Origin of the sequence: Bradyrhizobium retamae, assembly GCF_001440415.1 — a bacterium.
Taxonomy (GTDB): Bacteria; Pseudomonadota; Alphaproteobacteria; order Rhizobiales; family Xanthobacteraceae; genus Bradyrhizobium; species Bradyrhizobium retamae.
The window spans coordinates 1-55,039 of record NZ_LLYA01000166.1 but is presented as its reverse complement, the minus strand read 5'-3'; the positions used below and the strand labels follow the sequence as shown (position 1 = coordinate 55,039).

Genomic DNA, 55,039 nt, shown 5'->3' with positions numbered 1-55,039 from the left:
GTTTTTCGAGCTGTCTATCGTGAAGAAAAATGGCCCCAGCGCCACAGCGCCGACGCCATCCAAGTTACCTTCCAGGCAGACAGGAGTAGTGGAGCCTACCTAGCACGCACCCGGAAGCGGGAAAACGTGGCAATATCTATGTGATAGTGAACACACCCCGAGTTTGTAGCCTCCGGCTTATCTCGGTTCCTGAGTCAGAAGCCGAACAGACGATCGCTTTTGAGCAGACGTATGCTCGCCCCTTTCGTTCCTGAACGGAGGGGCCGCAATGGAAAGGAAGGTCCGCGTTTCAAAACGGAAGCCTAAGCAGCTATGGACGCCTCAACGCTTAGCCGAGGTGGCGGCGGAATTAGATAAGCTAAAACAGCAAGTCCGGGTGACTGAAAGTGCCAAATCCAGGACACCGCGATCAATACGATTGCATGGTTAGTCAGTGCTTTGCGAAGTGGATGATTACCATTACATGGTGCCAAAGAGAGACCGCCTTCGGGCGGTCTTTTTGTTGGTGATTGCGCCGGCTGAACAGCGTCATCAGCATAAAATTGTTCGCCATATCGATGCCGAGCTGCTGGCCTTGTGTACTCATTTGCACTCCCCGTAAGCGCGAACCCGCCAAGCGAGAGCACTGATCCTTAGCTGGATTGCGGGTAGTCACTGGTCCGGATTTCCACACCCACGGACAGACTGATTTGGTAAAATCCGCTCCCTATTCGGGGCGCTTTCGTATGCCGGTTCGGATTGGACCGGTCTGATCCGTTTTCGATGAGCACTAGGCCCATGTTTTCTAAGGTCTCGCTTGCTGCGTTCGTGCTGACTTTGGTGCTTGCTGCCAACCTTGGCAGCAAAGCGGACGACCTACTACCGCAACTGAGGAAAAACTACGAAGATTGCGTCTACCGCGCAGTTCGTTCGCAAGCTGAAAAATTAAGGTCTACGGGCGGCACCTCTGAAGCGATTGAGCTGGCATTCGAAGCTTGTCAAAGCGAAGAACGAGAAATCGTAGAGCACCTAAATGCCATCGGCATGGCGCCAGCTACGGTTGATAAGGCCTTACGGGCCTTCAAACTGAGGCTGCAGAAGACGGTTCGATAAGAGAGATCGGGCGAGAGATTGCGAAAGGTCCAGATAATATTGAGCACCATGGGCGGTTCCCTCAACGCCGGCCATCATCTCCAAATGCCGCGCAGAAAACAACCATTGCACTGCTCCACCAAGCGCGCGACGCGCCGGCAGATGCAGAGCTTGAGTCTGAGAAATAAAAATGGCCCCAGCGCGAGGCGGCGTGGTGAGTCCACCAAGCAATGCAATAGTCATGCTATGGGCCAGTGTCCTGTGATGTTGATGGGGACGCGGTACGCAACACACACGCAATCAAAATGCCGAACAATCTGGCGATGCTGGACCTTCGAAGACCAAAGAGCTAGGCTCCAAAGATTGGGTCTCCGAGGGAGGCTAAAATGTTGCAAAGCATTGCATCGTTATTATTGGACGATCCCATCATTGTCTCGGTAGCGGCCGTCCTGATTGTCACCATCTTCCTGCAGCTCCGAGAGACAAGACTTCTGCATAAGAGGGTGAACGATCTCACGTACCAGGTGAGCGAGCTAAAGGTGCTCATCAAGACTATCTAGCTAGTCGGACGTCCTTTCGTTGCCGATGGGCCCGTCGTGACTCAGCGCGGGCCGCCCATGCGTTTTGACGGTTGGCCGGTAACACCTAGCCCGCACGCGCGCTTCCGTATGCCGTCGCCGGGCGGTCGGTTCCCAAGTGAACATTCAAATCAGGCCATTGCGAATTTCAAGACTAGGCCACCGAGGTCGGAAACAGGCCAGAGCCGAACAACAACAGATCGGAAACAAAGAACAAAAGGCCCGCCAGCGTGAACCGGCGGGCCTGTTGATCAGCGGCGCAATAGACGCTCAGGCGCTTTCGTTCCCCCCGATCCGCACAATGGTCGCGCTCGGCTTTTGCTGTAGCGCCGCCGCCAGGAAGCCTTCCACGACTTCGCGGACCGCGTCGAGAACCAGCCGGGCATCCTCGATGTTGTCCGGCAATTGGCTTGCCAGTATGACCGCATGGCGCCGGTGCCACGTCTCCATTGTTGGTTTCATGATCGCCCTCCTAACCGAACGCGCCGGGCTGCCAGTCCTGACGGCCCATCTGCTTTACGTAGTCATCGCTCTGGTCAAGAAGGTTGATCAGACGTTCAATCTCCGCTCGTGCCTCCCGGCGCAGTCGCTTCAACGTGTCGAGAGCCTGCACCCGCTCGGCCTGTTGCCGGGCAAGTCCAGACAGATTCGTGGTATCGTGAGAGTTAGCTTGAGCCATTTGGTACCCCTTGTGGCTTGGGTTAGAGCCGGGGCGGAAGTTGGCGCTTCCACCCGGCTCGCAATTGTGTTAAACAAAAAGTATGAAGAAAGCAAGCACTGTTAAACAGAAAGTCATCGGGCGCCCTCGGACCGGCATTACTCCCCTCATGGGATTCCGAGCTGATTCGGCAACGCGTGCCGCCATCGTGCGGTGGGCTGAAAATCAGCCTGACATGCCCTCGCTCTCCGAAGCAATCCGCCGGCTCGTAGAGCTGGGCCTTGCCAGTGCCACCAAGGCTCCCGCTCGACGCTCCGAAAAGAGCGCAACCAAAGCGAAGGAGCTGGCCGCGAATGCAATCGACCGCCTCCGCGACAGCAGCGCGCGCCCGGAAGAACAGGCCAATCGCAAGCGCCGTTTGCTGAAAGGGCCGGAAGAGTTTCAAGACGTTCGCGTCGATCGGCCAAAGAAAAAGTGATCCGCCGGCTTGTCGAGCTGGGGCTGAAGTCTAAGCGCCCCGCCTCCTAAACCTCACAACTCTCCCCGGGCCCAGCGCCCTTCTTGCGTGCCGGATGGAGGAGCCGTCCACAGCATCAAAAGCGGTACTCGAGATTAGGTCGGACCCGACCACGTACGTGAAACCGGAAAAATATCGCGCGTAATGCAAGGGTGCCGACGTCGCAAAAAAGTCGCAAGGCCTAAGCATCGTGAATGCGGGCTCCCCATGAGGCGATGGTGCACCATCGACGGAATGTAGCCTGGCAGGTGGTCCCCCGCGGGATACGAAAGAGGTCAGCGCCTCGCCTGTCTTGATCTTCCTAGCAGCGTTTTGGGGCCTTCTGCCTTCCAAGCGTCGGAGACGTAACCGCGGCTCCGCCTGCCAAGGCGCTCCTTAGCGCCTAGAAGACCCGCCAAGGCCTTCCGCGCTTTCGGCAGCGATCGACGCCAATCGATCGCCAGTCTATTTCGGTCCGGGTTCCTACACCCGCGGACATGCTGCTCCTGATTTGCTTAAAAATCCATCCCCTTTCGGGGCGCCTCGTCGAAGTATCCCAGATCGTAGTGCATGAAGCTGGCGAGCCAAATGCCGTCATCGACTTCCTTGATGCCGAGCCGCTGACCGGCCAGCACGGTCGAGACGTTGATCTTCTTGCGATGCAGGCAGAGCCGGCCGCAGGCCGTGACGAGGACATCGCGGTCATGGAATGGGTAGGACAGTTCGGGCAGGCCGTCATAGCGCCGCGGTGAAGCCGCATACAATTCCGCCGGGCACTTCATGTCGAGCGCCTCGTGCGGTCTTTCCGTGTTGAACTCGTCAACGAAGGCGTCGAAGCGGCCTTGTTGCTGTAGAATATTCGAGCTCGGCGGCCGGGTCGCCTCCTTCTCAGCGTCAGGTGCATGCGCTCGTGACGGCCATTCTGCTGCGGATGGCCAGGCTTGATGCGCTCGATCGCGATGCCGAGGCGAAGCCACCAGACCGCGAGCTTTGACAGGTTGAACAGCGCATTGGGGCTGGCGAACGGCACGCCATTGTCGGAGCGGATCGACCGCGGCAGCCCGCGTTCGGCAAACAGCCGCTCGAACGCCGTCACCGCCAGTTCCTCCCGCGTCGACTCCAGGGCTTCGCACATCAACAGGAACCGCGAGGCCTGATCGGTCACGGTGAGCGGATAGCAGTAGCGCCCATTGCCGAGCTTGAACTCGCCCTTGAAGTCGGCGCACCAGAGCTCATTGGGCGCGACGGCGGCCGACAACGGCGTGCCCTGCGCCCGGTTCTTCCGTTCACGGGCGCGCTTGACCAGGCCGTGGCGGTCGAGCACGGCATGGATGGTGCTCTTGGCGGGCACCCTGACGTCGCCGTCCAGCCGCCGGACCAGGAGCTCGCGGATCTTGCGGGCTCCCCAATGCGGCTTCTCGGCCTTCAGCCGCACGATCAGCCTTTCGAGCTGTTGCGGCAGCTGGTTGGCGTAGTGCACCGGCCGTCGCGACCGGTCCGTCAGGGCCTCGAGCCCGTGCTCCTTATACCGGTCAAAGATCTTGTAGCCGGTCTTGCGCGATATCCCGAACTCCCGGCAGACCTCCGTCATGGCCTCGCCGTTCAACAGCCGGGCGACAAACCGCAGGCGCTCCTCCATCACCGAACTCGCTTTCCACGGCATCCACACCTCCCGCAGAACAAAAACGGAAAGTGTAACCCATGTGTCCGGTACGAAGAGTCACCTATGTCTCGGGCCGCTCAACAACTGCAGAATTTTCCTTCAACGCGCCGGCTATTTTACGCGGCGAAACCGTTCAGGTAAGCACAGGGTAAGCAGGCCGGCGGGAACACGTCGGTTCGATTTTCGTGCTTAGCAAAAAGATGCGCGGGCGTTGCTGCCGTTTTCGCGCGCGGTTGGCTGCAGAACTCTTGTCGGAGACGACCGCGTCGATATTTTCCCGCTAAGAAGCGACTGGTCTGCGGCGGCTCAGCGGCCCAAGCTGGCGCGCGTCGCGATCCGGGAGTACCCGCCCCTAAAACTTTTATTCAGGAGCAACCCACCCGTTTTGGGACCCAGTCTTTAGACTTGCGAGCAATGAAAGACTGGATTTCGCAGGCTTGAGATTTCCCCCTATAAAGACGGATTGCTCTGGGCTGAAGAATGCCGTTGCCCTTGATTTCAAGAGACAAAAAATTCATCCGGAAATTCGTGGAAAATGACTCTTTGGGAATTTCACACCCCTGAAATTCCGGGATAGTCCGGCCCGCTCGTCAGTATTTATTATCGGGATAACATTCCGGCGCGCCGCTTCGTTTCACTGTCACGAATCCATAGCCTTGGGTCCTTACACTAGGTAGGCGGCACAGTTTATGCTTGCTCTCGGAGCGTGAGTACAGGAAACCCCAGATTTCCAATCATTGATTTTCGACCGATTATTAGGAGTACAATATGATTTGATGAGAATTGCGATCGGCTTAGAACGCATCGCGGCAACATTCAGCGCTATCGCCAATTGCTAGAAACCAGCCTGACGGACTTCGAACGCGAATTTGTTGCCAAACGGCTCACCGAAGAGCTGTCGGCTATGAAAACGCTCTCTGCGATGACGCCAGCAATCCCTTCCCGGGATTCACGAGCACAGCCTGACCGCAAGCTGTAACCGAGGCCCCGGCGTATGTCGTTCGAACCTCGTACGCCGGGCCTTTAGCGCCCTACGATGCATTTTCTAACCATATGCGACTTCAATACAGACGGTCGCGACCGGGAGAGCAGCATAGTAGGGCTGGCAAGGGGCGTAGAGGTGCAACATGGAACAGTCGCTTGAAGCCCGGACGCATCGCCTTCTGCAAATCTCGATCGACCTTCACGATCAAATGGCTGAAATTCAGAAACTTAGAGAGATGGTGCGATCAGCGGAGGCCGCAGAGCGCGGCCAAGAGCCGGTCCATGCTGCGACCGTCGCGCAGCCCGTCGGCGATGAGCTGAGCGTCTAAGTAAGCGGACCAGCGACTGCAAGACTTCGTCGGCCCGACATCGCTCAGCGGCTGATCGAGCATCTCCAGTCTACGCTCGACCTTCTTGGCCTTCCGACGCACGGATGGGCAGTTTGCCCGACTACTCCATCTTTTCAAGCTCGCGAACATCCATACCGAAACTGCCAGGATGATAAGCGACGGCGTCCACGCGAGCATGGCTCCAAATGCTATGGCTTGCAAAGTGGTCATGGATCGTTCCCCAAACTCCAACCCGCGACCATTAGAGTTGACTACTCGAATTTTAATTTGTCGATGACGATATAAAGGCATTTTGTGTGATGCGAACAGTTGCCCGCTTGGTCTGACTTTGCTGGTACAATTGTGCGTGCGATGCAGCGCGAACAGAAAATCCCCTTCGGCGACATGCGCGAAAGCGGCGCCACAAAAGTACTGTTGCATCTGTGGTCGCGCGATCCAGATGGAAAGCCGCTGGCCTTCCCATGAGTTTTGCCGGCGCGTGTGAAGCGCTCTACACTACACGCGGTAAAGGTCTCGCGGATCAACTCAGCGGTTACGAGTTGCGAGAGTGGACGTATGAACCGCTCTCGTGATGAAGGTCGATAGGACGACGAGTTGTTCTGCGCTGGACTTGAATGGTAGCCCGGCGGCCGGACGATTGGTGGCGCGTATCCGCAAGCTGTCAGATCATTCGGCGGCTAGCCGACGAGGCCATCGGTCACGCCCTGCGATCAGGGCATTTCCCGGCAAAGCGACTTTCTTCTCTAGTGTTTTGACCTGCGCATCGGCTAAGCGCTTGATCATCAAGGCAAGGAAGGGTGGCCGAGTGGTTTAAGGCACCGGTCTTGAAAACCGGCGTACCTGCAAGGGTACCGTGGGTTCGAATCCCACCCCTGACGAGGGCCCCTTATGATTCGCTTTGCGCTCACAGCTTCTTGGCCCGGCTCACGGCGCGTTTGAGAGCAAGTCTGCCCAGGCTTTGGCGACCTTCTGTTCTCCCGATGAGCCGAAATGGCAATCGTCGTATCGATCCAAATCGTCAAGCAGGGCGTCTGAATTAGCTCCGCTTCTCAGATTGGCACCGGACTCAGGGAGCGCCAGTTGAGCGCGCGCGACGGCGTTGTCGGGAGAGTGGGAGCGCGTTCCTCCATTTGTTACTCCCAAGCACTTGGTCGCGATGCCAATGTATACCGGCGCCGCCACGTTATAAGATCTCAACGAGTCAACCAGCGACAAGAAGCGGTCGCGGTAGTCCTTCTCGCTCGTTCCCTTCACGTAGTCGATCTCACCTTGCACCCAGAGTACGTGCGTCACAAGATGCCCTTGCCGCTGCAGATGACTCGCGGTGTCGGTCATGATTGCGTTCAAATCGCCGCCCGGCCCCCAACGAGAGACCTCAGAGCCGCTTATGGACACGGGAGCCAGTACGACTTGGTCGAACGATCCGCGTTCCAGCAGAAGATTGCCGAGCTGGGTCCAATACTCACCGCCGATGCCGTCAGATCCCAGCAGGGGCGACGCGGCGACATAGCATCGTCCATCGAAAAAATTTACAACCTTCTCTCCGTGTTCCGAGCGGAACCGTTGCCCCCCGTGATTTCCAGCGTTGGACTGCCCGATCAGCAGCAGAACGGCTGTACGGTTCGTCTCCTTCGGGCAGGTGACAGCTTTCTTCTGATCGCCCGAAACGAGCCGTCCCGTTTGATCAAACGTGTAGAGGTCTTCAGGAGCCGTCCTGCCCGCGACGCCAGCCTTCAGCGCCTGCAAAAACGGAAATGGAAATAATTGCTGGCGAGCGCTATACGCTCCAAACAAATACGTCGCGGACAGGACAAGAATTGCTAACAAAAATCTCACGGGCGACATCTGCATTCAGAACACCTGAAACTTCGGCTCAGCGTTTTGGGCAATTAGCACAACGATTGATGGCGCGAAAAGGGCGTTGGCTAGCGGTGCGTTAATCTGACGCCCCGAGTGGGACACCACAGTTGCGGCCGTCATTTTGCTCTTCGCGTGACTTTGAGCAGCTCCAGCTGGTGCCCTCACGGGCGCGCATATCAATCTCCGGTCAAGCGCTTTGCCAGCGGCCTCTGCTACTCGCGCTGCGCCGGTCTCGATATCGTTCGCGAGCGGCAGAGCGCCCCGACTGGCATAGTCGATGCAGATGAGGCTCCCCATGATCACGGGGAGCAAAGGCCGCGCCTGATCACCATCCTGTTGACCGGGAAGGAGGCCTTTCGCTGGCGCCAGAACTGCGTTTGAAGGGTCAGGGTTCCTTCCGTAGTTCTCCGGCCGTGAACATAGTTCCGCCTTCCCCGTTGCGTTAATTAGCGCCGGTACAGTTCCGGAGTGAATTAGAAAAAGGCGACGTGACGTGCAGTTGAATGCTCATCCCTTGGAAGCTTCGTAGGCTCGAAACCGTCCCGTCGAAATGTTAGTTCGTCGTAGCGCAAATGCGCGGTGGCCGGTGCCATTGCATTGACACGGAGCACCAAAATGGTTTCCACGCCGGACAATTTCGTGGAAGGGCAGATCGAGACCTGTTTTTCGAACCTGCTAAACGAAGCCGGAGTGCATCCTTCGGCCCCGCCGACCACTTTGAAGGCGTCTCGCGCCCCGCGGGTAACAATTCATCGATCGGCGAGTTGGCGCTATGTGGTTTTCATCGGCTCTCTCGTGACAGCATCCGTTGGTGGCGCTACTTGGTGGTTGTCCTCCTCCGCTCATACAGCGATGATAGCCCCCTCGGACCCAGCACCTCTGTTAGAAGCCGCACCGGGAGCCGTCAAAGACGCAGCGCCGAATGCCGTCGCCATGTCTTCCGACTTGGCGCAGCAACTCCAACCCATGACGCGCGATCTCGCTGCCTTGAGGCAAGCGGTAGAACAGCTCAATGTGAGGCAAGAACAATTGGTCCGCGACAATGAAAATGTCGCGAGCCAACTCAAGGCGAGCCATCAAGAAATGGCACGCAACAACAGTATCATCGAGCAGGTCAAAGCGAGCCAGATCCAGATGGCGCGCGAAAGCCAAACGCTCACCGAGCGGCTCGACGCAAGCCAGGAACAACTCGCCCGCGTCATCGCCAACGCTTCTGAGCCAAAAGTGATGCCTGCAGAGCCAAAGGTGAGCCCCGAAGAGCCAAAGGTAATGCCCGAGATACCACTGCCGCGTCCGCGGCAGTCGGCCAATGTCGCCCAGGCGCAAAAGCCGTCGCCAACCGCGGCCCGACCTCAAGCCCAAAAACCGCAATCGCCATTAGCATGGCCGTGGTCAGTGCGCTAACGCCGTCTACCTTCCTTTCTGCGACGACGTAGTGGCCAATTCTTCCAGCGCCAGCCAGCGCGCATTCAATGCGGATTTGCGCGCGCATCGTGTCGTAGAGCCGGCCATCCTGAAAGTTGGGATGGCGTCGTCGGCGATCAGCTCGCGGCAACGCTGCAGGGGGATGACAAGGAAATTCGCGATCGCCCGGGTGCCATCCACGATCTCGACGAACAGGTTGACGTATTTCTCGCGCAGCGGGTCACCGGAGCGCAGCTCGCGCAGGATGTTGACAAGCCCACCCCGAGCGCCCAGCCGTTACCACGGCCCCACATATCTTCTCGTCATGCGCACCAGTTTTCCCGATGAAGCGCCTATCGCGGTAGAACAGGTGCTCTTCGCTATCAAACAGGAAGTCGTTCGTGGCCCATAATTCCTTGTCGGCATAGTCTCGGCAGCGCTGTCCTTTTGGATTCGCGCAATGCCGAACCATGTTGCCGGCCCCATGAAGATGGCGTCGAACCAACACCATCGCTGCAGGCACCTTGCGTTGTCGAATTCGAGCGGAACCTGCGGGTGCTGCACGATATACTTTAGCCGCTGCATTGTCGGCTCGATCATGCGTTCATCGTCGAAAAATCGTAGCCGGCTATGTAGACCTGCCCAATGGCATGGTCGTCCGCAAAGTGGATCGGAGGTGCCCAGTCGCTGTTGCCTAGCTGCCAACCGGTGCGTTCTCCAAGTTCTCGGATCGCGTCGAAGTATTTCGTCTGACCTGGTGTCGCGGTCCATCTAGTGAGACCGATATAGAAGGCGGCGCGCGTCCAATCCGTTTCAGGCGCCTGGGGGCGCTTCATGGAAGTGCGACATTTGCCAACTCGCGCCTTGCTGGGCCGTATTGCGTACGATTTCCGGGGCAAGTGGAGCGATGAACAGGATGGCGGTCAGTGCAATTGCCTTCATGCAGCTGTTCCCGACTGCTGATTTCTATCCGTCCATAGGCGGATAGAACCGCGGCGGGACGGAACAACCCTATCGTAACAGGAACGCCCGGCGACGAGGCGGAGCCTTCCGGACGGAATGCTCGATCTGCAAGTATCCCGACGTAGGCGGGCCGGCCCCGCGACGCTGCCGGACGACACACGCCGGGCCCTCGCCAAGGAGATCGCTGGCAGAACACTTCAGCGCAGTCGTTCGAAATGCTCAAGTTTTCGCTCGCGGTCCGGCGACCCTCGAAATCGAAACAGCTTTGGTCGATACGATATCGCCGCGAAGAGTATCGTCGAGAACCTATCTGGTGGCGGCTTCAGATATCTCATCCTGCGTAGGCCGCGGCGTTACCAGGCTTTTGCGCTCTCGCCGCATCAGATCTATTTCTTTGTTGCGCTCGCGCCTTAACATCTTCCCGCCTCGGCTCTATTTGCTTTTCGCGCTCGCGCTTCCGCTCTTGCCGCATCAGGTCCAGCCGTTCTCGGGATGCGTTGACACGAGCTTGCCATTCTCCCGGCTCATCTTGGTTGTATCAGCCGTGGCACGATCCTGCGCGAAGCAACCCATTGAAAGGCCTGCCGTCAGGCTCACTGTCGCGACAAAAAAAGATCTGCTTCATGCTCGTCATGAGAGTGCCTGAATGGTGCAGAGTTTCTTGATCAGCTCCCCTCGTACCACAATCGCAGTGCGTCGCGACCACTGCCACCCCAACAGGGCGCACAGCAGCTCAGTGAATATCAGACTGAAAGGCCGCCTTGCCGAGCAAGCTGCGCAAGCTGGCTCAACGCAACCCAGAGCCCGAGCGTCCTGTCCGTGGGGCTTGCCAAGCCGAAACAGCCTTTCACATGACGGAATGGCTGACAGACGCGCAGATCTCGGCTCAGGCGATCAAGGAAGTGCGGAACTACCTCAAAGCGGACGCATTCCCAAGTTTGCCGAGGTCTTTTGATTGGGCCGCACACCCACGTCTTTTCGCAAAATAGTGGGTCGGCGCGTTTGTTGTGGCCGTCGTGAGGGCATCCCTATGGTTGGTCCGAACAGCCAACAAGTGAGCCAGTCGTTTGTCGGCAAGCGCGATAACGCCAACGTCCGAAAGTGCTGGCAGCCGTAGCCCCCGCGCGATTCGTGCTCAACGCGAACTGGTCCACTCGGTTTAATTGCCGGCTTGCTGGTCTCCGTGGCCACGTCCGGTTGCACTGCGGTCTGGCCGGGTTTCACGACGGCGTCGCTGTTTGCCCTGGAAAGCAAGGAGACACCGGACTTCTCTTCCGCGGCGGCAGGTTTCTGTTCCGTGGCGCGCCGCGCCTTCGCCAATTCGGTTGCCAGCGCCTCGGCCCGGTCGTGCTCCTGCTGCAGCGACTGACGCAGGTCCGCCGTCGCGCTGTCCACCGCCTGCTTAAGCCGCTCCACCTCGTTGATCTTGTGCTCCGACAGCAGCGTCTCGACTTCCCCTAATAGCATGTCGACGTCCCGCCGCCGGTTCACCAGTTCGGTTTCCAGCGCCTTGGCCCAGTCGTGCTCCTGCTGCAGAGACTGACGCAGGTCCGCCGTCGCGCTGTCCACCGCCCGCTTGAACTGCGCCGCCTCGTCATCCTTCGGCAATGGGATCTGTTGCGCCATGACCGGTGGGCCCAATATCGTCTGCTGACTAGCGTATCGTGCCACATAGGCGATTACTTCAGCGTGGAAATACAGGCCGATCAGCGGCGGCGCGACCAGGATTGCGGCAATTGAGAAAAAAGAAAAGAAGCCATGACAGCGCGCTCGGCCTGACGACGTCGACGCGTCGGAGAGGCCGCTGGGCGGACCGTTCCCTTGCCGAAGATAATTTTTCGCCGGCATTGGATACCGATGCGACGGCGTTATCTTGCTCGGCTCGCCGGCTTCTCCGATCCATTGACCGGCCTCAGGCGACCAGTGAGCGTTCCCATCCCTCGGTGCGGTCTCAATCTTTTGGCGCATGAAACCACGCCTATTCTGACGGGTTATCGGGCCATTTCTTCCTTCACTTCGCCACTAGCTTATTCCTGCCCGTGGCGGGCATCAAGTTACGCTTTTTGTTCAGGTGCCGAAGCTCGCTAACGCCGCGCCGCCCTGTTGGATAACAATTGGGGATCTACGGGCTTTTCTAATGGACCAACGCCGGCCCTGCCATATGTGACCTAGTGTACAGACTATCACGACCGAGAGGGAATAGGCTTGTGAGTTCGGTGTTGTGTTGGCGTAATCGGTGTTGTGTGGGCGTAAGAGGTGCAACATGGAACAGCCACTTGAAGTACGTATGCACAGCCTTCTTCAAATCTCGACCGATCTTCACAACCGCATTGCCGAAGTTCAGAAACTCAGGGAGATGGTACGATCAGCGGAGGCCGCAGGGCCCGGCCAAGAGCCGAACCATCCAGCAATCGTCGCGCCGATGAGCTGTTCGCATTTCCCGAACTGATGCAGGATGCGCCGGCTATTCCATTCCCTCAAGCTCGCGAACATCCCATAGCGAAAGTGCCAGGATGATGAGCGATGGCGTCCACGCCAGCATGGCTCCAAATGCTATGGCTTGCAAAGTGGTCATGGATCGTTCCCCAAAATTCCAACCCGCGACCATTGGAGTTGACAGCTTAAATCTTGACTTGTCGATGCCGATATCAAGGCATTTATGCGATGCGAACAGTTTTCCACCAGGCACGATTCCCCTGCTGATGGGTGCGATGCAGCGGGAACAGAATATTACGCTCGGAGAGATGCGTGAGATCCGGCTTGTTCGGCGTCGTGGCGTTCTGTGGTGACTTACCATTGCAGCCACTCCACTCGCCTGCCCGCCGCCCGTTGGCAGGATCGGCTCTCGGACCTTGAGCCGCAGTTCGTGTGCAAGGCATGCGGCAAGCGCGGCGCCGACATGCGGCCGGATTTTCAAGGTAGCAAGTAGGCCAGGATAATGGGCCTGCGGTAACCTTTAGTGTTAACGCTTTTCCGGTCTTTCCCGTACCTTCATCCTCCTGTGGCACAGCTATTGCACCATACCGAAGGACTGGGATTTCAGGCCTCAGTCTGAAACAGGCGCCGCCGGGACACCGTATTTCAAGCCCGGCGGCGTATCTTTTTGACACGGCACTGAAGAAAAATGGCCTCAGCGCGAGGTCGCGCCGAGACCATCCAGGTATTCCCATTTCAAATAGCCGGACAGGGTAGTGGGTACCCGTCCGGCTCCCCGATAAAAGCGGGAAAGATTGGCAACGTCTGTATGAAAGTGAACAGAGGGGCAAAAATGGAAGATATGGGAAAACAGGTTTAGCCGGCAGGCTCCCGCGAATCGTCCAGCCCTGTTGTCCTGGGAAAGATGGCAATGATTTAGGAACTTCTCATCGCGAATGAGGGTATCATTCGACCAATGGGAGCAAGGTGCGTGGGAGGGACTGATGAGGGCGAAAGTCCAAATTCCAAGCTACTACCTACATCAATTGGACGTAGATAACGCTGATCTAGTCCGAAAATTTGCGGAGCTCGCAACTCTGCGGGAGCTAGTTCGACAGAAAGAGGCAGCCCTGCACGCGACGCGAGCATCGCGAAAAAAGTCGATACCAACTAAGGCCGGGGATCATCCTTCCCAACCTCGCTATCGGACGGCTGGTTGAGGTGGCAATCGATGTTCCAGCAGCTTCTCTGAGCGACTAGTTTCTTACGAAGAACTGACTGCATCAATTGGTGCAGTTCGAACAGTTCATCGATTGAAGCTGCAGGATCTCCCTCTGCCTTCCGACCTGGACACGCATGTGCTCGATTTCGGAACGAACGTGATCTAGGCCCATAGCGCTCTGTCAATTCTCTCTGAATAGTTCGGCAAAGGCCGTCGGCCGGCGCTGGCGCTCTGCTCTGTGGGCGCAGGGGCCGTTTACGCGTTCGTTGCGGGAGCTGCGTCGTCTTGGTCCTTGCGCTTTGAGGAGCACGCCGCGACCTGTTTGGCCGGCGCCGCCGAAGAACGCGATTTCGTCATGCATGCCCGGATTGCCTTGATCCAAGCGCTGAAGCGAAACGACCCGCCGCCGCCACTGCTAGTTGGCGGCGTGTTGCACCTTCAGCCCCCGAGCACCTGCCAGCCGATCGCCAGCGCCCGGATCACGAGCATGGCGTAGGCGTCCTGCGGCCGATGCGGTTCACTCCGAAATCTCATACTCGAACGCTACGCCTTCTGGGTCGTTCTCCTCAAACCATTTTTCCGCGGCATCCACATTGGCGAACACCTTGATGTGCTCAGCGTCGCCGACCTGCTTGCTTGTGTTGACGTAGACAAAATCGGTCTTTGGTCTCTCTTCGGCTTGCGCTTGCCCCGTTGGAATTGTTTGCCCAGATCTAGCATACGACCCCAGCGGGGCTTGGGGGCTGCTGGGGCCGTAAGGGATATGCGTCTCTGTGCAGAGAAACAAACTGGCCTCAGCACATCCCCTTGATAGCAGATGGCAGATTACCTCGAGCTTACTCTCTAGGGGTCTACTAGGATCTTCCGAGGTATCCAAAAGGCGTACTCGCCTGAATAGCGCGGCCATCACGTTTGCCAGCGTGAACCGGCGCGCCGAAAAATAACTTTCGGAGGAATGCGCTCGATGGGCGTTCACGGTGTCTCGGCGATCTGCACGGGATCAAGCATTGGACCGGTAGGCAATTTCCTGTCTATCTCAGCGTTCCAATTAGATGCGGGATTAAATGGAAATTAAATGTTATTTGACTCTGCCGAATTTTCAATGATGGTGGTGATGCAGGTCTCACTTTCTCACGACAAAGGAACTTTCTATGGGCAATTCAGAGAACGAGGCCGAAGCCGATCGGCGGAAATTCACTGGCAGCCTGCGGAAAATTCGCAGCAGTCACCCCGCCGGCGATTACGTTATCGTTGTCGACAACCTTGACCTCAGAGGCGATCTTGACGTCTGGTGCCAGGGGAAACAACGGGTTCGGCAACGGCACTGATCCGCAGCCCCGGGGGAATCCGCCAATCAACGATGGTCCGGGAACAGGCCCAGGAAAAAGGCCTTATTTGATACTTAGAACCTCAGCCGAGGGCGAAGAGCAAACTAATGCCCCGACGGCTGCCGCGACTAACTCGCCAAAGTTCGCGAGGGCTGCCTGACGGTCCTGGGGCATGGGCGTCAAAAACGACCGAGGATCAAAAATGGGCCAATTTATTTCATCGGAACAGCGTCTCTCGCAGATAGACCTCGATCTGTCCCTCCGCATGGCCGAACTTCGAAAGCTCAGAGAAGCGGTGCATATTGCAGAGGCGCTGCAAGCGTCAACTGCGCAAAGGCGTGCCCAACCTTCGCCGAGCGACACCGCTTCGTACACCGAATCTCGATTGGCGGTTTAGTTAGGTCGGCGGCTTCACACGTCGAGTGGGCTTCGCGCTTGCTGCGTCACTCGGCGGCTGGTTGAGCTGACGCAATCGATCCTCCAGCGCAGCCTTTTTGGCGAGCAGTTTTTCGCGGAGAACTGACTGCATCTGTTGGTGCAGTTCGAACAGTTCTTCAATCGACATTGACTTCCACTCACTCCGCATGACGCGTCCCGGCGATCATGAAAGCTTTTCCACAATAAGAAACTTCTGAGATAAGGGAGAGAGACTCAGTCTCAATGCACTGAAGATAATTTAATGACGAGATACGGCGGACGATCCTGTCCGCGAAGCCCCTCATAAGAGCCGTCTATCGTGAATAAAGATGGCCCAGCGCTGGGTCCGCGCTCCATAAACGGGAAAAACTGGCAATTTCTGTCCAATAGTCAACACAGCGGCGAAGAGAGGGCGGACGATCGGAACCAGTTCCGCCGCTTGTACAGTGAGGTTGAAGGCAGCAAGATAATCGCCCAGGAACCACCCGCCGCCCCTCCAAGTTTCTACTCTGTGTCAACTTATTTGACTTGCACAGGGGCGTTTGATGAAGGAGCTCTCTGCGCTCGAGTTGGCCATAGCGTCAAGCCTGATGGCCGGCGCTATGCAAGCGGCGATCATTCAGTCGATGATCCGCAATCATCTCATTACCGACGAGGAAGGCCATGAGATCTACGAGCAGGCGCTTTTGATGCTTGAGACAAACCAGGTCATGACTTCCTCGCCAGACGTGTTCGAGGCCGCTCGCGAACTGATCGAGCAACATCTTCGAAGTCCGTAGGCCAAAAACCTGCTGAGACGCAACGCAATTGGGCGCAGCGCTCCGCATTCGCCTGTGCGCATCCTCAGCGTCGCGGGCATCCGCATTATACGATGCCACGCTCCGTTTGTTGGTAACTATCTAAATTTCCTGTTGGCCGACATTCGCCGATCGCATCCAGACGTACGAAGTGCGAAGGATGACTGAGTTGCAGAAGCAGTTCGACAATCGCGGTCGCCGGTCGGAAAATAGTGACGTAGCTCATACTAATTTGTCCCAGAGGCTCATCGCTGAGGGGCCGGCATCTCCGAGCACCAGCAGGTGCAAGCTGTTCGCGTAGCGAACATTCGGGAAAATTCGAAGTCCGGCTGTTCTACGGAAAGCTTAGCGAAACAATACGTCTTCTTGCTGCGGTGCTTCCAAGCAGCTTACCTCGGCACACATGAAATCATCGGTAACTTATCACCGTTCACGTTTACGGCGCTGGAGGTTCTACGCTCTCCCGGAACACAGCCTCATTAGTTTGCATTATCTTTCTGTTTTCATTGTTTGTGAGGTTGGTCATGCGTCTCCTCTTTAGAATAGTCGCGATTGCGACAGTCCCCGCGTGGTTAGGCGTACATGTAGATTCTGCTGCAGCTCAGAGCTTCAACGAAAGATGGTCTATTATTCCAAAGGCGCACGCAGAACCGGCACCTCCTGAAGCACCAGACCAGACCAAGCGAAATTCGCCGAAGCAATCTCAAGTCGGAGGACAGCCGACGCGGCCCTCGGACGATCGCCTAACTCGTCAATCTTCCGATCGCACTTTTTCCGGCAAGACCTCTTACTATGCATACACGAAAGGAAAAACAGCCAGCGGCTCCACGTTCAATCCCGATGCACTGACCGCAGCTCACCGCAGCCTACCGTTCGGCACAAGTGTTCGCGTAACTGATCCTGTGAGCAGCAGGTCAGTGGTAGTCCGTATCATCGACCGCGGACCGTGGGTACGCGGCCGTGTCCTTGACCTTTCGCTCGGTGCCGCACGGACTTTGGGGATCACGGATCGCGGCGTGGCCCAAGTTCGCGTTGAGGTGCTTTAGCTTGCGTCTGCTGCAATATCGGTAACGATTGGAAATGCACTGCGAACGAGCTTGGACTTGTGGATAGCTTCCTGGATTGACTGTCGAGCGCGGCGCGTAACCGGCAGTCTATCCTTCAGCCGCTGTCCGGCTCTGTCTGGCGCTGCAACTTGACTTTTAGTCATGGGGTCGAGGGTTCGAGGCCCTTCGCGGTCACCAAAAAACTCTCATAAAATCAAGCGCTTCTGGACTAGGCTTTTGGCTGCTGCCTAAAGGCTCTCCCAGGTAGCAAATAGGTAGCAAGTTATCAGCGCTGATCAGCCCCTGGTCAGGCCTGCGATCTACAGGGAGCCGCACACTAGTCGGTCTGACTTCCGAGTGTGCCGAGTGCGCGCGAGCGTTTACTGATCAAGTTGTCCAAATACGCGTCGATCTCGATCTCGCGCCTTTCGCGTAGGCTGACGCGCCTCGGAAATTTGCCTGCAGCCTCGAGCCGGTCGAAATAAGACTCTGACCGGGATCGCCAACCTGCGACCCCGTAGCCGTTCGCCAAGCGGAACAGTTTGTCATCGCAGGCGTTTTTTCGCACTGACCCCCTTCGGGGACGCATGTGCTGATGCGAAACGACCGAAATGCGCTTACGCTTAAGTGTCCCGCGTGCAGTCGGGCGACGCCACATCGGTTTCTTTACATCAAGAACGGCTGCGACATCTTTCAATGTCGGGACTGCGGACTGGGACGCACCGAGGCATCGAGCTTCGATCCCCTCGCTTATTATGACGATGGCTACTTTTCCGGCCGTCAGTCCGACGGCTACGCCGACTATCGCGGCGCCGAACCCGTGCTACGGCGCGAGTTCGCCCGCACGGTCGAGTTCATCCAACACCGCAAGCCACAGGGCTGTCTGCTCGAGATCGGTTGCGCCTACGGATTCTTTCTCGATGAAGCCCGCCGCGCGGGATTTGGGGTGAGCGGCATCGAGCCGGCGGAGTCGGCTGCTGCCCATGCTGGCGATCTCGGCTTAAACGTCATCTGCGGCCTGCTGAACGAAGCGACTCTCGAGTCGCTTGGCACCCTGGATGTTATCGTCCTCCTCGACGTCATCGAGCATCTGCCCGATCCGCAGGAAGCCCTCGCGCTACTCGCGAACCATCTCCGGCCGGACGGAATCATCGTGCTGACGACCGGAGACTTCGGTTCCTTGGCGGCGCGGTCGACCGGCGCGCACTGGCGCCTGATGACGCCTCCCCAGCACCTATGGTTCTTCAATCGCGCCAGCATTGCGTCTCTGGCCCGTTCGGTCGGCTTTCGCGTCGAGAGCTCCGATTACCCTTGGAAATTCGTGCCGTTCTCGCTGATCGCCTTTCAGGTCGGTCGCATGCTCGGCCGCAAGTTCGCGGCCAGCCCGACCGGCAACCGGTTCGCCATTCCGGTGAACCTGTTCGACGCGATGCGCGTGGTCTTGAGCAAGGCGCCACCATGACCGGCCGGATTCGCAATCCCTGGGTAGTTGTTGCGGCGTACAATGAAGCGCCGGTGGTCGGCAGCGTCGTGTCCGGTATTCGCCGCGCCGGATACGCGGTCGTCGTGGTCGATGATGGCTCCAGTGACCGGACCGGCGACGTCGCGTTGCTCGCAGGCGCGGTCGTCGTCCGGCATCCGGTCAACCTCGGACAGGGCGCCGCGCTGCAGACCGGCATCGACTACGCCCTCGAGCAGCGTGCGGATGCGCTCGTCACGTTCGACGCCGACGGCCAGCATTCCCCCGTGGCCATCGCGGCACTGCTCGCGGCGATCGAGCAGCCCGGCATCGATTTCGCGCTCGGCAGCCGCTTTCTCACCGGCGCGACGGCAAATCTGCCCACGTCGCGCCGCATCCTGCTCAGCACCGCGATTTGGTTCACGCGCGCGAGCACCGGACTGCCGGTCACCGATACCCACAACGGCCTACGGGCGATGACCGCGCGCGGCGCCCGCGCGATCTCCTTGCGACAAAACCGAATGGCGCACGCGTCCGAGATCCTGCACCAGATCGCGCAGAGCCGCCTGCGCTTTGTCGAGGTGCCGGTGAACATCGAGTACAGCGCATATTCGCTGGGCAAGGGTCAACGCATCACCGATGCGCTGGCTATCCTGATCGATCTGTTTGCGCGGAGGCTCTACCGATGATCGCGCAGCTATTGCTGACGGCCTTTCTGGCGTTGGTTCTGGTCTACGCCTGGTCGGCGCACCGGACGGTGCCGATCATCGGCCTGCTCGCGAGCGGCGCTGCGCTCGCCGGCCTCTACTTCGTCTGGGTGCCGGAGCATGCCACCGCCCTTGCGGCGTTCGCGGGAATCGGCCGCGGCTCCGACCTCATCGTCTACACCTGGGTCGTGATCAGCCTGCTCATCATGCTCAACCTGAGGCCCGCCGCGAAAACGTCGCTCGGTCATGTTGGGCCGAAAGGCCGAGGCGCCCCAGATCGAATTGCAGGCGAAGAAATAGATGCCAATGTCAAGTCGCGCCGGAGTTGGCGTCACTCGCCGAGCCCGCGACGATTGGCGTAGATCTGGGCGAACGGGCGGCCAAATCGTGTGACCTCATCAACCAGTATGGCCGACGTGCCGTTGGCACAGGGCCAGCGCTCGGTGGCAATCAGGTAGTCGGCCTTGCGCAGATCGGTTTCGGCAATCCAGTTGCGACGGAACATCACGCCGGCCAGTTGCTCGCGCCAGCCCAGGCAGACCAGCACGCGCGGTGGATCGCCCGCGAACCGCCCTTCGGCGTCAATTCGACCCTCGAGGCGGCGCAGCGCCTCGGGAGCCGCCATGCCCCAATAGTCGAGGTCGAATCGGCCGTAAGCGCCGGCGACGCCGCCTGCCAGACTGTTCATTGCGATATATTCGAGCGGATGCAGGATGACGAGCGTCACCACGATGACGGCCGTGTGCGCGACCCCGAGGGCCGCGGGCACAATCGGGCGGCGTAGCAAGAAGGGCAAAAGGCTCGTCAGCCCGCGCGCGGCCACGATGGCGAGCATTGGGATCACGAACAATATGTGGCGGACACCGTCATAGAGCGTCGAGCCTTGCAGGATGAGCACTCCGATCGGCCCGAATGCCGCCACGCTGACGACCAGCACCGCGCGCGATCCTGCGAACTCGGCCGCGACTGGTCGCAGTCCAACGACGCCGGACCGACGCAGGGCGCCGAGGGCGGTGCGCGTCCACGACCCTGCAGCACCGATCCAGACCGCCATGCCGAGCAACAGCAGCGCCAAAAAGCCTTCGGGCAAACGCGCCGCGAGCTGCCCGGGAATGTACCAGGCGGGCAGTTTATCGGTGAACGTGCGCTGGCCCCAGTTCTGGAATTCGAACGAGGTGTCGAGCGGTGCAAAGTGCCGATAGGCCTCGAGGAATTGTGTGAGCGGATGTCCAATCTGCAACCACGGCCAGAGCGCGATCGCCGTCAGCCAGGCGACGAAGATGGCGAGCAGCGTATGCAAGGCGATCTGGCGCAATTGGCCATAGCCCGCGCGGCCATGGCGCAGCAGCGCCTCGAGCGCGCACAGGCTCATGCCGCCGACGAGGTAGGCGTGCGTGATCACCCCGCCGGTGCGCGTCGCGATGGCGAGGCCAGTGGCAAGGCCGGTCGCAAGGGTCAGGCGCCAGCTCGGCACCTCCTGCCGCACCATCAGGACGATCGCGAGCGTCGACCAGCTCATGGCGAACAGGAACGGCACGTCGATGGGGGCAAAGAACAGGTTGCCGTACAGATAGCCGGTCAGCAGGCACAGGGTTAGCGCCGTCAACCCAGCCCAGTGCCCGACGGTGAGCCGTGCCATCGGCACGACGGCGGCGAGCCCAGCGAGGCCGAACAGGAAGGTCATGACGTGCCGGATCGTGATCGGGCTCGCGAGCTCAAGCGACTGCACGGCCGCGACGAGCATCTGAAACCACGGTCCATACATCCACAGATACTCTTCGACCGTCTCGAACTGAGACCGGTCCGCAAAAGCGCTCGTGTACCAGGCAAGCGCCTTGGGGCCGTAATCGTCGGTGTTGAATTCGTCGGTCGACAGCCCGTAATCCGCGGCGGTCACAAGCCCGATGACCAGGGCCACGCTCAGCACAAGGAGCACGAGCAACGTCTCGGCATGGCGAGCAGCAAATGCGAGGCCGAGCTTTGGCCTCGCAAACCCAGAGCCGTCGCCATCCACCTGTTCAAGTGCCATGCATTGTCCTTAACGGTAGCATGACAACGCACTGGTGCCGTCTGGAAATGTGGTGGGAATTCGCGCGGCGGGATCGCCACATCACTACCACCATCAACGCGATCGAGCGGGAGCACGGGAGTTTCGCGTGGCGGACCGAGACTCAGACGGATCTGCCATCCATCGGCCGACACCGCCACCTGCATCACATCAGGCGACACCCAGCTAAATCGCTTAATCGGGAACGAACCCCCAGCGCACCTCAAGTGTTGTCCATGGGCTTCCATAACCCGCCCGAGGGGAACTTTGTTCCGCGTTTCAAATCAGGTCTCCTAACTAAGGCGATAGCAATGGCGATCCTTATCACCGGGGGTGCCGGGTACATTGGGAGCCACATGGTGCACGAACTCGCTGATCGTGGCGAACTGCCCGTCGTGATCGACGATTTTTCGTCGGGCTTCAAATGGGCAATACCATCCGGAGTTTCGGTTTTCGTTGAGGACATCGGGGATCAGCGGCGAGTTGCGCAGCTAATCGCGAAGTATGGGATTTCGGAGATTATTCATCTTGCGGCTTCTGTCGTTGTACCGGAGTCGATTGCCGAACCGCTTCGGTACTATCGCAACAACACCGCAAATTCCCGTAGCCTGTTCGAGATCGCAATCAGGAGTGGGGTGCGGCGTTTCATCCTCTCGTCGACGGCTGCGGTGTACGGGAATCCACCGGCAAATCCTGTCACGGAAGAGACACCGGTTGCCCCTGTATCACCTTACGGCTCATCCAAATTCATGGCGGAAACGATGCTGCGTGATGCTGCACGCGCTCATGGCCTACGCTACGTCATCTTGAGGTATTTCAACGTAGCAGGCGCCGATCCTGCTCTGCGCACTGGACAGGCAACGCGAGGGGCAACGCATCTTATCAAGGTTGCAGCGGAAACCGCGGTAGGTCTGCGAGAGAAGATGCAGGTTTTCGGCACCGATTACCCCACGTCTGACGGGACCTGCATTCGCGACTACATCCACGTGAGCGACCTCGTAAACGCCCATTATCACGCGCTTTCATACCTGCGCGGTGGCGGAGAGTCCCTGACGCTAAATTGCGGCTACGGCCGCGGCTTTTCGGTCTTGCAGGTGATCGAGGCCATGCGGCACGAATCCGGAAACAACTTTCCCGTCGAACTTGCCGCCCGCCGGCCTGGCGATCCGGCGGAGATCGTGGCGTCGGCGGAACGGATGCGTAATCTGCTAGGTTGGCGGCCTCAATGGGATGATCTTTCCCTGATCGTCCGCCATGCGCTCGCTTGGGAACGCAAATTATTGGCACGAGGTAACGCGACGCGGCGCTTGGGGCCTACGGCTCTGCCTCACCCCAACAGCGGAAATCCGCGACCTAGTACCGTTTGCGTCAGCAGGCCTCGGTCGAGCCGCGCATTGCGCGCCTCGCAGGACGCCTCGGGGACGAGCAAACAGGCGTGACAGGCGGTGCCCTGCAGCGGATCTCGCCAAGCGATTTCAAAGAGTTAGGGAGACAAATTCGGCTTCTGAGAAGAGCCGGTTTTGCATTGTGCACACGCCCTTGAACACCACTCGCCGTTCTGATGGTGGCCGTGATGTCTGTAATGCTTGCAGGAGCCTTTCAGCGACTGACGGCTCTGCGCACGACGTTGCCGGACGACATGCGCAGAGCCGCGCCACCCCAGGGAACTCCCCAAGGGGCACTCCCCAAAATGGCTTATTCAGGCTGATTTCGATTCTTGGCAGAATTGGGCACGATGCTGCGGCATTGGACAATCACCTTTGGAGAGATGCGCGAACCGGGCGCCTGCGGTGTCGTCGTGTTCTGCGGCGATTATCCACTGTCGCCCATTCGACGGCCCTCGACGCCGATCGCTGACACGATCTGCCTGAAAACGGACTCCGTCTTTGGAAGGTTTTAAGAGTTCAGTGCTATCAAGGCAGTATTTCAAAGCGGATTATTGCGATGGTGGAAACTCGGATTGCCCCACGTGTTCGCGTGATGAAGCCTGCCAAGATCGATTACGGCGGCGACAAGTATCCTTGCACAGTTCGTGACATATCCAGCACTGGCGCGGCGCTGGACTTTTCCGAGCTGATCCGCATTCCCAACGAGTTCACATTGATCTTACCGGATGACAAGCTAAGGCTCCCTTGTCGCGTTGTGTGGCGCAAGGAGTACAGACTTGGCGTGGTCTTCGACCTGTAGCTCGATGCAGCCGTTCGGGCTTCCGATGTCCGGCTGCTCTACCAGGCCCGGCCAATGGGCATCCGCCTGAAGCAGTTATGACGCCCTTCGCTTTCGGGCTAACAATTCGAAGCGGACCAGAATAACTGTGCAAGCGGCCAGCGCGGTCAAAGCCATCAAGAGAACCGTCGTGAGCATGGCAAATCTCCAGCCCGATGATTCGCAATTTCTTAAACTCTGAACTATTCCAGCCGAATCCTTAAGAAAAAGTTAACGCCATGGCTTTTAATGGGCCGTTGCTCAGCTCGGGCATCCGGATTGAGCCTGCCCCGGGAGCGCCTGCTCGATCCATGCGAAGGTCGGATCGACTTCAGCCGCGGTCGAAGTCTTTGGGACGATCGCGCCGCTCAAAGCTGCACTCACAAACAGAAAGACCGCCCTTCGGGCGGTCATTTTGTTTCTGGCAAGCTCCTTGCTCTCCGCACAGCATCGCCACGTATCGCTACCAGCGATGTGCCATTGCGGAGCAAACAAATGAACCAGCCCCAATTCGAGACAGCGGATCTACGACATCTTGTTCGCGTTCAGGCTAAGGGACAGGCCATGGCAGAGCGCAAGCGGCTCGCAACGGATGACGTGCTTAGGCAGAGGCGTCAACAAACTGAAGCAATGCTGGTCGATATCAAAAACGCCGTCCGCTTGCTTGATCAAAGCATTGAGGCTGAACTACAGAAAAGTCCGACGAGAGACCCTCATCACTTCGCATTTCCAATGACGGTAAGAGCTTTGACCGTGCGCCGCGAAAATCTCAAATCGACTATTGCGTTGCTTTTGCTTGAGCTCACCAAGAGCGACCGCGGACGCGCAGTAGTGTAACCAAACAGCATACCGCCGGAAGGTGCCGCCACCTTCGGGATGTCTCTTTGATTTAGCTTTTTGTCGATGGCGGCTGCGCCTGGCGAAAGTGAAACAGTTTGTGCGGTGCACCCCATCGACGCGATCCGAACATCGCCTGGCCCTCCAGGTTGCCGCAGGGATGAAGAAGCGCTGGCCGAACGTCCTCCCCCTTTTCTATTTAGCTCCGCCGTCCCTCGCCAAACGTCAGGTTCGAGATTGCTCGACCGCTGCCTGAAACAAACGGCTGCGTATCCGGTTATTAACAAAACAGGGAACGCTACCGTGCAATTCTTTTTCAATCTCATCTGGAACCGGTCACGCCACAGACTCCTCGCTGCAATGGATAAGCGGGAGGCCGAACAATGATCGAGCTATCAGCGATCCTCGCCCTGATTAGCGTTGGGATCTTCGCCGCCCACGCGCTGGATGCCTACCGCACCGACTAGCGCGCGAGCGGAGAAAACGAAACGTGGCCTCAGTCGCTGCGGCGGCCAGCGTTCGTCGAACGCTGCGCCATTTGTAGATCTCTTGTCCGCCGGAGATCCTTGGCCGCCCGACCGGTGAGCCGTGAGCACGCTCGATCCATCTTCTCTGCAATTGCTTGGGCCGAAAAGTTCCATAGCTCCGGCTGGACTGCCAACGCATCCGCTACGGCCGGCGCAACTGCGCGAGAGCCCCGTCGACCACAGATACCAGCGACGCCATGGTGTACGGCTTCGGCAGCCAGCCGAGCGGAGCGTAGGGTTCCGCGCGCCGTCGCGTGTGCACATCGTCGTGCGCGGTTGCAAAGATGCAGCGAATGGCGAAGTCCTGATAGAGTTGCCGTGCGGCGTCGATACCGTCGCGGGTGCTTGCCAGGCGAATATCCATCACGGCGAGCGTCGGTTGGGCCTCGCGGGCGAGCGCGACGGCTTCCTCGGCGGTCGTGGCCGGACCGACAACTTCAAAGCCGGCAGCCGTCAGCGCGACTTCGGATTGCATGGCGATCAGGAAATCGTCCTCGACGACAAGAATCCGCAGCGGGCCCTGCTTCCCTTCCATGCGCCGGGTCTCTTCAGCAGGTGGCGACGAATTCTGGTCCGGCTCGGATGGCAACGCAACATGCCCTGCATTCTGGTGGAGCGTCGTCATCGATCACCGGCCTAACTCTTGGCAACAGGGAAATCGAGGCACGCCCGCGAAGGGCTTTTCGTGACGTGAAGTGTTCCACGGAGCTGGCGCGCGAGGCCGAGCACGAGTTGGAGCCCAGACGACGTCTTGCGCACGGCCTCCAGATCGAAACCCTCCCCGTCATCCTCGACGCAGAGCGCCAGCCGTCCGTCATATTCGGTCAGGCTGACGCGGACGCCCTGCCTCGCGTGATCCTTGATGCCGTGCTTCACCGCATTGGTCAGCAGCTCGTTCAAGATCAGGGCGAGCGGCATCGCCACGTCGTTGGAAAGCACACCGTGCGCCGCGCCACACTCAATTCGCGCATCCGCCGGCAGCAACTGCCGGATGGTCTGGCAGACCGCCGGCAGAAATTCTTCCGCATCGAACCGGCTTGTATCGCTTCGGCCATACAGCACGCGCTGCGCCGCCGCCATGGCCGCGATACGTGCGCTGGCTTCGTTCAGGACTTTCCGCGCCTCCTCGCTGTGGGCTGTTCTTGCGGCGGAGAACAGCAGCGACTGCAGCATCTGCATGTTGTTCTTGGTGCGATGATTGAGTTCATCGAGCAGCAGGCGCTGCTGGGTTTCGGCCTGCCGTCGCTCGCTGATATCGACCAGCATGTTGATGGCACCTGTGACCTTGCCGGAAGAATCCCGCAGCGGCGTCGGGAATGGGATAAACGGCACCCGCGTCCCGTCCGGCCGCTCTGCGACCGCTTCGGCGCCACGCACCGCGCGTCCTTCCTTCAGCGCAACCGCCATCGGACACTGGTCGTGCGGAAGCGGCGTGCCGTCCGGCATGTACAGCTTCCACGTGACGCACCATTCGTCAGTGCCGAGCACGGGCATCCGACCTGAGAATTCCACCGCCGCTTCATTGAAGTAGGTAATCTTCCCCTGCGCGTCCGTTGTGTAGATGGCGGCTGGAATCGCCGCGAGCAGTTCCTTGAGACGCAGTTCGCTCTCCTGGACCTTGCGTTCGGCCTCCTTGCGATCGGTGATGTCGCGGGCGATCTTTGATGCGCCGATGATGGTCCCTGTATCGTCGCGCACGGGCGAGACGGTCAGCGAGATGTCCAGAAGTCTTCCGTCCTTCCGCCGGCGAACCGTTTCGTAATGGTGGACGCGCTCGCCGCGCCGGATACGGGCCAGGATCCCGGGCTCCTCGTCTTCACGTCCTGGCGGAAACAGAATGGTCACAGGCTTACCGATGGTCTCGCCGGCGGTATAGCCGAACAGCCGCTCAGCGCCAGGATTCCAGGTCCGGATGATCCCGTCGAGATCCTTGCTGATGATCGCATCGTCGGAGGACTCGACAATGGACACAAGCTGCTGTGCGCTTTGTTCGGCGGCCGAGCGCGCCTCCTCCGCCCTCAGCTTGGCAATGCCGAAGCCGAGTTGCCGGGCCAGCGTCAGGGCGACATCGACCCCCGGATCGGTGAAGCGATGCGGGCTGTCGTAATAGGCCATGAATTTTCCGGCGAGCCGGCCGCCGATCAGGATCGGAATGAAAGCGACGGCCGCAATCTTCTCCCGTGCAATCGTTTCCTTGAGGGCATCAGACAGGCCAGAAGCGCCAATGTCCTCGAAATAGACCGGACGCGGATTTCTTTCATCCCTCGCCCATGGCGAATGCCCCTCAACGGCCCGCCGGTACCCGTCCGACAGGCCCCGCCATCCGACGAAACGCATCACCTCGCGCTCGTCGAACAAAAGGATGGAGGCGCGATCGCAGGCGAGCGCCGCGAGGATAGCGTCCAGGGCGGCGTCGTAAACATCCGAAAACGACGTAGCGCGTTGCAGGTTTTCGGAAAATTCGAACAGCGCCCCCTGCTCCTCGCTACGGCGAGCCAGCGCAAATTCGGTTTCCTTGCGGGCGCTGATGTCATGCTGAACGCGCACCGCGTAAAGGAAATTTCCCGATGCATCGCGGACGCTTACGGACGTAACTTCCGCCCAGAAGGATGAGCCGTCCTTGCGGACGATTCGCTTTTCGATGGTGTAGCGATCGATGTCGCCCGTGATCTGTCGCCTGAACTGCGCGAGATCATGCGCGACGTCGTGCGGCGAGGTCTCGTCAAAGATGGAGCGGCCGAGCAGGTCGGCCGCTTCGTGTCCCATCAGTTCGCAGAGCCTCTGATTGACGCGCAGCATCCGCCCAGCCTCGTCGATCTCGACGATGCCGACGCCGACATGCTCGTAGGTGATAGCCAGCCTGTCTTCGTGCGCCTGCCGCCGTTCATCGCGAGGTATATGATGGACGTCGGGGATGGCGGACCGGCCTGGCTGAGAGAGGGTCTTGGCCGTCAATTGCTGGATATTCATTCCCGCCATCCCTGCCAAAAAGCAATTTTCGCACGATACTCGGTCTCCGCGAACGCTCGAACCAGCACGCACGGCCGCTGAGCGCTTGACGTTGAACAAATCGGCACAAGAACATTTGTTCCTAGCTGTGGCCGGGCGCGGAACCGTCAGTCTTCCGGCGCGCTTCATCTCCCGCAGGATTGGATCGCAATTTGATCGCTAGCACCCGCGGCAGATCCCGGTGAACGAACTCACCTCGGGCCGCCCCCGCGGGCGAACCGGCGGCTTGCGCGGGCGGGCCTTGCGTGCACTGATGATCCGCTGCGAGGCGGTTGGATAGGGCGGCGTCACGACACGTGCGCGCGGCGCCTCGACTGAACCGTAGGAGACGGCCGGCGGCGGGGGGTTGGGGCGGAGCGGTGGCACGTTCGCGGCATTGCCGATGCCGCTGGGATCGGAGAGCGCCCTGGGGTTGGCCGGTCCGAACGGCACGCCCGATATCGGCGAATTGCCGGCGCCCGCCGAGCCGGCTGGCGGCGTCAGTTGTGCGAACGCCTTTACGGGAACGATCAGGCTGAGCGCCACGAAGAGAACAAGCGCCGGATTGCGGGACATCGAGGTCTCTCCAGGAGGCTCCCACTCAACGAACATGTAGGGCGCGCGTTCCCCAGCTTCCAGGCGAGCCTGTTTTTCGTGCTGCCCGCCCTGTTACGGAGTAGGCGTGGGTGGGAGAATCAGTCCTAATCAAGGCGCGATCACGTTTTGAGATTCCGGCGGCATGAACCAGCCCGAAGTGCTCGATTCCGATATCCGCGCCCTGCAGCAATGGCTGCGCGATGCATGGCAGCAGCTCGGCGATCCCGCCCTCACCACCTTCGCCCGGCGCGAGCTTCGCAACCAGATGAAGCAGTGCAGCGCCGACTTGCGTGCGTGCCTGCAAAGGGTGGCTGATGAACAACAGCCGGAGCCGGTCCGATCACCGGCCTCGCCCCATTCCAGGCTAGAACTGCGAATCCTGTCATGGTGACGGAACAGGATTGGGCCCCTGCCGCTCCGCCTTTGCTCTTCCGGCCCGCCTGTTGATAACCCGCGCCCCTGTTGGCGAGCATCGAAACAGGCCGGCATCGTGTGCTATCGGCATATCGGCCTGATTAACCACGGACAGAGCACATGCGGATTACCCTGGTCGGTTCCCGCCATTTTGGCGTGACGACATTCAATACCCTACGCCAACATGGGGTCGATATCGTTCGCGTCGTCGTTCACGACGGCGAGGACCGGCTTGCCGCCGCGGCGCGGGCCGCCGGGATTGACGTCGTGGTGCAGGCCGATCCGAAGCGCGTGATCGCCTCCGAAATCGCACCAGCGACCGACCTGATCGTCACTGCACACAGCCATGCCCGCGTTACCAGGGAGGCGCTGGCCACAGCCAAACTCGGCGGCATTGGCTATCACCCCTCGCTGCTGCCGCGGCATCGCGGCATCGCCGCAGTCGAATGGACCATCAAGGAAGGCGATCCGATCGCTGGCGGTACCATCTACCATCTCGCCGACCGGATGGATGCCGGCGCGATCGCCGCGCAGGAATGGGTGTTCGTCAAAAAAGGGGAAACCGCCCGAGAACTCTGGGAGCGCGCGCTGGCGCCGCTTGGCCAGAAGTTGTTGGCCGATGTCATTTACCACGCCAAAGCCCACGGCAGCCTGCCGGCCACGCCCCAGGATGAGGAATTTGCCACCAAGGCACCGAGTCTCGCCGACGCCAAGCATTGATCTCTACCATCATACCACAAGATCCCCGTAATCCGCCGCAATCGCGACGAAACTGCGAATTTTTGTTCCTCCAGCGGAACCAGATTCACCTTGATGTGTTTGAAATCGCGGGAACATTCCTCAGTGCTGCGACGCACCCAAGTTTGGACACATTGTGGCCAGATAAGGCGTGCCATCACACACATCGCAAGGATTTGATTCATGCGCGCCAACCGCATCCGCAACCTGCTTTTTATTTCGTTGCTTGCTTCCGCCGCCACCTTCGCCAGCGCTCCCGCCTCCGCGCAGAACCCCTATGACGGTCTTTGGCAGGTCACGGTTGTCACAAAAACGGGCAGTTGCGATGCGCAGACTACCTCGACCGTGAATGTCACCGGCGGCAAGATTTCGGGCGGTCCGGTTTCCGGCAGCGTCGGTAGCGGGGGACTTGTGCGAGTCTCGATCAATGGTGCATATGCGAACGGTCAACTCAGTGGCAATTCCGGATCGGGGAAATGGAATGGGGCTTCAGCTGGTGTCGCGTGTAGCGGTCGATGGGAAGCGTCCCGTCAGTAAGGCAAGCCAGACATTTGAATCTTCTGCCAAAGCGCGGCGGCTGACATTCGCAGCCGTCGCTTTTTTTATGACGGCCTTTTTAATGACGGCCTTGGCCACCGCCACCACGAGCTACGCTCAGTCGAGTACGTTCGCCGGCATGGCCGGCACATGGTCCGGTCCCGGCACGGTGACGCTGGATGACGGTTCGAGCGAACGGATCCGCTGCCGCTCCACCTACAAGGTGATCGGGGCCAGCATGGAAATGGCCCTCACCTGCGCCAGCGACGCCTACAGGTTCAACCTGCAAGCGGCGGTGGTCTCAGCCGGAGGCGAAGTCAGTGGCACCTGGAGCGAAACCAGCCGGAACATCGGCGGCACCATTCAGGGCCGCGGGGCTGGCGGCAGTTTCCAGGTGATCGCCCAGGCGGCCGGTTTCGCCGCCAACATCTCGCTGAAGACCACCGGCAACAAGCAGCAGATCGCCCTGAGGGCCGACAGCGTGTTCCGCGCTGCCAATATCTCGCTGTCGAAGTAGATTAATCCCGCCCCGCCACCAATCATCGCCCGCCAACGGGTCGCGCGAATGCGCGCCCGACGACGACAGCACGGAGTTGGCGATCGCTCCTAACTCGTCTTCGGCTTCTCGAGCTTCGCCGCGGTCTCCTTGATCGTCTTGGCGATCAGCAGGGCCTGCTCCTTGTTGAACGCAAAATCCAGCACGCCGCGGTGCGTGGTCAGCGACAGCACCATGATGTCGGGCTGGTGCTCGGGCCAGCCGGTTGCGAAGGCGGTCACGAAGTCTGCAGAGGTCGATCGAGTAGTGGTCATTGGCTCACGGTATCCCTTTGTCTTTGCCGGCGCGCCCGATGAAACGGATAGCGCCCGTGCGGCTGTTGTGATGTCCGGTTACGCCTTGGGCACGAAGGCGGTGACTTCGATTTCGACCTTGGCCCTGACGTCGACCAACCCGTCGATGTAGAGCAGCGTCGACGGCGGGAAATTGCGCCCGAGCGTTTCCTTCCAGGCCGCACCGATGCCGGGGCCTGCGGCCTCGTATTCGCTGCGGCTGGTCAGGTACCAGGTCAGGCGCACGATGTGCTCAGGGCCGGCGCCTGCCTCGCCAAGCAGCTTGACGATACGCTTCAGCGCCGTGCCGACCTGCGCGGCCATGTCGGGAGCATAGTCGCCCTTCTCGTCGCCTCCGGTCTGGCCGGCCAGCACGATCCATTTGCCTGAAGCGTCGACCTCGACACCATGCGAGAAGCCGCGGGGTTTCGACCATCCGGCCGGTTGCAAGATACGCATGCGTAAGTCCTCCTTGAAACCGCCGCTCTTAGCACTGAACCGGGAGCCGCTCCCACAGCGAAATTGCGAAGCCGTGCATCGCTGCCCCCGCGCATTTGCCCGTTGCAAATTGTGGCCCGCTCGCCGATACCGGCCTGCCCTCAACCGATCTCCCGGCGAATGGACCGCACACAATCCAAAACCCTGGCCGCGCTGTGGATGGCCGGCTGGCTGACCCTGATGCTGATCATCGCGATTGCCGGACGCGAGGCGGCGCGCGAGATCAACGTGTTCCAGCTCATGGAGATGCGTTCGATCCTCGGCTTTCTGATGCTGTACCCGCTGATCCGCGCCAAGGGCGGATTTGCCATGATGAAGACGGCGCGGCTGCCGCAGCACGTTGCGCGCAACCTCATTCACTACGGCGCGCAGCTCGGCTGGTTCTTTGCGCTCACGCTGATCCCGATCGGTCAGGTGGTGGCGATCGAATTCACCATGCCGATCTGGACCGCGATCCTGGCCGCTACGTTTCTGGGCGAGCGCATGACACCCTGGAAAATCGCTGCGATCGTGCTCGGAATCGTCGGAGTCGTGGTCATCGTTCGCCCCGCTGCCAGCGAGATCAATCCGGGGCAGTTGATCGCGCTGGCAGCCGCGGTCGGGTTCGGCGTTTCGGTGGCGATGGTGAAGTCGCTCACCCGGACCGAGCAGACGCTCTCGATCCTGTTCTGGATGCTGGTGATACAGTCGGCGGCCGGTTTCTTCCCCGCGCTCTACGTCTGGACCTGGCCGCCAGTCCATCTCTGGGGCTGGGTGGTGGTGATCGCGTTTTGCGGTACGTTCTCCCACTACTGCATGGCGCGCGCGATGCTGCACGCGGATGCTACCGTGGTGATCCCGATGGATTTTCTGCGGGTTCCGTTGAGCGCCGCCGCGGGCTGGCTGATCTATTCGGAACGGCTGGATGCATTCACCGTGTTCGGCGCGGCGCTGATCCTCACCGGCAATCTTTTGAACCTGAAACCGAATCCTTCGGCTGCGCGCGTGCAAGGCTGAAGTTTATTTCCCGGGCTGTGATCTAGATCACGCTACGGCGCGTGTCGTGACGGTAACGGATGGCTCCGGATTTGGCCGTTCGGCTGCTTTTTTGTGGTGCGAAGCGGGCGATATTTGTAATGTCCAGCCAGCGTTACAGCCAAAGCCTTTGTTGATTCTGCAGGGGGATTTCAAATGCGTTACCCAACGCTCATTTTGTCCGTCATATGCGCGGTCTTTGCGGCCGGAACCGCTCAAGCCGAAAAGCGCGTCGCTTTCGTCGTCGGCAACGGCACCTACAAGAACGTTGCTCCGCTTCCAAATCCCTCCGTTGACGCAAAGGCGATGGCCGCCGCGCTGCGCAATGTCGGATTCGAGGTGGTCGAGGGGTCCAACCTTACGCGCGACAAGATGACCGAGCGTCTGCTCGACTTCGGCAAGAAGGCGCAAGGTGCCGACGTCGCGCTGTTCTTCTATGCCGGCCATGGCATTGCCATCTCCGGCACCAACTATCTGTTGCCGATCGACGCCGACATCAAATCCGAAATGGACGTCAAGCTTGGCGCCGCGATCAATATCGACCTCACCCTTGAGCAGACCATGGGCGATGCCAAGGTCAAGCTCGTGTTCCTCGACGCCTGCCGAGACAACCCGTTCGCAGCCAAGATCAAGTCGAACTCCGCCACCCGCAGCGTCAACGTGCAGACTGGTCTTGCCGAAATGAAGTCCGGCGAAGGCACGCTGATCGCGTTTGCGACCGGCCCGGGCCAGACCGCGCTCGACGGCCAGGAAGGCGGCAACAGCCCGTTCACGCGCGCCCTGCTCGCCAACCTCACCCAACCCGGCGTCGAGATCCAGCAGGCAATGACCAAGGTTCGTGCCCAGGTCAACGAAGAGACCCACAAGGGTCAGCTCCCCTGGGGTCACACCAACCTGATCGGCGCGGTCTACCTGAACGGCGCGCCCGCCCCCGGCGCCGTGGCGGCTGCAGCGCCTGCGTCGGGTGCAAAGCCGGGTTCCGACGTCGAACTGGAGTTCTGGCGCTCGATCAAGGATTCCAACAAGCCGGAAGAGTTCAACGCCTATCTGACCAGCTATCCCAATGGTCAGTTCCGGTCGCTGGCACTGTCGCGGATTGCGTCGATCGAGAGCGGTGCAAAGGATGCAACCCGCAACCTGAGCACGGGCATCGATCCCGCGACCTTCAAGGAAGAAGCAAACCAGACCACCGAGGACCAGATCGGCCTCGATAAAGGCCAGCGCCGCGACGTGCAGCGCCGCCTGAACGGGCTCGGTTTCGATACCAAGGTCACCGGCCAGTTCGACGCCCCGACCCGCACTGTGATTACGCGCTGGCAGGCGGCGCGCGGCTATCCGAAGAGCGGCTACCTCAACAAGCTACAGCACAAGGCGCTGCTGACGGAGATCGTGGCGGCCGCACCGACTGCGAGTTCCGATGAGGAGCGTCCCGCTCCCAAGCGCCGCGCCCCCAGCACCGTTCAGGCGCAGCCTCAACCGCAGCCGCAGCAGCCCCCGCCGCAACGCCAATACAGCAACCCCGGCCCGGATCCGGCCGGTGCCGGACGCTTCATCGGCGGTGTCGTCGGCGGCATGCTGCGCTAACGGCGAACGACCCATCTGCCAAAAAGGCCCGGGATCATCCCGGGCCTTTTTCATTTTGCAGGTCGCAAATCAACAAGCCTAAGAGCGTTCTATTTGCCTGCAGCCTTTCGCAGCGCCTCGTTGATGCGATCCTGCCAACCCGGACCACCCTCCTGAAACCATTCCAGCACATCCTGATCGATGCGCAGCGTGACCTGCTCGCGCACGCCGGGAACGGCGGCTTGTTTGGCCGGCGCTTCCGCCACCTTGGTGGTGGTGCGCTTGAACGCCGCCTCGGCCTCGGTACGTGCATCGTTTAGGGTTCTCGGTCGCCGCGGCTGGTCCGCCATCGCTAGATTCCTTCAAACAGTGCAGTTGACAAATAGCGCTCGGAGAACGACGGCACGACAGCCAGAATGGTCTTGCCGGCGCTCTCGGGACGCTTGCCGATAGCTAGCGCCGCCGCGATCGCAGCGCCCGAGGAGATGCCGCCAGGAATGCCCTCCATGCGCGCCAGCGCACGCGAGATTTCGATCGCGGTCGGGCCGTTGACCCTGACGATCTCATCGATCACAGAGCGATCCAGAATGTCCGGAATGAAGCCGGCGCCGATGCCCTGGATCTTGTGCGGCGTATGCTGGCCGCCACCCAGCACCGGGCTTTCCTCCGGCTCGACGGCAACGATCCGCAAAGACGGCTTGCGCGGTTTCAGCACCTGTCCGACGCCGGTGATGGTGCCGCCAGTGCCGACGCCGGCGACGAAGAAGTCGATGTTGCCGCCGGTGTCGTTCCAGATCTCTTCTGCCGTGGTGCGGCGGTGAATTTCGGGGTTGGCGAGGTTCTTGAACTGCTGTGGCATCACGGCGTTGGGCGTGGTGCGCACCAGTTCCTCGGCGGTCGCGATCGAGCCTTTCATGCCCTGCGCGGCAGGCGTCAGGATGATCTCGGCCCCGAGGAACGCCAGCATCTTGCGCCGCTCGATCGACATCGATTCCGGCATCACAAGCTTCAGCCGATAGCCGCGTGAAGCCGCGACGAACGCCAGCGCGATGCCGGTATTGCCAGAGGTCGGCTCGATCAGCACGGTGTCGGCGTTGATCACGCCGGCCTTTTCCATCGCGATCACCATCGCAGCGCCAATGCGGTCTTTGACGCTCGCAGCGGGATTGAAATATTCCAGCTTCGCAAGGATGGTTGCGCTAACACCATGCGCTTCCGGCAATTTGCGCAAACGAACGATTGGCGTGTCACCGATCGCATCGACGATGGAGTCGAAGACCCGTCCCCGCCCCGGACGTTGCACTGCACTCGCGGCTGACGACGCATCCATCTCGACACTCCCAAAGCGATCATGTGCGGGGAAAAGGCGCTCTCCCTACTTAGGAGGCGGCCACATCGATGCGCAAGCCGGAATTGCCGGAACGAAGAGTTCGCTGCATTGCAAAACAAGAACTTCGCTAAATATCGCGAAATCAACGCATTTGTGTTGCGACATCGTCAAAGATTTCTGCTTATACTTTCGTTGTGAGCTGGGCCTGAGGTTCAGATCGCATGGAGGTCACGATGCCAGCTATTGCTGAAATCCTGTCGACCCTAGCGTCTAGGCCCGATCCGCGCGGCTGCGATTTGCCGACTTGCCCCGTGTGTGCCGACACGATGGTAGCAGCGGAAGCCTCCGCCTACCTGCAGGACAACGTGATCAGCTATCTCTGGACCTGTGACACCTGCGGTTATGGCTTCGTGACCAAGCATTCGGTCAAGAGGTTCGCCTGTAATTGAGGCCATAGCGTTTTCAAGCGAAGTGGCGTCCGGTTCGCGTAAAGAAAACGCGTCAAACTAAAACAGCCTATCTCGGAGCAATGTCACCGCGCGCCCATCCGGCGCGCGTTTGCTTTTGGACGCCTCGAAGCTACCCTTGCCGATCGGTTCGGTGCGAAATGCGACCATGCGGTATAGGTCCTGAAATTTCTAGACGTTCCGCAGCCTCCGCCGAATGTCGCTCGGAGGACGCTTGTAGACCTCCGCAAAGACCGCATTAAAGCGGCGCAGGCTGCGAAAGCCAGCCAGCGACGCAATCTCGGTCATCGGCAGTTCAGTATCATCTAAAAGTCGCTTCGCCCGCTGTACCCGTGCCGTCTTGGCAACCTGACCGGGGCTCGCGCCGACATGCTTGTCGAACAATCGAGATAGATGCCGCGCCCCGACGCCAAGACGGGCCGCGAGCGCTTCAACAGTCGCCCGATCGAGTGCGCCCCTGGCGATCAGTCGCATCGCGCGTTCGACCGTCGCCAATGAGCCCTTCCAGGCTGGAGAGAATGGCGCCGTCTCCGGCCGGCACCGCAGGCACGGCCGAAATCCGGCGCGCTCCGCCGCCGCTGCAGACGGATAATAGGACACGTTCTCCGCCTTCGCGGGGCGAACCGGACAGACCGGACGGCAGTAAATGCGCGTTGTCCTGACACCTGAGAAGAACCGACCGTCGAACCGTCGATCACGGCTGACGCGAGCCCGCTCGCAGGCTGCGATGTCCAGATTGCCAAGCTCCGTCCTTGTCGACGACGGAGTCCGTTTGCGGCGAGCCATTCCGCGCTCCTGATGCTACGTCGTGCTCATCTTATGTTTTGGGAGAACGGAGACAATGGTCGCGGCGAGCCGCTTCTTTGGATGGTCGGTTGCCTGGTCGGCGTTTGCGATCGCCGTGTTCGCCTGGGGCATCGGGTTCTACGGCCCTTCGGTATTTCTTCAATCGCTGCACGAATCGCGAGGTTGGGCGATCTCGAAGATTTCAATGGCTATCACGGCCCACTTCTTGGTCAGCGCAATCATCATAGCCTATCTGCCGGAGATTCATCGCCGACTGGGGATCGCCACAACGACGTTCATTGGGGCGGTCGCAATGGCGACGGGCCTGATTTTTTGGTCCGGCGCACGCGAGCCGTGGCAGTTGTTCGCCGCGACTTTGCCGAGCGGGGCTGGTTGGGCCATGACGAGCGGAGCAGCGCTGAACGCCATCGTGGCAAAATGGTTCGATCGCGACCGGCCGATGGCGATCGCCCTGGCATTCAATGGCGCCAGCGTCGGCGGCGTGCTGTTCGTGCCGATATGGGTCTACCTGATACGATCGATCGGATTCCCATCAGCGGCGCTCCTCGTCGGAGGCTGCATGGTGGCCACGGTTGCATATCTCTGCGTCAGATTCCTGGCTAAATCGCCTGGCCAAATGGGCCTGGCTCCAGACGGCGATGCATCGCATAGGGCAGCACCGAGCCAAAGGCCACGACGGACACGCACCGAGATCATTCGAACCTCACGCTTCATCACGATTTCGGCCGCCTTCTCGCTTGGCCTGTTCGCACAGATCGGCCTGCTCGCTCACCTGGTAGCTCGTCTGACGCCGGACCTTGGGATTAGCTACGCGGGGTTTCTTGTCAGCCTGGCTACGATATGTGCCATCATCGGCCGAACCCTGGCTGGGAAATGGATCGGTGAGCATGACCGCCGTTTCGCGGCTGCGATCAACTTTGCCGTGCAGATTGGCGGCGTCCTATGGTTGATTTTCAGTACTGGATGGGTGGGTCTTACGCTCGGATGCGTTCTCTTCGGTCTCGGCTTCGGCAATCTGACGTCACTCCCGCCATTGATCGTGCAGAAGGAGTTCGAACGCGAGGATGTCGGCACCGCAGTGGCGCTTATTATCGCGATCAACCAGGGGGTATTTGCATTCGCACCTGCAATCATTGGCGCCATGCGTGACACGACGGCCAATTATCAATTGCCGTTCGCGCTCATTGCAGTGGTTCAGTTTCTGGCCCTGGCGATCATTCTGCTTAACCGAAGGTCCGCACCTGCTCCAGCGACTTCAACTTGAAGGTCGAGTTACGCCCTGGCCAGTCCGCTCCCTAGCGCGGCGGTATATCACCCTTCGCCCATCCGGCGCGCGTTTGCTCTTGGAACGTCTCGAACGTGCCGGCGGTGATCGCTTCACGCATGCCCTGCATCAGATGCTGGTAATAGGCCACGTTGATCTCCGACAGCAGCATTGCGCCGAGCGTCTCTCCTGACCTGACCAAATGATGCAAATATGCGCGCGAGATGTTGCGCGCCGAGGGCCACTCGCTCTCCTCGTCGAGCGGCCGCGGATCGTCGGCATGACGGGCGTTGCGCAGATTGATCTGGCCGAAGCGGGTGAACGCCATGCCGTGCCGCCCGTTCCTTGTCGGCAGCACGCAATCGAACATGTCGATGCCGCGCGCCACCGCTTCCAGCAAATCCTCGGGTGTGCCGACGCCCATCAGATAGCGCGGGCGATCGACGGGAAGCGCCGGCGCGGTTTCCTCGATCATCGCCAGCATCACCGCCTGCGGCTCGCCGACCGCAAGTCCGCCGATCGCGTAGCCATGGAAACCGATGTCGACCAGTTCGCGCGCGTTGATGTGGCGCATCTCGGGAATGTCGCCGCCCTGCACGATGCCGAACAGCATGTTGCCGTCGGGCGCGCTCTCGAACGCGCGTTTGCTGCGTTCTGCCCAGCGTAGTGACAGGCGCATCGCGCGCTCGATGTCGTCGCGCGTAGCTGGCAGCCGCACGCATTCGTCCATCTGCATCGCGATGTCGGCGCCGAGCAGCCGCTGCACTTCGATCGAACGCTCCGGCGACAATTCGACCTTGGCGCCATCAATATGCGAGCGAAAAGTCACGGCCTTCTCGCTCACCTTGCGCAAATCCGACAGCGACATCACCTGGAAGCCGCCGGAGTCCGTCAGCATCGGCCCGTTCCACCCCGTGAACGTCTGCAGGCCCCCCAGTGCCGCGATCCGCTCGGCCCCCGGCCGCAGCATCAGATGATAGGTGTTGCCGAGCACGATATCGGCGCCGGCATCGCGTACCTCGCGCCAATGCATGCCCTTCATCGCCCCCGCCGTGCCGACCGGCATGAAGGCCGGGGTTTGCACCACGCCATGCGGCGTGGTCAGCCGGCCGGTGCGCGCAGTACCATTGGTGGCGAGCAATTCGAAATGATTGGGAAGACTCATGGCGCTGCTTATTGCGTGCCGGGAACGGCCAATCAACCGCCCAGTGCGCGTTTCGAGCAGCCCGTGCCCCACGCCGGACACAATTGAGCCGCCCGAGCCTGCTTTTCGCTTGCTAAATAAAACGATACCGTATAGTTTTGTAAACCTAACGCGGGGCTATGAGGCCGGCGGCGGCAAGTGCATGTACGATGTGGCTGACGGCGAATGCCCTTCCCCTCTTTCCTGACAGGATCAATCCTCTCCGACGGCCGGATCAGGAGGGCAGGCTCACGCCTGCTCAGGTCAGCCGTCTTGCTGTGCAGCCTCGCGGCTGCCGCCTGCACGTCCCTGCCGCGGACGCCCTACAGCGCTGCGGATGCCTCCAGCTCCCGCGTGCTCGATATCGACGGCCTGCGGCGCTACACCGACGAACCCGTCACAAAATTCCGTTTCGAGAAAGACCTCTCCTCAACCAAGACCTATCTCGCGCTCTCCGGCGGCGGCGCCGATGGCGCCTATGGCGTGGGCGTGTTGAACGGCTGGACCGCAGCCGGCAGTCGCCCGACCTTCTCGGTCGTCTCCGGCGTAAGCACCGGCGGCCTGATCGCGCCTTTCGCGTTCCTCGGGTCCCAATACGACGACACGTTGAGGGAGGTCTACACCAGCGGCATAGCGGAGAGCCTGCTCGCTGATCCCAGCATCGTTCGCGTGCTCTTCGGATCCGGCCTGTTCGGCAATACGCGACTGCGCGAGCTGGTGGCCCGCTATGTCGGGCCGGAGATCCTGGCCGCCGTTGCACGCGAAAATGCCAAGGGCCGAAAACTGCTGGTGGTGACGACCGATCTCGACACCCAACGCACGGTCGTTTGGGACATGGGGAAAATCGCAGCCGTCGGTTCGCCCGAGGCGCTGCGACTGTTTCGCGACGTGATGGCGGCCTCCGCCAGCATTCCCCTGGTGTTCCCGCCGATCCTGATCGAGGCCGAGGGCCAGGGCCGGCGCTTTGAGGAGATGCATGTCGACGGCGGCGTGACCGCTCCGGTCCTGACCCTGCCGGATGCTCTGCTCTTCCAGGGACGTCTGCCCGGAAACAGCCGGATGAACATCTACATCCTCGTCAACAAGAAGCTCGAGCGAACGTTTGAGCTCGTGTCCAACAGCACGATCGATGTCGCCTCACGCAGCCTGTCGTCGATCACCCAGTCCCAGACGCGCTCGGTCATCTTCTCGACCTACGATTTCGCCAAGCGCAATCGGTGGGGCTTCCATCTGTCCTATATTGAGCGCGACTATCCCGCGTCGCCCTCGGAGGGATTCGACACCGCCTACATGCGCGCCCTTTATCGGTATGGCTATGAGAAGGCTGCATCGGGCCGCGCCTGGACCTCGACGCTTCCGTGAGCCGCTTTAGGAGCGGAACGACGACCTGCCGAGACCGTTGACGATATGGCCAATTCGGCCAGATTCGCGATGACGCCCCTGTTACTGCGCGCTATAGAGCAATGACTGATATCACGACCGCGCAGGAATCGATGGGCATGGGATTGACTGCGACCAAGGCCAGACCGGCAGGACGAGAGGTCCCGAAGTCGCGCGGCGGCCGGCCGACGAAGAGCGCGGCCATCGAGCGTGATCAGCGGCTGATCGAAGTTGCCACCCGCCTTTTTTTGGACCGGGGCTACGATGCGACCTCGCTTGATGCGGTTGCGGAAGCAGCCCGGGTCAGCAAGCCCACTGTCTATTCGCGCTACGGCGACAAGCGCGGGCTGTTTGCGGAGGTGCTGAGGCGCGAGATTGCGCGCTGGCTTGCGCCGCTTGCTGAAGCGGCGGAGGGGCAGCTCACGCGTTCCTCGGACATTTCGGTCGAGCAGCGCCTGATAGAGGTCGGGCGCGAGATGCTGATGTTCACCTGCGGACCCGATGCCGTTGCGTTCAGCCGCATGATGACGTCACAGGCCATCAACTTTCCCGACATTGCCAAACTCGGCAAGGAAGAGGGCTGGTTGAAGGCCGTTTCCACGACCGCGCGTTTCTTTGATCATTTGGTCGCACAAGGCGCTATGGACGTCGAGGATACCGGCATCGCGGCAGAGGTCTTTCTCGATGTTGTCGTCGGTCACACCCACCGCATGGCGACGTTCGGAACGCCGCTGGAGATGAAGTCCGCCGAAAAACGCATGCGCTTGGCGATCAGGCTGTTTCTGGCCGGTGCGCTTGGGCCATCGAGCCGCGTCCAGTCCGCCCCCAAGGGAACCGTTCGGCGACGTCCCTCCCGCTGACAATTCCGTGAGAACGGCGTTTCACGTGCGTTACACCATGGCGGTATCGTTGACCGAAACAAAACGATACGGTATGGTTTTATTATAAGCGAAGTGCGGATTTCTGCTTTCACTGGTCCCAGCGGGGGCTCGCACCGCTTCGATCGCCGCAAGCGGCGGTACCTTTGCGGCGTTCGGCGGCCGACCCGTATGCCTCCAAGGGGTCGGCCGCGCTTTCTTCCAGACGATCCGGCCCAACCGCCGGCAGAGACAGGCTCATCGATGGAGACTGCAACAATGCATGCGCCGAGATCCTGGAGACCGTTGCTTGCAGCCGTCCTTGTGGCGTTCACCCTGCCTGGCCCGGTCTATGCCATCGCGTCGTCGACCGGCGAGCCAGCCTCGCTCCGCAACGAGGCCGGCGATGGCGCCGCGTCCGACCAGCAGGCGGTCAGCCGCGAGCTCGAGCTCTTCCGTGGGTCGGCGATCTCGCTGAGCCAGGCGATGGCGATTGCCGAAGCCCTGCATGCCGGCGCGACGACCGCCGATGTCAGCTTCGACGGCGCGCCGGATTCACCAGTCTACCGCGTCAAGACCCTTCACAACGATCGCATCTGGCACCACGCCATCGACGCCACGACTGGCAAGATCGTCGGCGGCGAAGCCGCCCTGCCCCTGAAGGAGTTCGATGCCGCGGACCGCAGCAACCTCGTTGCACTCAAGACGATCCGGCAGCGCCTGGCAGATGCCGTCCGCGTGGCCGAGCGCGCGGCGTCGGGCAAGGCCATCAGCGGCGGCCTGATCCGCGAACGCGGCCGGCTGAATTTCGCGATCGTCGTCATGAGTGGCAACGACCTGAAAGCGGTGGTCCTCGAGCCTCCCGGCGCCGCAAGGCGGCGATGATGCGGGCTCGTCTGCCCCCCGTTACAGCCCGGATGAGGCGAAAAGCCGTTGACGGCAGCCCCAAGCTGCCGCATAAGTCGGCGCCATGACGACTTCGACCAAAGCGACCACGAAAACCAAAGTACCCTCCGGGGGCTCGGGAGCCGTGCGCGCGTAGTCGAACGATCGCATTATCTGAACCGAAGCCCCGCCTGAAAAGGACCGGGGCTTTTTTATTGCCCGCAAGCCATGATGCACAACCAGAGGACAGACCCGTGAGCCACGAACCCGTTGTAGCCATTGCCGGCGTGACCGGCGCGGTCGGCGCCGAATTCATCGCCACCATGGACAGGCGCGCTTTTCCGGTCGGCAAGCTCAAGGCGCTGGCGAGCGCCCGCTCGGCCGGCAAGACCATCGATTTTCGCGGCGAGAAGATCGTGATCGAGGAGCTCACCGAGAAGTCGTTCGAGGGCGTCGACATCGCGCTGTTCTCGGCGGGCGGCGGCATCTCGCGCAAGTTCGCGCCTGCCGCCGTGAAGGCCGGCGCGGTCGTGGTCGACAATTCCTCGGCGTTCCGGATGGACCCGAACGTGCCGCTGGTCATCCCGGAGATCAACGCGGGCCGCATCCGCGACCACAAGGGCATCATCGCCGTTCCGAACTGTTCGGCGATTACCGCGCTGGTGCCGCTGTGGCCGATCCACCGCCAGAACCGCATCAAGCGCATGATCGTCTCGACCTACCAGGCGGCAAGCGGCGCAGGCGCGGCCGCCATGGAAGAGCTCGTGGAGTCGACCCGCGCCTATCTCGATGGCCGGCCGTTCACGCCCAAGGTGATCCCGCTCCCCTACGCCTTCAACGTCTTCAGCCACAACACGGCAATCGATCCCGAGACCGGCTACAACGACGAAGAGACCAAGGTGATCAAGGAGACACGCAAGATATTCGAGGACGACAAGATCGCCGTCGGCGTCACCTGCGTCCGCGTGCCGGTGCTGCGCGCCCATTGCGAAGCCATCACCTTCGAATGCGAAAGGCCGATCACCGAGAATGAGGTGCGCGCGATCCTGTCGAAGGCGCCAGGCGTCAGAATCGTCGACGACCGGGCGAAGAACTATTTCCCGATGCCGATCGATGCCTCTGGCCAGGACGACGTTTTGGTCGGCCGCATCCGTCAGGATCTCAGCGACGCGTCCGGCCATTCGATCTCGATGTTCGTGTCGGCCGACCAGCTCCTGAAGGGTGCAGCGCTGAACGCGATCCAGATCGCGGAATTGCTGCCGCAGCGCGCGATGGCGTGAAGCCGAGACCAGTTCGCACAGTGCCGTAGGGTGGAAAGGCGCATCAGCGCCGTGCCCACCATCGGTCCGCACCGTTATCGTGAATGGTGGGCGGCTTCCGCCTTCGCTCTTCGAGCTACGGCGGACAAGTCGCTTTGCCCATCCTACACACTTCTCAATCGGGACATTGCCCATTTTGACCCAAGGGGGACATCGACCTTTTTGCTCTCTGGTAAGTCAACCGCTCTGACTTATGGTTCGCCGGTCGCGGATGATGTAGTTTCACTCGTGTGAGGTCACGAACACCGTCAAGCCAGGTTGGGACAGTTCAAGTTCAATTTATGAGCCCAGGTGACATCGATTACCTGACGCCAAACCACGCAAGTCTAATCGCTCGCATTGCAAGAGGCCGTCTCATATCTGGCCGTATTCGCAAGGGAGTGCGTCATGCGATCATTTACAAGAGCAGCTAGTGCAGCGCTTGCCCTGTGCATGGTGCTGCTATCATTTGGCTCCAGCGCTTTGGTCGAACCGAAAACGGAGGTAGCGGCGGCGGCCTCGGCATGGGGGCAAGCTATTGGCGGAGGCGATACCGAAAAAGTCTTGACTCTCTATGCGGACGACGCCGTGCTCTGGGGCACGCTGTCGCCGACCGTACGTTCCGATCGGGCGGCGCTACAAGATTATTTCGTGAACGCCTTCAAGGTTCTGCCCGGCCTGAAGGTCGCCTTCGGCGATCAATTGGTCCGCGTGTACGGGAATGCGGCGATCAACACTGGTTACTACACGTTCTCCTATGTCAGGGATGGCGAGGCGAAGACCTTGCCCGCGCGTTACAGTTTCACTTACGTCAAGAACGGCGAGCGTTGGCTAATCGTCGACCACCATTCCTCGGCCATGCCCTCAACACCGAAATAGCTCACCAGCTCTCCGTTGGTGATATCGGTAGGAACTCCGCTGCAGCCGGGTCGCGGCTCGTCTGGATTGATCCGGAGCCGCGATCGTAGCCCACACGAGCCGCGACCCGGCTCAGTCCCGTCGATCGCCCGTCACACGCCAGATGACGTTGCCGACATCGTCGGCCACCAGCAGCGAGCGGTCGGGTCCGAGCGTGACGCCGACCGGTCGCCCGTACGAGACCTTCTCATCGGCTGCGAGAAAGCCCGTCAGAATATCCCGCGGCGGGCCGGAGGGGCGGCCGTTCTCGAAAGGCACGAAGACGACGGCGTAGCCGCTCAGCGTGCTGCGATTCCAGGAGCCGTGCTGGCCGATCACCATGCCATCCGGAAAGCCCGGCAGCGTGCCTGATGGCATCCAGCACAGGCCGAGCGAGGCGGTGTGGCCACCGAGCGCATAGTCCGGCGTGATCGCCTTCGCGACCATGGCCGGATCCTGCGGCACGCGGTCGTCCACCGTCTGTCCCCAGTAGCAATAGGGCCAGCCGTAGAAGCCGCCGTCGCGCACCGACGTCAGATAGTCCGGCGGTGTTTCGTCGCCGAGGCCGTCGCGCTCGTTGACGACGGTCCAAAGCCCGCCCGTGTTGGGCTCCCAGGCGAGGCCCACGGGGTTACGCAGGCCGCTGGCGAAGATACGGCTCGTGCCATTAGCCAGATCGAGCTCATAGATCGCAGCGCGGCCTTGCTCGACCTCCATCCCGCTCTCGGCGATGTTGCTGAGCGAGCCGACGCCGGCGTAGAGCTTCTTGCCATCCGCGCTCGGCAGCAGGCTCCGCGTCCAATGCCCGCCGGGCTTGAACGTGACGAGTTTTCGGCCCTCGGCGGTGATGCCGTCCACGCCAGCCACATAGGGAAAGGCAACCACGCCGTCCGTGTTGCCGACGTAGAAGGTGTCGCCAACCAGCGCCATGCCGAACGGCTGGCTCAGCCCTTCCATGAAAATCCCGCGCCCCTCCGCAACGCCGTCACCATCGCGATCGCGCAACAGGGTGATGCGATCGGCGCTGACACCGAGCGCCGCGGCACGCCGCATCGTGGCCTGCATCGCATAGTGGAACACGCTCCTGGGCGGTCCCGCGATCTGGGTGGCTTCTGCGACGAGCACGTCGCCATTGGGCAGCACGTTGATCCAGCGCGGATGGTCTAGGCCGGTCGCAAACGCGTTGACCTTGAGCCCGGGCGCCGCGGTCGGCTTCTGCCCGTCGCTCCAGCCCTGCGCCGTCGGCATCTTGAGCGTCGGGATCGCCCCTTGCGGCTTCGCCACCGGAATTGCCGGCGCGCTGCCCCAGGCCGCTTTGGGCGCGGATCCCTGCAGACGTCGCCACAGCAGCGCCGCGGCGCCGATCAGCGCGACTATTCGCGCGAAAATGCCGGAAAAGTTCATGCAAAGCCCTCTTGTTCCCGCGCACCGATGCGCCGAGGCGGTAGTTATACGATCTTGGCGTCAGCCGCCGAATCAAAGAGACAGGTGTTGGCGCTTTATTGTCAGAGCGCTTCCTCCCTGACCTGTGCCCGCCCAATTGGCGGGCCTCTTTTCCCAGCGAAGACGTCCGGCTTCGCCTCAATCCGGCGCGCGAAACAGTAAGCAAGCATCGCCGTAGGAATAGAACCGGTAGCCGGCGGCGATCGCATGCGCATAGGCGCGCTTCATCGTGTCCAGACCGGAGAACGCCGACACCAGCATGAACAGCGTCGAGCGCGGCAGGTGGAAATTGGTCATGAGGATATCGACCGCGCGAAAGCGAAAGCCCGGCGTGATGAAGATCGAGGTCTCGCCGTCGAACGGCTGGACGGTGCCGTCTTCGCGCGTGGCGCTCTCCAATAGCCGTAGCGACGTGGTGCCGACAGCTATGATGCGCCCGCCCTGGGCGCGCGCGGCATTCAACGCAGCAGCGGTATCAACCGAGATCGATCCCCATTCGGCATGCATCCTGTGCTCGGAGGTCTCCTCCACCTTCACGGGCAGGAAGGTCCCTGCCCCGACATGCAGCGTTATCCGATGCAATTCGACGCCGTGGCGGCGTAGCGCCGTCTCGAGCTCAGGCGTGAAATGCAGTCCCGCCGTCGGTGCCGCGACCGCCCCCTCATTTGCGGCGAACATGGTCTGATAGTCGGCGGCATCGCGATCGTCTGGCGCGCGTTTGGAGGCGATATAGGGCGGCAGCGGCGGCGTGCCGAGATCGGCGATGGCCTGATCCAGCGCCGGACCGTGAAACGAAAACGACAGCGTGACCTCGCCTTCTGCGCCCCTGGCCTCGACCTCGGCATCGAGGTGGCCGAGCAGGCAGACCTTGCCTTCATTGCCGAAGCGAACGATGTCGCCGGGCGCGAGCTTCTTCGCCGGCTTGACCAGTGCGCGCCAGCGCGACCCGTCCAGCCGCTTGATCAGCGTCGCCTCGATCTTCGGCTCGGTCTCACGGCCGATGCGCCGGCCCTTGAGTTGGGCGGAGATCACCTTGGTGTCGTTGACGACGAGTTGGTCGCCGGGCTCCAGCCATTGCGGCAACTCGGCGACGGTTCGGTCACGCAGCACCCCATCGGGCTGCACCACCAGCATCCGCGCAGCATCGCGCGGGCTCGCGGGCCGCAGCGCGACGCTGGTGGCGGGGAGTTCGAAGTCGAAGAGGTCGGTGCGCATGGCGCGATGCGCTCCAGCGTGACGCAATCAGGTCATTCCGGGTTCACGCTTCGCGTGCCCCGGAATGACGGCTTCAAAATCACGCGTCGAGCGCCATCCGCGCTTTGACGATCTTGTCCGGATTCTGCACCGGCTCGCCGCGCTTGATCTTGTCGACGTTCTCCATGCCCGACGTGACCTTGCCCCAGACCGTGTACTGGCCGTTGAGGAAGGAGGCGTCATCGAAGCAGATGAAGAACTGGCTGTCGCCGGAATCCGGGCTCGCGGCGCGAGCCATCGAGACGGTGCCCCGCACATGCGGTTCCTTGTTGAACTCGGCCTTCAGCTTGTTGCCGGAACCACCGGTGCCGGTGCCGTGCGGGCAGCCGGTCTGCGCCATGAAGCCCTCGATGACGCGATGGAACACGATGCCGTCGTAAAATCCCTCGCGCACCAGCTTCTTGATCTGAGCGACGTGGCCAGGCGCGAGGTCGGGACGCATTTCGATGGTGACGGGGCCCTGGGTGGTTTCAAGGATCAAACTATTTTCTGTGTCAGCCATGCTCGTTTCTCTTCCGGTTTGGGTGGACGTTTGCGGGTTCTGAAAGTGACCGCGAAAGGCCGGCCGGCGACCGCACCGCCCAGTCCCTCGGTAAATGGCAACGGCGTACAGCGTTGCAATGCTTCCATGACGGCAGTCCGATACGCAATCCGGTCATTATCGCTGGGGTTTCCGGATTCATAGGTAATCCTGGGTTGACCGAGAATGGCGCCTTCGCGGTTGAAACTGACGACAACTGTGATGTCCATCGGGTTGGCGCGCGAATAAGGCGGCGGCTGCCAGCAGGAATACAGTTTGGCGAAGACGTCCTTGAGGGTATCGAGCTGCTGCGGCTGAGCCTTCGCATGCGCACCCGATGCGAGCCACACGAGAGCAGCGGCAAACCAGATGAATGGCTTGCTGCGGCCCGCCGTCATGGCCTCACTTGATGTCGGATGCGACTTGCACCTTCACCATCTTGTCGGGGTCGACGACCGGTTCGCCGCGCTTGATCCTGTCGACCACATCCATGCCCGACACCACTTCGCCGATCACGGTGTACTTGCCGTTCAGCGACGCGCCTTCCGCGAACATGATGAAGAATTGCGAGTTCGCCGAGTTGGGATCGCTGGTTCGCGCCATGCCGACGATGCCGCGCTTATACGGCACGTTGGAGAACTCGGCCGGCAGGTTCGGATGTTTCGAGCCGCCGGTGCCATTGAAATTCTTGCCGTCGCCGGTCTGCGCCATGAACCCTTCGATCACGCGATGGAACGGCACGTTGTTGTAGTAGCCCTCCCGCGCGAGCAGCTTGATGCGTTCGGCATGCTGGGGCGCGATGTCGGTCCGCAGCTTGATCACGATACGGCCCTTGGTCGTGTCGATCACGATCGCATTCGCCTTGTCGAGATTGGCAGGCAGCGGCTGCGCGATTGCGGGAACCGCACAGACGAGCGCGGCGACGAGTGCGAGAATTCGGATCATGAAAGCTCCGGTCATGTGAAACAGGACAGCGCGTACGAGCGCGTTAACCCGCGAACTTGGCCTTCAGCCTCGCGGCAATCTGGGGCGGCACGAAGGCGGAGAAGTCGCCGCCCATGCCGGCGATCTGGCGAACCAGCGTGGCGGTGATCGGGCGGACCGCAGGCGACGCCGGGACGAACACGGTGTGCACCTCTGGCGCCATCACCTCATTCATGCCGGCAAGCTGCATCTCGTAATCCATATCGGTTCCGTCGCGCAGGCCGCGAATCATGATGGTCGCGCCGACCTGCCGCGCCGCAGCTACGGTGAGATTGTCGTAGGTGGTGCAGTCGAAAGCGCAGCCGGCCTTTTGCGCAATCGGCTCACATACCGCCCGAACCATGTCGAGCCGCTCCTCGATCGAAAACAGCGGCTTCTTGCCGGAATGGACTCCGATGGCGACAATCAGGCGATCGCACAGCGTCACGGCGTGCCGCAGCACGTCCAGATGGCCGTTGGTGATGGGATCGAATGAACCGGGATAAAGCGCGATACGGGACATATTCCCTCCTACCGCGCCTCGGGCGGCCGGGCAAGCCGGGTCGGTTCCAACGCTGTCCGGCTGGCGCTCGAAATCGGCCAATGGCCCAGCTTTCGGGTACAAACAAGAGAGAGAGAGGCACTTCTGTGAGTCAGTTGCGGTCCCTGTACCCACTTATCGAGCCCTACAGCACCGGCTTTCTCGATGTTGGAGACGGCCATCGGGTTTACTATGAACGAGTGGGGACGCCAGGGGCGAAGCCAGCCGTCTTCCTGCACGGCGGTCCTGGCGGCGGCTTGTCGCCCGACTATCGAAGGCTGTTTGATCCCAATCTGTACGACGTGGTGCTCTTCGACCAACGAGGATGCGGGCGATCAACGCCGCATGCGGGGCTCGAAGCGAATACGACCTGGCATTTGGTAGCGGATATCGAGCGCCTGCGTGAACTCGTGGGCGTTGAAAAGTGGCTGCTGTTCGGGGGCTCATGGGGCTCGACGCTTGCGCTGGCCTATGCCGAAACGCATCCCCACCGCGTGAGTGAACTCATTCTTCGGGGTGTCTACACGGTCACCCGGGCCGAACTGCAGTGGTACTATCAGTTCGGCGTCTCGGAGCTATTTCCAGAGAAGTGGGAGAAGTTCCAAGCACCCATACCTCGGAGCGAACGGGGTGACATGATTGCCGCCTATCGGAAACTGCTTACAGGCGACGACCGAGCGGCGCAGATCGAAGCAGCCAAGGCATGGACACTTTGGGAAGGTGAAACGATCACGCTACTTCCTAGCCAGGCATTGTCGACGTCCTACAGCGACGGTCACTTCGCGCTCGCGTTTGCGCGGTTGGAAAACCACTATTTCGTCCATGATTGCTGGATGGAGGATCGCCAACTTCTTCGAAATGCCCATCGCCTCCGCAACATTCCAGGGGTAATCGTGCACGGCCGCTACGACATGCCCTGTCCGGTCAAGTATGCTTACGCTCTGCATAAGGCATGGGCCGATGCCACATTCCATTTGATTGAGGGCGCAGGTCATGCCTGGTCAGAACCGGGCATTCTCGACCAACTGGTGCGCGCAACCGATCGTTTCGCGACAATGGCGTAACCAGGGGCCGATGACCGTTTCGCAAAGAAGCCTCTGCTAATTTTCAATCAAGCCATTGATATTATTAATAATTTTTAGATCCGACGCCCTTGGCGTGCCTCCAGGTCAGTTTGTTTCGTCCCTCCCGAGTCGACGAAACAAAACTCGGCCGGGAAGAAACCATTTTCGAACGCGGCGAAGACGGCCGGAAACTTGCGCCCCCTACAAGGTCACCCAACGAAACGACGGGCCGCCAAGGCCCATGACAGGGGACCGTCATGATCAAGGCTTTTTCCGCCATCGCTGCTGCCGCGTTCATCGCTGCCGCGATGACCGTATTGCCCGGCTTTGCCCCTCAGGTCGAAGCCAGCGTGCCACAGGCGCTTGCCAAGGGTGACCGCCTGGATATCCGCACCGTCGGCAAGGATTGCTCGCAGCAGGCTTGGCCGAACTTCGAGGCTTCCTGCCTCCGCGCCGCCGGCTCCAAGGCCGTTGTGAGGGAAGCCCGCCTGGTCACCGCCGACCGCACCCCGTAACGGCGTAGTTTTCGTTCCGCTTAACCTCCAAGGAACGCTCTCGTGGCGAGTAGGGATGCCCCCCGCTCGCCATTGCGTTCTGGGGGCTTGGGATTGCGGGAAATTCTCCTGCCTGCCTGAGCGCGCGAGCATGAGTTCGAGGTCTTCGTGGGGCGCGCTTGACGGATTTGTACGTATCAATTCAATCAGATGGCCGGACATATTGGCAGGGAGGAAACAAGCGCGTGGCCAGCACGATGTTCGACAGCGCCCTCTATCGCGACGTTTTCTCGACGCCGGCCATGCGGACGGTGTTTTCCGACGAGGCACAGCTCAAGGCCTATGTGCAGGCCGAAGTGGCGCTTGCCACGGCGCAAGGCGAAGCCGGCGTGATTCCGCGTGAGGCAGCCGAGGCGATCGCGCGGCAGGCGCCGACGATCGCGCTCGATATCGAGCAGTTGAAGCGCGACACCGAGAACGTCGGCTATCCCATCGTCGGCCTGGTCCGCCAGCTATCGGAGCGACTCGGCGAAGCCGGCCGCTATCTGCACTGGGGTGCGACAACCCAGGACATCATGGATACGGCGACTGTGCTGCAACTACGCGAAGCGGTCGCGCTGATCGAAGCACAGCTCGGCGAGGTCGTGGCAACTCTTGCCAATCTCGCCCGCCTCCACCGCGATACGCCGATGGCCGGCCGAACCCATCTGCAGCAGGCTATGCCGATCACGTTCGGCCACAAGGCAGCGATCTGGCTGTCGGCGTTGCAGCGCTCGGCCGATCGGCTCGAGCAGGTCAAGCCTCGTGCCCTTCAGGCGCAGCTCGGCGGCGCGGCGGGAACGCTGGCTTCACTCGGCGATCGCGGACTAAATGTACGTGCCGCCTATGCCCGCGTGCTCGGTCTGGTCGAACCCGACATCACCTGGCACGTCGCCCGCGACGGACTGGTCGAGATGGTGCAGACGCTGGCCGTGATCTGCGGCGCGCTCGGCAAGATCGGCTACGACGTCATGATCCTGATGGCGACCGAGATCGGCGAGGTGTTCGAGCCGTTCTCCTCGCATCGCGGCGCATCCTCGACCATGCCGCAGAAGCGCAACCCGATCTCCTCGGAAATTTTGCTGGCGAACGCAAAGGCGTCCCGCGACGCCGCTTCGCTGATGCTAGATGCCATGGTTCAGGATCTCGAGCGCGCCACCGGGCCCTGGCACTGCGAATGGCTGGCATTGCCCCAGGTCTGTTTGCTGACGGCCGGGTCGCTGGCGCAGGCGCAATTCATGCTGTCCGGCCTGATCGTCGATCCCCAGGCGATGAAGCGAAACCTTCATGCCACGCGCGGTCTGATCGTGGCCGAAGCGGTCATGATGGGACTCGCGCCCGCGCTTGGCCGTCAGTTGGCCCATGACGAGGTCTATGCCGCATGCCGCGATGCGTTCGACCGCGGCGATGCGCTGCTCGATGCGCTGCTGCGCCGCCCTGCCATCGCATCCGCTCTGCCGCGCGACCAGCTCGCCGCGTTATGCGAGCCGTCCAACTATCTCGGCACCGCGGGGGCGATGGTGGACCGCGTGCTCGCGCGCCGAGGCAAGCGATAAGCGCGATCAATAGGAGTCCGGGAGTACCCCGCAGCCTGGCAGCCGGTTCAATTCTGTGACTGGGCTACGGGGCCGGCGCTCTCGCGAGGGTTGGAGGCGACTTGTGGCAAAGCAAGGGTGAAAGCATCGACCAGCCGACGTCGCCAAGGCTGCGTTAGCATCGATAGCTTCCCTTCGAGCAGAGCTGCCCTTTCCCGGGCTCCCACGCTTTCCGTGCTGACTTTGAGCAGTTCGGCCAAGAGCTTGTTAGTGCGTTCGCATTCTCTCTCAAAGTCGGCCCGATGGCCGCTGGCAATCACCTTCATCTCTGCCAGCTCAGTCTGCAGGGCCTCAATTCGTTGCTTTAGGGCGGTGACCACCTGGTGACCGGCCTGCGTTTGCGGCTGACGGGGTATTGGGGAATGGCTGAACTCGCTGAGATCGACCTGGACAAGCGTCTTGCCGTCGTTGGAGCGGGAGCGCGGCCATCGGTGTCGCTTCACCAGAGCGCGGGCAGCCTCTGGGGAAATCTTGAGCCGTTCGCCCAGATCGGCATACGTCAGCATCTCGACGGGCATGAGATCCGCTCCCGTTGGCCGGACGGTCACCACCCGGACACAGCAAATGTGTATCAATCTATAGTTAATGCTTGGTTTACCGTGAATGGGAACCCTAATGCGGCGCGCGGGGTGAGCGTCCAACTCGCCTCTTCAGGCTATGGCTGCGCGCCAATGCGTCCACGCCCTAGCCGGAATCGTGGTGAGCGACTACTGCGCTCATCCGCTGAGTTTGACGAGGCGTGGTGCGCGACCGCTAAGCGCTACCCGCCGTTCCCGTTCTCGCCGTTTTCCCCGTCGTCGCCGTATGATCTCGCTGAATTGGCCCGCGTGGAGAGAGAAAATTTCCCGAAAGCATTTTGCGCATGAGCGACAGAGATCACCCCAAAGCTCTGCGCCCTCGCGTTAATGCAGCCGGAAGACTCCGTCCACGGCGCGTAGTTCGGCAGGCTTGATCAGTTTGGAGTGCGCGACGGTGACCGCAAACAGCGGGCCTTCGAGCTTTGTTTCCCAGAACGCGAGGAAATCCTTTAGCGCCGGAAAATTTGGAAACGTGTCGTAGTCCTGCCAGACGTAAGTTTGCAGCAACCAGTGACGATCCGGACGGCGATAAACGATTTCTGCTGTTGTCAGTCCGTAGCCTAGGACCTGCTTCCTGAAATCCTTGGAAGCCGGATCTTTCTCGACCATGCCAACCTCCAGCCCAACTAGACCAGTTGCATGATTCTCAATTCGCCATAAACGAAAACGTTCAATAGGTCATAGTAATCAACGCGCTAGCAGCATATTCCTTAGCCTGCTGCTAGCAATCGCCCCTCCTCGAGAAACTCAAGTTGCGGACAAACATCGTGGACCGAAGCCCTTGCGCGCCGGTGTCACAGGCTTATGTGAGAAGAGCGGCTAGCACTCGCCCATTGCGACTGCCAATCCAGAATAATCACAAACCATAATAATCACAAAGGCCATTGGAGGATCGCATGAACTTCCGTCCGCTCCACGATCGCGTGGTGGTCAAACGCATCGACGCCGAAGAGAAGACTGCTGGCGGCATCCTCATTCCGGACAGTGCCAAGGAAAAGCCCTCCCAGGGCGAAGTCGTCGCCGTCGGCCCGGGTGGCCGTGACGAAGCCGGCAAGCTGATCCCGATCGACCTCAAGGTGGGTGACCGCGTGTTGTTCGGCCAGTGGTCGGGCACCGAGGTCAAGCTCGATGGTCAGGAACTTCTGATCATGGAGGAAAGCGACATCATGGGCGTTCTCACTGACGTTCCCGCCGCCAAGAAGAAGGCCGCTTAAGCGCTTTAGCCCGTTCCCTCACCTGAGGAGCCGGCGCAGCCGGCGTCTCGAAGGAAGAGGCCTGCAATCCAAATCTCATCCCTCAGGAATCCGCCTAACCGCGTGGACCTTGGGATCTGGGAATACGGAGATCATTATGTCAGCCAAGGAAGTCAAATTCGGCGTCGACGCCCGCGACAGGATGCTGCGCGGCGTCGACATTCTCAACAACGCCGTGAAGGTCACGCTCGGTCCCAAGGGCCGCAACGTCGTGCTCGACAAGTCGTTCGGCGCACCCCGCATCACCAAGGACGGCGTCACCGTCGCCAAGGAGATCGAGCTCGACGACAAGTTCGAGAACATGGGCGCGCAAATGGTGCGCGAAGTCGCCTCCAAGTCCGCTGACGCGGCCGGCGACGGCACCACCACTGCGACCGTGCTGGCCGCAGCCATTGTGCGCGAAGGCGCCAAGTCGGTTGCCGCCGGCATGAACCCGATGGATCTGAAGCGCGGTATCGACTTGGCGGTGGATGCCGTGGTCGCCGACCTCGTCAAGAACTCCAAGAAGGTCACCTCCAACGAGGAGATCGCCCAGGTCGGCACTATCTCCGCCAACGGCGACGCCGAGATCGGCAAGTTCCTCTCCGACGCTATGAAGAAGGTCGGCAACGAGGGCGTGATCACGGTTGAAGAAGCCAAGTCGCTCGAGACCGAACTCGAGGTCGTCGAAGGCATGCAGTTCGACCGCGGCTACATCTCGCCCTACTTCGTCACCA

The 55,039-nt window shown here is 60.7% G+C and carries 57 protein-coding genes, 1 tRNA gene and 1 pseudogene; 32 read left to right on the top strand and 27 right to left on the bottom strand.

Annotated elements, in window-relative coordinates:
• Positions 1-430 precede the first annotated feature (430 nt).
• Positions 431-586 carry a hypothetical protein gene (locus tag CQ13_RS43315; protein ID WP_156433854.1) on the bottom strand — a complete coding sequence of 52 codons (156 nt, stop codon included), beginning with the start codon at positions 584-586 and terminating at the stop codon, positions 431-433.
• Between the two features lie 191 nt (positions 587-777).
• On the opposite strand from CQ13_RS43315, the gene CQ13_RS24260 reads away from it, so the two are divergent.
• Positions 778-1,092 carry a hypothetical protein gene (locus CQ13_RS24260; protein WP_156433853.1) on the top strand — a complete coding sequence of 105 codons (315 nt, stop codon included), beginning with the start codon at positions 778-780 and terminating at the stop codon, positions 1,090-1,092.
• A gap of 827 nt (positions 1,093-1,919) precedes the next feature.
• Here CQ13_RS24260 and CQ13_RS24255 read toward each other — a convergent pair.
• Both CQ13_RS24255 and CQ13_RS40200 read right to left on the bottom strand, forming a co-directional pair.
• Positions 1,920-2,111: a hypothetical protein gene (locus CQ13_RS24255; RefSeq protein WP_156433852.1), complete on the bottom strand. Its 192-nt coding sequence runs from the start codon at positions 2,109-2,111 to the stop codon at positions 1,920-1,922.
• 10 nt (positions 2,112-2,121) lie between these two features.
• Entirely contained in the window at positions 2,122-2,328 is a 207-nt protein-coding gene (locus CQ13_RS40200; RefSeq protein WP_063800138.1) for a hypothetical protein, read from the bottom strand.
• Positions 2,329-2,410: 82 nt separating this feature from the next.
• Between CQ13_RS40200 and CQ13_RS24245 the strand changes: the two genes are divergently transcribed.
• A complete protein-coding gene (locus CQ13_RS24245) occupies positions 2,411-2,785 on the top strand; it encodes a hypothetical protein (protein ID WP_063800137.1) in 375 nt (124 codons plus the stop codon).
• 533 nt (positions 2,786-3,318) lie between these two features.
• Here the strand turns inward: CQ13_RS24245 and CQ13_RS24240 are convergent.
• A pseudogene (locus tag CQ13_RS24240) lies at positions 3,319-4,466 on the bottom strand (IS481 family transposase).
• 1,127 nt (positions 4,467-5,593) lie between these two features.
• Here CQ13_RS24240 and CQ13_RS44565 point away from each other — a divergent pair.
• Both CQ13_RS44565 and CQ13_RS24230 read left to right on the top strand, forming a co-directional pair.
• The gene (locus CQ13_RS44565; RefSeq protein WP_197427419.1) at positions 5,594-5,779 is read left to right on the top strand and encodes a hypothetical protein; all 186 of its coding nucleotides are present in this window, start codon (positions 5,594-5,596) and stop codon (positions 5,777-5,779) included.
• 812 nt (positions 5,780-6,591) lie between these two features.
• Positions 6,592-6,678: transfer RNA gene (locus tag CQ13_RS24230), tRNA-Ser, on the top strand.
• Between the two features lie 46 nt (positions 6,679-6,724).
• On the opposite strand, the gene CQ13_RS24225 is transcribed toward CQ13_RS24230, so the two are convergent.
• The gene (locus CQ13_RS24225) at positions 6,725-7,651 is read right to left on the bottom strand and encodes a sialate O-acetylesterase (protein ID WP_057845348.1); all 927 of its coding nucleotides are present in this window, start codon (positions 7,649-7,651) and stop codon (positions 6,725-6,727) included.
• Positions 7,652-8,275: 624 nt separating this feature from the next.
• On the opposite strand from CQ13_RS24225, the gene CQ13_RS41450 reads away from it, so the two are divergent.
• Positions 8,276-9,064 carry a hypothetical protein gene (locus tag CQ13_RS41450; protein ID WP_082637616.1) on the top strand — a complete coding sequence of 263 codons (789 nt, stop codon included), beginning with the start codon at positions 8,276-8,278 and terminating at the stop codon, positions 9,062-9,064.
• 813 nt (positions 9,065-9,877) lie between these two features.
• Here the strand turns inward: CQ13_RS41450 and CQ13_RS46490 are convergent.
• The gene (locus tag CQ13_RS46490) at positions 9,878-10,006 is read right to left on the bottom strand and encodes a hypothetical protein (RefSeq protein WP_283807520.1); all 129 of its coding nucleotides are present in this window, start codon (positions 10,004-10,006) and stop codon (positions 9,878-9,880) included.
• Positions 10,007-10,942: 936 nt separating this feature from the next.
• Complete coding sequence (locus CQ13_RS24195) at positions 10,943-11,995, bottom strand: hypothetical protein (protein WP_057845342.1); 1,053 nt, start codon at positions 11,993-11,995, stop codon at positions 10,943-10,945.
• Positions 11,996-12,290: 295 nt separating this feature from the next.
• Between CQ13_RS24195 and CQ13_RS43310 the strand changes: the two genes are divergently transcribed.
• Complete coding sequence (locus CQ13_RS43310; RefSeq protein ID WP_156433850.1) at positions 12,291-12,476, top strand: hypothetical protein; 186 nt, start codon at positions 12,291-12,293, stop codon at positions 12,474-12,476.
• A gap of 2,348 nt (positions 12,477-14,824) precedes the next feature.
• On the opposite strand, the gene CQ13_RS43305 is transcribed toward CQ13_RS43310, so the two are convergent.
• Together CQ13_RS43305 and CQ13_RS44560 are read right to left on the bottom strand one after the other, a co-directional pair.
• A complete protein-coding gene (locus tag CQ13_RS43305) occupies positions 14,825-14,983 on the bottom strand; it encodes a hypothetical protein (protein WP_197427418.1) in 159 nt (52 codons plus the stop codon).
• A 406-nt stretch (positions 14,984-15,389) separates the two neighbouring features.
• Positions 15,390-15,557, bottom strand: coding sequence for a hypothetical protein (locus CQ13_RS44560; protein WP_197427417.1), 168 nt, complete (start codon positions 15,555-15,557; stop codon positions 15,390-15,392).
• 397 nt (positions 15,558-15,954) lie between these two features.
• Between CQ13_RS44560 and CQ13_RS24180 the strand changes: the two genes are divergently transcribed.
• From CQ13_RS24180 to CQ13_RS24160, 5 genes are all read left to right on the top strand, one after another.
• Entirely contained in the window at positions 15,955-16,188 is a 234-nt protein-coding gene (locus tag CQ13_RS24180) for a hypothetical protein (protein ID WP_057845340.1), read from the top strand.
• Positions 16,189-16,730: 542 nt separating this feature from the next.
• Positions 16,731-17,252 (top strand): septal ring lytic transglycosylase RlpA family protein, encoded by a 522-nt coding sequence (locus tag CQ13_RS47220; protein WP_082637615.1) that lies wholly within the window; start codon positions 16,731-16,733, stop codon positions 17,250-17,252.
• A gap of 595 nt (positions 17,253-17,847) precedes the next feature.
• Complete coding sequence (locus CQ13_RS24170; protein ID WP_057845338.1) at positions 17,848-18,714, top strand: class I SAM-dependent methyltransferase; 867 nt, start codon at positions 17,848-17,850, stop codon at positions 18,712-18,714.
• Complete coding sequence (locus tag CQ13_RS24165) at positions 18,711-19,400, top strand: glycosyltransferase family 2 protein (RefSeq protein WP_057845337.1); 690 nt, start codon at positions 18,711-18,713, stop codon at positions 19,398-19,400. Before CQ13_RS24170 ends, CQ13_RS24165 begins: the two co-directional genes overlap by 4 nt.
• Complete coding sequence (locus CQ13_RS24160; protein WP_057845336.1) at positions 19,397-19,780, top strand: DUF2304 domain-containing protein; 384 nt, start codon at positions 19,397-19,399, stop codon at positions 19,778-19,780. The genes CQ13_RS24165 and CQ13_RS24160 overlap by 4 nt, the downstream gene beginning before the upstream one ends.
• Here CQ13_RS24160 and CQ13_RS24155 read toward each other — a convergent pair.
• Complete coding sequence (locus tag CQ13_RS24155) at positions 19,750-21,336, bottom strand: hypothetical protein (protein WP_156433848.1); 1,587 nt, start codon at positions 21,334-21,336, stop codon at positions 19,750-19,752. The genes CQ13_RS24160 and CQ13_RS24155 overlap by 31 nt on opposite strands.
• A gap of 440 nt (positions 21,337-21,776) precedes the next feature.
• Here CQ13_RS24155 and galE point away from each other — a divergent pair, with 440 nt between their 5' ends.
• The 3 genes from galE to CQ13_RS44555 all read left to right on the top strand — a co-directional run bounded on the left by galE (position 21,777) and on the right by CQ13_RS44555 (position 24,507).
• A complete protein-coding gene (galE, locus tag CQ13_RS24150; protein WP_082637617.1) occupies positions 21,777-22,904 on the top strand; it encodes a UDP-glucose 4-epimerase GalE in 1,128 nt (375 codons plus the stop codon).
• A 505-nt stretch (positions 22,905-23,409) separates the two neighbouring features.
• Positions 23,410-23,652 carry a PilZ domain-containing protein gene (locus tag CQ13_RS24145; RefSeq protein ID WP_057845334.1) on the top strand — a complete coding sequence of 81 codons (243 nt, stop codon included), beginning with the start codon at positions 23,410-23,412 and terminating at the stop codon, positions 23,650-23,652.
• Between the two features lie 297 nt (positions 23,653-23,949).
• Positions 23,950-24,507: a hypothetical protein gene (locus tag CQ13_RS44555; RefSeq protein WP_197427416.1), complete on the top strand. Its 558-nt coding sequence runs from the start codon at positions 23,950-23,952 to the stop codon at positions 24,505-24,507.
• A 669-nt stretch (positions 24,508-25,176) separates the two neighbouring features.
• On the opposite strand, the gene CQ13_RS24130 is transcribed toward CQ13_RS44555, so the two are convergent.
• The 3 genes from CQ13_RS24130 to CQ13_RS24120 all read right to left on the bottom strand — a co-directional run bounded on the left by CQ13_RS24130 (position 25,177) and on the right by CQ13_RS24120 (position 28,598).
• Positions 25,177-25,569 carry a response regulator gene (locus CQ13_RS24130; RefSeq protein WP_245309287.1) on the bottom strand — a complete coding sequence of 131 codons (393 nt, stop codon included), beginning with the start codon at positions 25,567-25,569 and terminating at the stop codon, positions 25,177-25,179.
• A 101-nt stretch (positions 25,570-25,670) separates the two neighbouring features.
• Positions 25,671-28,004, bottom strand: coding sequence for a PAS domain S-box protein (locus CQ13_RS24125; protein WP_057845330.1), 2,334 nt, complete (start codon positions 28,002-28,004; stop codon positions 25,671-25,673).
• Between the two features lie 198 nt (positions 28,005-28,202).
• The gene (locus CQ13_RS24120; RefSeq protein WP_057845329.1) at positions 28,203-28,598 is read right to left on the bottom strand and encodes a hypothetical protein; all 396 of its coding nucleotides are present in this window, start codon (positions 28,596-28,598) and stop codon (positions 28,203-28,205) included.
• 163 nt (positions 28,599-28,761) lie between these two features.
• On the opposite strand from CQ13_RS24120, the gene CQ13_RS24115 reads away from it, so the two are divergent.
• The 4 genes from CQ13_RS24115 (at position 28,762) to CQ13_RS24105 (ending at position 30,825) form a co-directional block, all read left to right on the top strand.
• Complete coding sequence (locus tag CQ13_RS24115; protein WP_057845328.1) at positions 28,762-29,010, top strand: hypothetical protein; 249 nt, start codon at positions 28,762-28,764, stop codon at positions 29,008-29,010.
• Between the two features lie 143 nt (positions 29,011-29,153).
• On the top strand, positions 29,154-29,753 hold the full coding sequence (locus CQ13_RS24110) for a formyltransferase family protein (RefSeq protein ID WP_057845327.1): 600 nt from the start codon (positions 29,154-29,156) through the stop codon (positions 29,751-29,753).
• Positions 29,754-29,954: 201 nt separating this feature from the next.
• Positions 29,955-30,308, top strand: coding sequence for a hypothetical protein (locus tag CQ13_RS41435; RefSeq protein WP_082637613.1), 354 nt, complete (start codon positions 29,955-29,957; stop codon positions 30,306-30,308).
• On the top strand, positions 30,253-30,825 hold the full coding sequence (locus CQ13_RS24105; protein ID WP_057845326.1) for a hypothetical protein: 573 nt from the start codon (positions 30,253-30,255) through the stop codon (positions 30,823-30,825). The genes CQ13_RS41435 and CQ13_RS24105 overlap by 56 nt, the downstream gene beginning before the upstream one ends.
• An 89-nt stretch (positions 30,826-30,914) precedes the next feature.
• On the opposite strand, the gene CQ13_RS24100 is transcribed toward CQ13_RS24105, so the two are convergent.
• Positions 30,915-31,118, bottom strand: a complete 204-nt coding sequence (locus tag CQ13_RS24100) for a hypothetical protein (RefSeq protein WP_057845325.1) — start codon at positions 31,116-31,118, stop codon at positions 30,915-30,917.
• Between the two features lie 78 nt (positions 31,119-31,196).
• Positions 31,197-31,595 (bottom strand): RidA family protein, encoded by a 399-nt coding sequence (locus tag CQ13_RS24095; protein ID WP_057845324.1) that lies wholly within the window; start codon positions 31,593-31,595, stop codon positions 31,197-31,199.
• A 159-nt stretch (positions 31,596-31,754) separates the two neighbouring features.
• On the opposite strand from CQ13_RS24095, the gene CQ13_RS24090 reads away from it, so the two are divergent.
• Both CQ13_RS24090 and CQ13_RS24085 read left to right on the top strand, forming a co-directional pair.
• Entirely contained in the window at positions 31,755-32,630 is an 876-nt protein-coding gene (locus CQ13_RS24090) for a DMT family transporter (RefSeq protein WP_057845323.1), read from the top strand.
• 174 nt (positions 32,631-32,804) lie between these two features.
• A complete protein-coding gene (locus CQ13_RS24085) occupies positions 32,805-34,232 on the top strand; it encodes a caspase family protein (RefSeq protein WP_057845322.1) in 1,428 nt (475 codons plus the stop codon).
• 89 nt (positions 34,233-34,321) lie between these two features.
• Here CQ13_RS24085 and CQ13_RS24080 read toward each other — a convergent pair whose 3' ends face one another.
• Together CQ13_RS24080 and cysK are read right to left on the bottom strand one after the other, a co-directional pair.
• Positions 34,322-34,561, bottom strand: a complete 240-nt coding sequence (locus CQ13_RS24080) for a BrnA antitoxin family protein (protein ID WP_057845321.1) — start codon at positions 34,559-34,561, stop codon at positions 34,322-34,324.
• 2 nt (positions 34,562-34,563) lie between these two features.
• Positions 34,564-35,541, bottom strand: a complete 978-nt coding sequence (gene cysK, locus CQ13_RS24075) for a cysteine synthase A (protein ID WP_057845320.1) — start codon at positions 35,539-35,541, stop codon at positions 34,564-34,566.
• A 233-nt stretch (positions 35,542-35,774) separates the two neighbouring features.
• Here cysK and CQ13_RS24070 point away from each other — a divergent pair, with 233 nt between their 5' ends.
• Positions 35,775-35,990, top strand: coding sequence for a hypothetical protein (locus CQ13_RS24070; RefSeq protein ID WP_057845369.1), 216 nt, complete (start codon positions 35,775-35,777; stop codon positions 35,988-35,990).
• Positions 35,991-36,179: 189 nt separating this feature from the next.
• Here CQ13_RS24070 and CQ13_RS24065 read toward each other — a convergent pair whose 3' ends face one another.
• On the bottom strand, positions 36,180-36,794 hold the full coding sequence (locus CQ13_RS24065) for a bifunctional transcriptional activator/DNA repair enzyme AdaA (RefSeq protein ID WP_057845319.1): 615 nt from the start codon (positions 36,792-36,794) through the stop codon (positions 36,180-36,182).
• 55 nt (positions 36,795-36,849) lie between these two features.
• Between CQ13_RS24065 and CQ13_RS24060 the strand changes: the two genes are divergently transcribed.
• Positions 36,850-38,079, top strand: coding sequence for an MFS transporter (locus CQ13_RS24060; protein WP_057845318.1), 1,230 nt, complete (start codon positions 36,850-36,852; stop codon positions 38,077-38,079).
• Between the two features lie 31 nt (positions 38,080-38,110).
• Here CQ13_RS24060 and tgt read toward each other — a convergent pair whose 3' ends face one another.
• Positions 38,111-39,244, bottom strand: coding sequence for a tRNA guanosine(34) transglycosylase Tgt (tgt, locus tag CQ13_RS24055; protein WP_057845317.1), 1,134 nt, complete (start codon positions 39,242-39,244; stop codon positions 38,111-38,113).
• A gap of 291 nt (positions 39,245-39,535) precedes the next feature.
• On the opposite strand from tgt, the gene CQ13_RS24050 reads away from it, so the two are divergent.
• From CQ13_RS24050 to CQ13_RS24030, 5 genes are all read left to right on the top strand, one after another.
• Positions 39,536-40,624 (top strand): patatin-like phospholipase family protein, encoded by a 1,089-nt coding sequence (locus tag CQ13_RS24050; RefSeq protein ID WP_245309286.1) that lies wholly within the window; start codon positions 39,536-39,538, stop codon positions 40,622-40,624.
• A 137-nt stretch (positions 40,625-40,761) separates the two neighbouring features.
• Positions 40,762-41,502, top strand: coding sequence for a TetR/AcrR family transcriptional regulator (locus CQ13_RS24045; RefSeq protein ID WP_057845368.1), 741 nt, complete (start codon positions 40,762-40,764; stop codon positions 41,500-41,502).
• 321 nt (positions 41,503-41,823) lie between these two features.
• The gene (locus CQ13_RS24040) at positions 41,824-42,384 is read left to right on the top strand and encodes a PepSY domain-containing protein (RefSeq protein WP_245309285.1); all 561 of its coding nucleotides are present in this window, start codon (positions 41,824-41,826) and stop codon (positions 42,382-42,384) included.
• Positions 42,385-42,638: 254 nt separating this feature from the next.
• Positions 42,639-43,664, top strand: a complete 1,026-nt coding sequence (locus CQ13_RS24035; protein WP_057845315.1) for an aspartate-semialdehyde dehydrogenase — start codon at positions 42,639-42,641, stop codon at positions 43,662-43,664.
• 471 nt (positions 43,665-44,135) lie between these two features.
• Positions 44,136-44,561: an SgcJ/EcaC family oxidoreductase gene (locus tag CQ13_RS24030; RefSeq protein WP_057845314.1), complete on the top strand. Its 426-nt coding sequence runs from the start codon at positions 44,136-44,138 to the stop codon at positions 44,559-44,561.
• A 111-nt stretch (positions 44,562-44,672) separates the two neighbouring features.
• Here CQ13_RS24030 and CQ13_RS24025 read toward each other — a convergent pair whose 3' ends face one another.
• The 6 genes from CQ13_RS24025 to coaD all read right to left on the bottom strand — a co-directional run bounded on the left by CQ13_RS24025 (position 44,673) and on the right by coaD (position 49,282).
• Positions 44,673-45,983 (bottom strand): PQQ-dependent sugar dehydrogenase, encoded by a 1,311-nt coding sequence (locus tag CQ13_RS24025; protein ID WP_057845313.1) that lies wholly within the window; start codon positions 45,981-45,983, stop codon positions 44,673-44,675.
• A 177-nt stretch (positions 45,984-46,160) separates the two neighbouring features.
• The gene (gene queA, locus CQ13_RS24020) at positions 46,161-47,237 is read right to left on the bottom strand and encodes a tRNA preQ1(34) S-adenosylmethionine ribosyltransferase-isomerase QueA (protein WP_057845312.1); all 1,077 of its coding nucleotides are present in this window, start codon (positions 47,235-47,237) and stop codon (positions 46,161-46,163) included.
• 79 nt (positions 47,238-47,316) lie between these two features.
• The gene (locus CQ13_RS24015; RefSeq protein ID WP_057845311.1) at positions 47,317-47,778 is read right to left on the bottom strand and encodes a peptidylprolyl isomerase; all 462 of its coding nucleotides are present in this window, start codon (positions 47,776-47,778) and stop codon (positions 47,317-47,319) included.
• A complete protein-coding gene (locus CQ13_RS24010; RefSeq protein ID WP_057845366.1) occupies positions 47,754-48,194 on the bottom strand; it encodes an energy transducer TonB in 441 nt (146 codons plus the stop codon). Before CQ13_RS24010 ends, CQ13_RS24015 begins: the two co-directional genes overlap by 25 nt.
• Positions 48,195-48,198: 4 nt before the next feature.
• The gene (locus CQ13_RS24005; protein WP_057845365.1) at positions 48,199-48,741 is read right to left on the bottom strand and encodes a peptidylprolyl isomerase; all 543 of its coding nucleotides are present in this window, start codon (positions 48,739-48,741) and stop codon (positions 48,199-48,201) included.
• 43 nt (positions 48,742-48,784) lie between these two features.
• Complete coding sequence (gene coaD, locus CQ13_RS24000) at positions 48,785-49,282, bottom strand: pantetheine-phosphate adenylyltransferase (RefSeq protein WP_057845310.1); 498 nt, start codon at positions 49,280-49,282, stop codon at positions 48,785-48,787.
• Between the two features lie 80 nt (positions 49,283-49,362).
• On the opposite strand from coaD, the gene pip reads away from it, so the two are divergent.
• The 3 genes from pip to pcaB all read left to right on the top strand — a co-directional run bounded on the left by pip (position 49,363) and on the right by pcaB (position 52,453).
• On the top strand, positions 49,363-50,364 hold the full coding sequence (gene pip, locus CQ13_RS23995; RefSeq protein WP_197427415.1) for a prolyl aminopeptidase: 1,002 nt from the start codon (positions 49,363-49,365) through the stop codon (positions 50,362-50,364).
• Between the two features lie 257 nt (positions 50,365-50,621).
• Positions 50,622-50,879, top strand: coding sequence for a hypothetical protein (locus CQ13_RS23990; protein ID WP_028345952.1), 258 nt, complete (start codon positions 50,622-50,624; stop codon positions 50,877-50,879).
• Positions 50,880-51,115: 236 nt separating this feature from the next.
• Positions 51,116-52,453 (top strand): 3-carboxy-cis,cis-muconate cycloisomerase, encoded by a 1,338-nt coding sequence (gene pcaB / locus CQ13_RS23985; protein ID WP_057845309.1) that lies wholly within the window; start codon positions 51,116-51,118, stop codon positions 52,451-52,453.
• A 47-nt stretch (positions 52,454-52,500) separates the two neighbouring features.
• Here pcaB and CQ13_RS23980 read toward each other — a convergent pair whose 3' ends face one another.
• Both CQ13_RS23980 and CQ13_RS23975 read right to left on the bottom strand, forming a co-directional pair.
• Entirely contained in the window at positions 52,501-53,010 is a 510-nt protein-coding gene (locus tag CQ13_RS23980) for a hypothetical protein (protein ID WP_156433844.1), read from the bottom strand.
• Between the two features lie 384 nt (positions 53,011-53,394).
• A complete protein-coding gene (locus CQ13_RS23975) occupies positions 53,395-53,679 on the bottom strand; it encodes an usg protein (protein ID WP_057845307.1) in 285 nt (94 codons plus the stop codon).
• Positions 53,680-53,966: 287 nt separating this feature from the next.
• On the opposite strand from CQ13_RS23975, the gene CQ13_RS23970 reads away from it, so the two are divergent.
• Together CQ13_RS23970 and CQ13_RS23965 are read left to right on the top strand one after the other, a co-directional pair.
• Positions 53,967-54,284 (top strand): co-chaperone GroES, encoded by a 318-nt coding sequence (locus tag CQ13_RS23970; protein ID WP_057845306.1) that lies wholly within the window; start codon positions 53,967-53,969, stop codon positions 54,282-54,284.
• A 136-nt stretch (positions 54,285-54,420) separates the two neighbouring features.
• A partial coding sequence (locus CQ13_RS23965; RefSeq protein ID WP_283807519.1) for a TCP-1/cpn60 chaperonin family protein occupies positions 54,421-55,039 on the top strand: 619 nt, incomplete at its 3' end.

Bases quoted from the DNA above. Each gene is read 5' to 3' on its own strand.
- pcaB (WP_057845309.1), top strand. From the start codon at position 51,116: ATGTTCGACAGCGCCCTCTATCGCGACGTTTTCTCGACGCCGGCCATG.
- CQ13_RS24100 (WP_057845325.1), bottom strand. From the start codon at position 31,118: ATGACCACTACTCGATCGACCTCTGCAGACTTCGTGACCGCCTTCGCA.
- CQ13_RS24145 (WP_057845334.1), top strand. From the start codon at position 23,410: ATGGTGGAAACTCGGATTGCCCCACGTGTTCGCGTGATGAAGCCTGCC.
- CQ13_RS24110 (WP_057845327.1), top strand. From the start codon at position 29,154: ATGCGGATTACCCTGGTCGGTTCCCGCCATTTTGGCGTGACGACATTC.
- CQ13_RS24245 (WP_063800137.1), top strand. From the start codon at position 2,411: ATGAAGAAAGCAAGCACTGTTAAACAGAAAGTCATCGGGCGCCCTCGG.
- cysK (WP_057845320.1), bottom strand. From the start codon at position 35,541: ATGGATGCGTCGTCAGCCGCGAGTGCAGTGCAACGTCCGGGGCGGGGA.
- CQ13_RS24105 (WP_057845326.1), top strand. From the start codon at position 30,253: ATGGGGCTTCAGCTGGTGTCGCGTGTAGCGGTCGATGGGAAGCGTCCC.
- CQ13_RS24090 (WP_057845323.1), top strand. From the start codon at position 31,755: ATGGACCGCACACAATCCAAAACCCTGGCCGCGCTGTGGATGGCCGGC.
- CQ13_RS23970 (WP_057845306.1), top strand. From the start codon at position 53,967: ATGAACTTCCGTCCGCTCCACGATCGCGTGGTGGTCAAACGCATCGAC.
- CQ13_RS40200 (WP_063800138.1), bottom strand. From the start codon at position 2,328: ATGGCTCAAGCTAACTCTCACGATACCACGAATCTGTCTGGACTTGCC.
- CQ13_RS41435 (WP_082637613.1), top strand. From the start codon at position 29,955: ATGCGCGCCAACCGCATCCGCAACCTGCTTTTTATTTCGTTGCTTGCT.
- CQ13_RS24045 (WP_057845368.1), top strand. From the start codon at position 40,762: ATGGGATTGACTGCGACCAAGGCCAGACCGGCAGGACGAGAGGTCCCG.
- CQ13_RS24120 (WP_057845329.1), bottom strand. From the start codon at position 28,598: ATGTCCCGCAATCCGGCGCTTGTTCTCTTCGTGGCGCTCAGCCTGATC.
- CQ13_RS23975 (WP_057845307.1), bottom strand. From the start codon at position 53,679: ATGGTCGAGAAAGATCCGGCTTCCAAGGATTTCAGGAAGCAGGTCCTA.
- CQ13_RS24030 (WP_057845314.1), top strand. From the start codon at position 44,136: ATGGTGCTGCTATCATTTGGCTCCAGCGCTTTGGTCGAACCGAAAACG.
- tgt (WP_057845317.1), bottom strand. From the start codon at position 39,244: ATGAGTCTTCCCAATCATTTCGAATTGCTCGCCACCAATGGTACTGCG.
- CQ13_RS44560 (WP_197427417.1), bottom strand. From the start codon at position 15,557: ATGTCGATTGAAGAACTGTTCGAACTGCACCAACAGATGCAGTCAGTT.
- CQ13_RS24170 (WP_057845338.1), top strand. From the start codon at position 17,848: ATGCGAAACGACCGAAATGCGCTTACGCTTAAGTGTCCCGCGTGCAGT.
- CQ13_RS43310 (WP_156433850.1), top strand. From the start codon at position 12,291: ATGGAACAGCCACTTGAAGTACGTATGCACAGCCTTCTTCAAATCTCG.
- CQ13_RS24015 (WP_057845311.1), bottom strand. From the start codon at position 47,778: ATGGCTGACACAGAAAATAGTTTGATCCTTGAAACCACCCAGGGCCCC.
- CQ13_RS24095 (WP_057845324.1), bottom strand. From the start codon at position 31,595: ATGCGTATCTTGCAACCGGCCGGATGGTCGAAACCCCGCGGCTTCTCG.
- CQ13_RS24225 (WP_057845348.1), bottom strand. From the start codon at position 7,651: ATGCAGATGTCGCCCGTGAGATTTTTGTTAGCAATTCTTGTCCTGTCC.
- CQ13_RS24080 (WP_057845321.1), bottom strand. From the start codon at position 34,561: ATGGCGGACCAGCCGCGGCGACCGAGAACCCTAAACGATGCACGTACC.
- coaD (WP_057845310.1), bottom strand. From the start codon at position 49,282: ATGTCCCGTATCGCGCTTTATCCCGGTTCATTCGATCCCATCACCAAC.
- CQ13_RS24255 (WP_156433852.1), bottom strand. From the start codon at position 2,111: ATGAAACCAACAATGGAGACGTGGCACCGGCGCCATGCGGTCATACTG.
- pip (WP_197427415.1), top strand. From the start codon at position 49,363: ATGGCCCAGCTTTCGGGTACAAACAAGAGAGAGAGAGGCACTTCTGTG.
- CQ13_RS24260 (WP_156433853.1), top strand. From the start codon at position 778: ATGTTTTCTAAGGTCTCGCTTGCTGCGTTCGTGCTGACTTTGGTGCTT.
- CQ13_RS24070 (WP_057845369.1), top strand. From the start codon at position 35,775: ATGCCAGCTATTGCTGAAATCCTGTCGACCCTAGCGTCTAGGCCCGAT.
- CQ13_RS44565 (WP_197427419.1), top strand. From the start codon at position 5,594: ATGGAACAGTCGCTTGAAGCCCGGACGCATCGCCTTCTGCAAATCTCG.
- CQ13_RS41450 (WP_082637616.1), top strand. From the start codon at position 8,276: ATGGTTTCCACGCCGGACAATTTCGTGGAAGGGCAGATCGAGACCTGT.
- CQ13_RS24085 (WP_057845322.1), top strand. From the start codon at position 32,805: ATGCGTTACCCAACGCTCATTTTGTCCGTCATATGCGCGGTCTTTGCG.
- CQ13_RS24025 (WP_057845313.1), bottom strand. From the start codon at position 45,983: ATGAACTTTTCCGGCATTTTCGCGCGAATAGTCGCGCTGATCGGCGCC.
- CQ13_RS46490 (WP_283807520.1), bottom strand. From the start codon at position 10,006: ATGAAGGCAATTGCACTGACCGCCATCCTGTTCATCGCTCCACTTGCC.
- CQ13_RS24130 (WP_245309287.1), bottom strand. From the start codon at position 25,569: ATGGAAGGGAAGCAGGGCCCGCTGCGGATTCTTGTCGTCGAGGACGAT.
- CQ13_RS24010 (WP_057845366.1), bottom strand. From the start codon at position 48,194: ATGACGGCGGGCCGCAGCAAGCCATTCATCTGGTTTGCCGCTGCTCTC.
- queA (WP_057845312.1), bottom strand. From the start codon at position 47,237: ATGCGCACCGACCTCTTCGACTTCGAACTCCCCGCCACCAGCGTCGCG.
- CQ13_RS24115 (WP_057845328.1), top strand. From the start codon at position 28,762: ATGAACCAGCCCGAAGTGCTCGATTCCGATATCCGCGCCCTGCAGCAA.
- CQ13_RS24005 (WP_057845365.1), bottom strand. From the start codon at position 48,741: ATGATCCGAATTCTCGCACTCGTCGCCGCGCTCGTCTGTGCGGTTCCC.
- CQ13_RS24165 (WP_057845337.1), top strand. From the start codon at position 18,711: ATGACCGGCCGGATTCGCAATCCCTGGGTAGTTGTTGCGGCGTACAAT.
- CQ13_RS23980 (WP_156433844.1), bottom strand. From the start codon at position 53,010: ATGCCCGTCGAGATGCTGACGTATGCCGATCTGGGCGAACGGCTCAAG.
- CQ13_RS24065 (WP_057845319.1), bottom strand. From the start codon at position 36,794: ATGGCTCGCCGCAAACGGACTCCGTCGTCGACAAGGACGGAGCTTGGC.
- CQ13_RS24060 (WP_057845318.1), top strand. From the start codon at position 36,850: ATGGTCGCGGCGAGCCGCTTCTTTGGATGGTCGGTTGCCTGGTCGGCG.
- CQ13_RS43315 (WP_156433854.1), bottom strand. From the start codon at position 586: ATGAGTACACAAGGCCAGCAGCTCGGCATCGATATGGCGAACAATTTT.
- CQ13_RS47220 (WP_082637615.1), top strand. From the start codon at position 16,731: ATGCGTCTCCTCTTTAGAATAGTCGCGATTGCGACAGTCCCCGCGTGG.
- CQ13_RS23990 (WP_028345952.1), top strand. From the start codon at position 50,622: ATGATCAAGGCTTTTTCCGCCATCGCTGCTGCCGCGTTCATCGCTGCC.
- CQ13_RS24180 (WP_057845340.1), top strand. From the start codon at position 15,955: ATGAAGGAGCTCTCTGCGCTCGAGTTGGCCATAGCGTCAAGCCTGATG.
- CQ13_RS24125 (WP_057845330.1), bottom strand. From the start codon at position 28,004: ATGAATATCCAGCAATTGACGGCCAAGACCCTCTCTCAGCCAGGCCGG.
- galE (WP_082637617.1), top strand. From the start codon at position 21,777: ATGGCGATCCTTATCACCGGGGGTGCCGGGTACATTGGGAGCCACATG.
- CQ13_RS24195 (WP_057845342.1), bottom strand. From the start codon at position 11,995: ATGCGCCAAAAGATTGAGACCGCACCGAGGGATGGGAACGCTCACTGG.
- CQ13_RS24160 (WP_057845336.1), top strand. From the start codon at position 19,397: ATGATCGCGCAGCTATTGCTGACGGCCTTTCTGGCGTTGGTTCTGGTC.